This is a genomic window from Streptomyces sp. NPDC005863, assembly GCF_042871345.1.
Classification (GTDB): Bacteria; Actinomycetota; Actinomycetes; order Streptomycetales; family Streptomycetaceae; genus Streptomyces.
The window spans coordinates 969,477-1,026,243 of record NZ_JBIAII010000001.1; the positions used below are offsets into that span (position 1 = coordinate 969,477).

General features: G+C 71.8%; 52 protein-coding genes (2 of these 52 only partly in view). 28 read left to right on the forward strand and 24 right to left on the reverse strand.

Annotation, left to right across the window (positions count from 1 at the left end):
* The 3 genes from ACFYO9_RS04145 to ACFYO9_RS04155 all read left to right on the forward strand — a co-directional run.
* Positions 1-27, forward strand: the 3' end of a protein-coding gene (locus ACFYO9_RS04145) for an acyl-CoA carboxylase epsilon subunit (protein ID WP_358777593.1). Its footprint begins 180 nt before the window's first position; the window shows 27 of its 207 coding nt (coding positions 181-207); its start codon lies off the left edge, out of view; the stop codon is at positions 25-27.
* A 100-nt stretch (positions 28-127) separates the two neighbouring features.
* Positions 128-256, forward strand: coding sequence for a morphogenic membrane protein MmpB (mmpB, locus tag ACFYO9_RS04150; protein ID WP_355803484.1), 129 nt, complete (start codon positions 128-130; stop codon positions 254-256).
* Positions 257-298: 42 nt separating this feature from the next.
* Positions 299-907, forward strand: a complete 609-nt coding sequence (locus ACFYO9_RS04155; RefSeq protein WP_355803486.1) for a nucleoside triphosphate pyrophosphatase — start codon at positions 299-301, stop codon at positions 905-907.
* On the opposite strand, the gene ACFYO9_RS04160 is transcribed toward ACFYO9_RS04155, so the two are convergent.
* A complete protein-coding gene (locus ACFYO9_RS04160; RefSeq protein WP_358777594.1) occupies positions 885-1,337 on the reverse strand; it encodes a hypothetical protein in 453 nt (150 codons plus the stop codon). The two genes, ACFYO9_RS04155 and ACFYO9_RS04160, sit on opposite strands and share 23 nt — an antisense overlap.
* Before the next feature lie 355 nt (positions 1,338-1,692).
* Here ACFYO9_RS04160 and ACFYO9_RS04165 point away from each other — a divergent pair, with 355 nt between their 5' ends.
* A complete protein-coding gene (locus ACFYO9_RS04165; RefSeq protein ID WP_358777595.1) occupies positions 1,693-3,465 on the forward strand; it encodes a biotin carboxylase N-terminal domain-containing protein in 1,773 nt (590 codons plus the stop codon).
* Between the two features lie 390 nt (positions 3,466-3,855).
* Positions 3,856-4,419 (forward strand): helix-turn-helix domain-containing protein, encoded by a 564-nt coding sequence (locus ACFYO9_RS04170; protein ID WP_355804195.1) that lies wholly within the window; start codon positions 3,856-3,858, stop codon positions 4,417-4,419.
* A gap of 123 nt (positions 4,420-4,542) precedes the next feature.
* On the opposite strand, the gene ACFYO9_RS04175 is transcribed toward ACFYO9_RS04170, so the two are convergent.
* Both ACFYO9_RS04175 and ACFYO9_RS04180 read right to left on the reverse strand, forming a co-directional pair.
* The gene (locus ACFYO9_RS04175) at positions 4,543-5,487 is read right to left on the reverse strand and encodes a DeoR/GlpR family DNA-binding transcription regulator (RefSeq protein WP_388666020.1); all 945 of its coding nucleotides are present in this window, start codon (positions 5,485-5,487) and stop codon (positions 4,543-4,545) included.
* A 212-nt stretch (positions 5,488-5,699) separates the two neighbouring features.
* Positions 5,700-7,148, reverse strand: coding sequence for an NAD(P)H-quinone dehydrogenase (locus ACFYO9_RS04180; protein WP_355803492.1), 1,449 nt, complete (start codon positions 7,146-7,148; stop codon positions 5,700-5,702).
* A 120-nt stretch (positions 7,149-7,268) separates the two neighbouring features.
* Between ACFYO9_RS04180 and ACFYO9_RS04185 the strand changes: the two genes are divergently transcribed.
* From ACFYO9_RS04185 to ACFYO9_RS04200, 4 genes are all read left to right on the forward strand, one after another.
* Positions 7,269-7,706, forward strand: a complete 438-nt coding sequence (locus ACFYO9_RS04185; protein ID WP_355803494.1) for a gamma-glutamylcyclotransferase — start codon at positions 7,269-7,271, stop codon at positions 7,704-7,706.
* A 210-nt stretch (positions 7,707-7,916) separates the two neighbouring features.
* Positions 7,917-8,741, forward strand: a complete 825-nt coding sequence (locus tag ACFYO9_RS04190) for a purine-nucleoside phosphorylase (RefSeq protein ID WP_355803495.1) — start codon at positions 7,917-7,919, stop codon at positions 8,739-8,741.
* Between the two features lie 1,286 nt (positions 8,742-10,027).
* On the forward strand, positions 10,028-11,698 hold the full coding sequence (locus ACFYO9_RS04195; protein WP_358776700.1) for a phospho-sugar mutase: 1,671 nt from the start codon (positions 10,028-10,030) through the stop codon (positions 11,696-11,698).
* 329 nt (positions 11,699-12,027) lie between these two features.
* Positions 12,028-13,167, forward strand: a complete 1,140-nt coding sequence (locus ACFYO9_RS04200) for a hypothetical protein (RefSeq protein ID WP_388665947.1) — start codon at positions 12,028-12,030, stop codon at positions 13,165-13,167.
* Between the two features lie 90 nt (positions 13,168-13,257).
* Here the strand turns inward: ACFYO9_RS04200 and ACFYO9_RS04205 are convergent, their stop codons facing one another.
* Positions 13,258-13,896 carry a PH domain-containing protein gene (locus ACFYO9_RS04205; protein WP_358776701.1) on the reverse strand — a complete coding sequence of 213 codons (639 nt, stop codon included), beginning with the start codon at positions 13,894-13,896 and terminating at the stop codon, positions 13,258-13,260.
* A 301-nt stretch (positions 13,897-14,197) separates the two neighbouring features.
* On the opposite strand from ACFYO9_RS04205, the gene deoC reads away from it, so the two are divergent.
* Genes deoC through ACFYO9_RS04220 form a run of 3 tightly spaced genes read left to right on the forward strand, consistent with a single transcriptional unit; the run spans position 14,198 to position 17,460 of the window.
* Complete coding sequence (gene deoC, locus ACFYO9_RS04210; protein WP_358710333.1) at positions 14,198-15,136, forward strand: deoxyribose-phosphate aldolase; 939 nt, start codon at positions 14,198-14,200, stop codon at positions 15,134-15,136.
* 4 nt (positions 15,137-15,140) lie between these two features.
* On the forward strand, positions 15,141-16,580 hold the full coding sequence (locus ACFYO9_RS04215) for an aldehyde dehydrogenase family protein (RefSeq protein WP_358776702.1): 1,440 nt from the start codon (positions 15,141-15,143) through the stop codon (positions 16,578-16,580).
* Positions 16,573-17,460, forward strand: a complete 888-nt coding sequence (locus ACFYO9_RS04220; RefSeq protein ID WP_358776703.1) for an aldehyde dehydrogenase family protein — start codon at positions 16,573-16,575, stop codon at positions 17,458-17,460. The genes ACFYO9_RS04215 and ACFYO9_RS04220 overlap by 8 nt, the downstream gene beginning before the upstream one ends.
* Before the next feature lie 78 nt (positions 17,461-17,538).
* Here the strand turns inward: ACFYO9_RS04220 and ACFYO9_RS04225 are convergent, their stop codons facing one another.
* On the reverse strand, positions 17,539-18,279 hold the full coding sequence (locus tag ACFYO9_RS04225) for a TetR/AcrR family transcriptional regulator (protein ID WP_358776704.1): 741 nt from the start codon (positions 18,277-18,279) through the stop codon (positions 17,539-17,541).
* A 127-nt stretch (positions 18,280-18,406) separates the two neighbouring features.
* Here ACFYO9_RS04225 and ACFYO9_RS04230 point away from each other — a divergent pair, with 127 nt between their 5' ends.
* Complete coding sequence (locus ACFYO9_RS04230) at positions 18,407-19,003, forward strand: NAD(P)H-dependent oxidoreductase (RefSeq protein ID WP_358710337.1); 597 nt, start codon at positions 18,407-18,409, stop codon at positions 19,001-19,003.
* Positions 19,004-19,031: 28 nt separating this feature from the next.
* A complete protein-coding gene (locus ACFYO9_RS04235; protein ID WP_358776705.1) occupies positions 19,032-20,618 on the forward strand; it encodes an MDR family MFS transporter in 1,587 nt (528 codons plus the stop codon).
* Here ACFYO9_RS04235 and ACFYO9_RS04240 read toward each other — a convergent pair.
* The gene (locus tag ACFYO9_RS04240) at positions 20,615-21,028 is read right to left on the reverse strand and encodes a hypothetical protein (protein WP_355803511.1); all 414 of its coding nucleotides are present in this window, start codon (positions 21,026-21,028) and stop codon (positions 20,615-20,617) included. The genes ACFYO9_RS04235 and ACFYO9_RS04240 overlap by 4 nt on opposite strands.
* Positions 21,029-21,252: 224 nt before the next feature.
* On the opposite strand from ACFYO9_RS04240, the gene ACFYO9_RS04245 reads away from it, so the two are divergent.
* A complete protein-coding gene (locus ACFYO9_RS04245; protein ID WP_358710339.1) occupies positions 21,253-21,891 on the forward strand; it encodes an ATP-binding protein in 639 nt (212 codons plus the stop codon).
* 145 nt (positions 21,892-22,036) lie between these two features.
* Here ACFYO9_RS04245 and ACFYO9_RS04250 read toward each other — a convergent pair whose 3' ends face one another.
* Entirely contained in the window at positions 22,037-22,774 is a 738-nt protein-coding gene (locus tag ACFYO9_RS04250; protein ID WP_358776706.1) for a SigE family RNA polymerase sigma factor, read from the reverse strand.
* A 247-nt stretch (positions 22,775-23,021) separates the two neighbouring features.
* Here ACFYO9_RS04250 and afsQ1 point away from each other — a divergent pair, with 247 nt between their 5' ends.
* From afsQ1 to ACFYO9_RS04275, 5 genes are all read left to right on the forward strand, one after another.
* A complete protein-coding gene (gene afsQ1 / locus ACFYO9_RS04255; RefSeq protein ID WP_033264947.1) occupies positions 23,022-23,699 on the forward strand; it encodes a two-component system response regulator AfsQ1 in 678 nt (225 codons plus the stop codon).
* Positions 23,696-25,252, forward strand: coding sequence for a HAMP domain-containing sensor histidine kinase (locus ACFYO9_RS04260; RefSeq protein WP_358776707.1), 1,557 nt, complete (start codon positions 23,696-23,698; stop codon positions 25,250-25,252). The genes afsQ1 and ACFYO9_RS04260 overlap by 4 nt, the downstream gene beginning before the upstream one ends.
* On the forward strand, positions 25,249-25,848 hold the full coding sequence (locus ACFYO9_RS04265) for a hypothetical protein (protein ID WP_358776708.1): 600 nt from the start codon (positions 25,249-25,251) through the stop codon (positions 25,846-25,848). Before ACFYO9_RS04260 ends, ACFYO9_RS04265 begins: the two co-directional genes overlap by 4 nt.
* A 57-nt stretch (positions 25,849-25,905) precedes the next feature.
* The gene (locus ACFYO9_RS04270; RefSeq protein ID WP_358710342.1) at positions 25,906-26,463 is read left to right on the forward strand and encodes a VanZ family protein; all 558 of its coding nucleotides are present in this window, start codon (positions 25,906-25,908) and stop codon (positions 26,461-26,463) included.
* A gap of 112 nt (positions 26,464-26,575) precedes the next feature.
* Complete coding sequence (locus tag ACFYO9_RS04275) at positions 26,576-26,776, forward strand: PspC domain-containing protein (RefSeq protein WP_358776709.1); 201 nt, start codon at positions 26,576-26,578, stop codon at positions 26,774-26,776.
* A gap of 100 nt (positions 26,777-26,876) precedes the next feature.
* Here the strand turns inward: ACFYO9_RS04275 and ACFYO9_RS04280 are convergent, their stop codons facing one another.
* Both ACFYO9_RS04280 and ACFYO9_RS04285 read right to left on the reverse strand, forming a co-directional pair.
* Positions 26,877-27,257: an ATP-binding protein gene (locus tag ACFYO9_RS04280; RefSeq protein WP_358710344.1), complete on the reverse strand. Its 381-nt coding sequence runs from the start codon at positions 27,255-27,257 to the stop codon at positions 26,877-26,879.
* 160 nt (positions 27,258-27,417) lie between these two features.
* Positions 27,418-28,587 carry an adenosine deaminase gene (locus ACFYO9_RS04285; RefSeq protein ID WP_355803528.1) on the reverse strand — a complete coding sequence of 390 codons (1,170 nt, stop codon included), beginning with the start codon at positions 28,585-28,587 and terminating at the stop codon, positions 27,418-27,420.
* A 102-nt stretch (positions 28,588-28,689) separates the two neighbouring features.
* Here ACFYO9_RS04285 and ACFYO9_RS04290 point away from each other — a divergent pair, with 102 nt between their 5' ends.
* A complete protein-coding gene (locus tag ACFYO9_RS04290) occupies positions 28,690-29,451 on the forward strand; it encodes an alpha/beta hydrolase (protein WP_355803530.1) in 762 nt (253 codons plus the stop codon).
* A gap of 133 nt (positions 29,452-29,584) precedes the next feature.
* Here ACFYO9_RS04290 and ACFYO9_RS04295 read toward each other — a convergent pair whose 3' ends face one another.
* Positions 29,585-30,556 (reverse strand): LysR family transcriptional regulator, encoded by a 972-nt coding sequence (locus ACFYO9_RS04295; protein ID WP_358710345.1) that lies wholly within the window; start codon positions 30,554-30,556, stop codon positions 29,585-29,587.
* Between the two features lie 62 nt (positions 30,557-30,618).
* Between ACFYO9_RS04295 and ACFYO9_RS04300 the strand changes: the two genes are divergently transcribed.
* The gene (locus ACFYO9_RS04300) at positions 30,619-31,905 is read left to right on the forward strand and encodes an MFS transporter (protein WP_358776710.1); all 1,287 of its coding nucleotides are present in this window, start codon (positions 30,619-30,621) and stop codon (positions 31,903-31,905) included.
* A gap of 181 nt (positions 31,906-32,086) precedes the next feature.
* Complete coding sequence (locus ACFYO9_RS04305; RefSeq protein ID WP_358776711.1) at positions 32,087-33,070, forward strand: sigma-70 family RNA polymerase sigma factor; 984 nt, start codon at positions 32,087-32,089, stop codon at positions 33,068-33,070.
* On the opposite strand, the gene ACFYO9_RS04310 is transcribed toward ACFYO9_RS04305, so the two are convergent.
* The 10 genes from ACFYO9_RS04310 to ACFYO9_RS04355 form a co-directional block, all read right to left on the reverse strand.
* The gene (locus ACFYO9_RS04310; RefSeq protein WP_355803538.1) at positions 32,981-33,361 is read right to left on the reverse strand and encodes an STAS domain-containing protein; all 381 of its coding nucleotides are present in this window, start codon (positions 33,359-33,361) and stop codon (positions 32,981-32,983) included. The two genes, ACFYO9_RS04305 and ACFYO9_RS04310, sit on opposite strands and share 90 nt — an antisense overlap.
* A 66-nt stretch (positions 33,362-33,427) precedes the next feature.
* The gene (locus ACFYO9_RS04315) at positions 33,428-34,012 is read right to left on the reverse strand and encodes a Uma2 family endonuclease (RefSeq protein WP_358776712.1); all 585 of its coding nucleotides are present in this window, start codon (positions 34,010-34,012) and stop codon (positions 33,428-33,430) included.
* A 130-nt stretch (positions 34,013-34,142) separates the two neighbouring features.
* The gene (locus tag ACFYO9_RS04320) at positions 34,143-35,420 is read right to left on the reverse strand and encodes a thymidine phosphorylase (RefSeq protein WP_355803552.1); all 1,278 of its coding nucleotides are present in this window, start codon (positions 35,418-35,420) and stop codon (positions 34,143-34,145) included.
* 120 nt (positions 35,421-35,540) lie between these two features.
* The gene (locus ACFYO9_RS04325; protein ID WP_355803554.1) at positions 35,541-35,960 is read right to left on the reverse strand and encodes a cytidine deaminase; all 420 of its coding nucleotides are present in this window, start codon (positions 35,958-35,960) and stop codon (positions 35,541-35,543) included.
* Positions 35,957-37,222 carry an ABC transporter permease gene (locus ACFYO9_RS04330; protein WP_355803555.1) on the reverse strand — a complete coding sequence of 422 codons (1,266 nt, stop codon included), beginning with the start codon at positions 37,220-37,222 and terminating at the stop codon, positions 35,957-35,959. The genes ACFYO9_RS04325 and ACFYO9_RS04330 overlap by 4 nt, the downstream gene beginning before the upstream one ends.
* Entirely contained in the window at positions 37,219-38,361 is a 1,143-nt protein-coding gene (locus tag ACFYO9_RS04335) for an ABC transporter permease (RefSeq protein WP_355803557.1), read from the reverse strand. The genes ACFYO9_RS04330 and ACFYO9_RS04335 overlap by 4 nt, the downstream gene beginning before the upstream one ends.
* On the reverse strand, positions 38,358-39,968 hold the full coding sequence (locus ACFYO9_RS04340) for an ABC transporter ATP-binding protein (protein ID WP_355804201.1): 1,611 nt from the start codon (positions 39,966-39,968) through the stop codon (positions 38,358-38,360). The genes ACFYO9_RS04335 and ACFYO9_RS04340 overlap by 4 nt, the downstream gene beginning before the upstream one ends.
* Before the next feature lie 290 nt (positions 39,969-40,258).
* On the reverse strand, positions 40,259-41,311 hold the full coding sequence (locus ACFYO9_RS04345) for a BMP family ABC transporter substrate-binding protein (protein WP_355803559.1): 1,053 nt from the start codon (positions 41,309-41,311) through the stop codon (positions 40,259-40,261).
* Positions 41,312-41,572: 261 nt separating this feature from the next.
* A complete protein-coding gene (locus ACFYO9_RS04350; protein WP_358776713.1) occupies positions 41,573-42,667 on the reverse strand; it encodes a BMP family ABC transporter substrate-binding protein in 1,095 nt (364 codons plus the stop codon).
* A gap of 264 nt (positions 42,668-42,931) precedes the next feature.
* The gene (locus ACFYO9_RS04355; RefSeq protein ID WP_358776801.1) at positions 42,932-44,254 is read right to left on the reverse strand and encodes an amidohydrolase; all 1,323 of its coding nucleotides are present in this window, start codon (positions 44,252-44,254) and stop codon (positions 42,932-42,934) included.
* 119 nt (positions 44,255-44,373) lie between these two features.
* Here ACFYO9_RS04355 and ACFYO9_RS04360 point away from each other — a divergent pair, with 119 nt between their 5' ends.
* The 3 genes from ACFYO9_RS04360 to ACFYO9_RS04370 all read left to right on the forward strand — a co-directional run bounded on the left by ACFYO9_RS04360 (position 44,374) and on the right by ACFYO9_RS04370 (position 49,440).
* Entirely contained in the window at positions 44,374-44,655 is a 282-nt protein-coding gene (locus tag ACFYO9_RS04360) for an Imm50 family immunity protein (protein WP_358776714.1), read from the forward strand.
* Between the two features lie 99 nt (positions 44,656-44,754).
* Entirely contained in the window at positions 44,755-45,957 is a 1,203-nt protein-coding gene (locus ACFYO9_RS04365) for a serine hydrolase domain-containing protein (RefSeq protein WP_388665950.1), read from the forward strand.
* A gap of 3,054 nt (positions 45,958-49,011) precedes the next feature.
* Positions 49,012-49,440 carry a protein-tyrosine phosphatase family protein gene (locus tag ACFYO9_RS04370; RefSeq protein WP_358776715.1) on the forward strand — a complete coding sequence of 143 codons (429 nt, stop codon included), beginning with the start codon at positions 49,012-49,014 and terminating at the stop codon, positions 49,438-49,440.
* Between the two features lie 20 nt (positions 49,441-49,460).
* Here the strand turns inward: ACFYO9_RS04370 and ACFYO9_RS04375 are convergent, their stop codons facing one another.
* From ACFYO9_RS04375 to ACFYO9_RS04390, 4 genes are read right to left on the reverse strand one after another with little or no spacing between them, the layout of a single operon-like run.
* Positions 49,461-50,570, reverse strand: coding sequence for a hypothetical protein (locus ACFYO9_RS04375; protein ID WP_358776716.1), 1,110 nt, complete (start codon positions 50,568-50,570; stop codon positions 49,461-49,463).
* A gap of 38 nt (positions 50,571-50,608) precedes the next feature.
* Positions 50,609-51,568, reverse strand: a complete 960-nt coding sequence (locus ACFYO9_RS04380; RefSeq protein WP_358776717.1) for an N-acetylneuraminate synthase family protein — start codon at positions 51,566-51,568, stop codon at positions 50,609-50,611.
* 14 nt (positions 51,569-51,582) lie between these two features.
* Positions 51,583-52,941, reverse strand: coding sequence for an N-acylneuraminate cytidylyltransferase (locus ACFYO9_RS04385; RefSeq protein ID WP_358776718.1), 1,359 nt, complete (start codon positions 52,939-52,941; stop codon positions 51,583-51,585).
* Between the two features lie 26 nt (positions 52,942-52,967).
* Positions 52,968-54,317 carry a DUF6716 putative glycosyltransferase gene (locus ACFYO9_RS04390; protein WP_358776719.1) on the reverse strand — a complete coding sequence of 450 codons (1,350 nt, stop codon included), beginning with the start codon at positions 54,315-54,317 and terminating at the stop codon, positions 52,968-52,970.
* Between the two features lie 198 nt (positions 54,318-54,515).
* On the opposite strand from ACFYO9_RS04390, the gene ACFYO9_RS04395 reads away from it, so the two are divergent.
* Together ACFYO9_RS04395 and ACFYO9_RS04400 are read left to right on the forward strand one after the other, a co-directional pair.
* Positions 54,516-55,493: a glycosyltransferase family 2 protein gene (locus tag ACFYO9_RS04395; protein WP_358776720.1), complete on the forward strand. Its 978-nt coding sequence runs from the start codon at positions 54,516-54,518 to the stop codon at positions 55,491-55,493.
* Positions 55,490-56,767: the 5' portion of a polysialyltransferase family glycosyltransferase gene (locus tag ACFYO9_RS04400; RefSeq protein ID WP_358776721.1), read on the forward strand. Its footprint extends 153 nt past the window's final position; the window shows 1,278 of its 1,431 coding nt (coding positions 1-1,278); its start codon is at positions 55,490-55,492; its stop codon lies beyond the right edge, outside the window. Before ACFYO9_RS04395 ends, ACFYO9_RS04400 begins: the two co-directional genes overlap by 4 nt.

The window sequence follows — 56,767 nt, forward strand, 5'->3', positions numbered from 1 at the left end:
TGGGGCCGCACGTACTGGCCGGGCTAGGCACGGGGGCCGATGAGCACAGCCGATGGGCACAGCGGGCCGGGGAACTTGAGTACGCGTACTCAGGTGTCCCGGCCCGTCCGGTCGCACCATCGAATGCATGCTGTGGTCGGACCCCGAGAACAACCCTCCCAAGGACATGCGGGACCTGCAGGCGAAAATGCGCCGCGCGGGCCTCGTACTCGCCCTGGCCATGGTCGTGGCGATGTTCGTGCTGGGCATCCACTAGGGAGCCGGCCGCTGCCGGGCGGCGCTCGTTACGCTGACCCCCATGACAGATCAGCCCCGCCGTCTCGTCCTCGCCTCCCAGTCCCCCGCCCGGCTCGGCCTGCTCCGCCAGGCGGGCCTCGCCCCCGAGGTGATCGTCAGCGGTGTCGACGAGGACAAGGTGTCCGCGCCCACCCCCGCCGAACTCGCCCTCGCACTGGCCGAGGCCAAGGCCTCCGTGGTCGCCGCGCGGCCGGACGCCAAGGGCGCGCTGGTGATCGGCTGCGACTCGGTCCTGGAACTGGACGGACAGGCGCTCGGCAAGCCGGCCGACGCCGAGGAGGCCACCGCCCGCTGGAAGGCCATGCGCGGCCGCGCGGGCGTCCTGCAGACGGGCCACTGCGTCCACGACACCGTCTCCGGGCGGTACGTGTCGGCGACGGCGTCGACCGTGGTGCGGTTCGGCGAGCCCTCCGACGCCGAGGTCGCGGCGTACGTCGCGAGCGGCGAACCGCTGCACGTGGCGGGGGCGTTCACCCTGGACGGCCGTTCGGCGCCGTTCGTCGAGGGCATCGAGGGCGACCACGGCAACGTCATCGGCCTCTCGCTGCCCCTGCTGCGCCGCCTGCTGGCGGAACTGGGCGTCGGCATCACGGAGTTGTGGCAGCGGTAGGCACCCCGACCGCGTCGCCCGCCCCGCCGTCCCGCTGCGCCTTCTTCTCGTACGCCACGAGTGGCAGGACGATCAGGCCGAGCACGACCATCATGAAGACGAACGCGACCCAGCCCACCAGGCCCACGCAGAAGGCGCCGAGCAGGCCGTGCACGACGGCGCAGCTGATCAGGAGCACCCGGCCGAAGGTGCCGGGGGCGCGGTCGCGGGCGGCGGTGCGGGCCAGCACGACGGCGCACAGCGCGAGGTAGCCGCCGAAGAGGAGGCCGGCGATCCAGGTCGAGACGGTCATCGCGTGCGGGTCGAGTCCGGCGAGGGACATGTCCTGCTTGTCGACGACGAGGCCGAGGAACCAGTTGAGGAGCGCGATACCGACCGCCTCCGCGAGAAGAACGACCGCTCCCAGCCAGGCCACCGGTCTGCGCGCCACGGCGCCCCACCCACTCTCCGCTGCTGTTACCCCTAGTACGTTCGAGCCGCCGTGAACGCTACTAACCGGTAAACCCCAGGACAAGAGCTGTGCCGCAGGCAAAGAATCATTGGGCCATTCGTAGGGACTCCACAAAGAAAGCCCCGCGTCGGCAGCGCTGACTCACAGAGACCTTGACCACATCGGAGGGCTACGCTGCGGTGGAGGGACCCTGTGTACCGCGGTACGACAAGGGATTTCGCGGACCTAGCCAACCTCGAGTCACACTCCGTGTGGGCAAGCTCACCATTGGGGACGGGTCGTAAGCCCGTGTCGGCAGTCCCTAAACTCGGCTTGTTTCAAGGAGGGAGCCATCGTGCGCAAGGTGCTCATCGCCAACCGTGGCGAAATCGCTGTCCGCGTTGCTCGGGCATGCCGGGATGCAGGGATCGCGAGCGTAGCCGTCTACGCAGACCCGGACCGGGACGCTCTGCATGTACGGGCAGCCGATGAGGCGTTCGCGCTGGGCGGTGACACTCCGGCCACCAGCTACCTGGACATCTCCAAGGTGCTGGCCGCGGCCAAGGACGCGGGGGCGGACGCCATCCACCCCGGATACGGCTTCCTTTCGGAGAACGCCGACTTCGCGCAGGCCGTCATCGACGCGGGCCTGAACTGGATCGGCCCGCCGCCGCAGGCCATCCGTGACCTGGGCGACAAGGTCGCCGCGCGGCACATCGCGCAGCGCGCCGGCGCCCCGCTGGTCGCGGGCACGCCGGACCCGGTGTCGGGCGCCGACGAGGTCGTCGCCTTCGCCGAGGCCAACGGCCTGCCGATCGCGATCAAGGCGGCGTTCGGCGGTGGCGGCCGCGGTCTGAAGGTGGCCCGCACCCTCGAAGAGGTCCCCGAGCTGTACGACTCCGCGGTGCGCGAGGCCGTGGCGGCCTTCGGCCGCGGCGAGTGCTTCGTCGAGCGCTACCTCGACAAGCCGCGGCACGTGGAGACCCAGTGCCTGGCCGACAAGCACGGCAACGTGGTGGTCGTCTCGACCCGTGACTGCTCACTGCAGCGCCGCCACCAGAAGCTCGTCGAGGAGGCGCCCGCGCCGTTCCTGTCCGCCGAGCAGACCGCGCAGCTGTACACCGCCTCCAAGGCGATCCTCAAGGAAGCCGGCTATGTCGGCGCGGGCACCGTGGAGTTCCTCGTCGGTGTCGACGGCACGATCTCCTTCCTGGAGGTCAACACCCGTCTGCAGGTGGAGCACCCGGTCACCGAGGAAGTCGCCGGCATCGACCTCGTACGCGAGATGTTCCGCATCGCCGACGGCGAGGAGCTCGGCTACGGCGACCCCGAACTGCGCGGTCACTCCTTCGAGTTCCGCATCAACGGCGAGGACCCGGGCCGGGGCTTCCTGCCCGCGCCCGGCACCGTCACCACCTTCGCCCCGCCGTCGGGCCCCGGCGTCCGCCTGGACGCGGGCGTGGAGTCCGGCTCGGTCATCGGCCCGGCGTGGGACTCGCTCCTCGCCAAGCTGATCGTCACCGGCGCCACGCGTGAGCAGGCGCTGCAGCGCGCCTCCCGCGCCCTCGAGGAGTTCACGGTGGAGGGCATGGCCACGGCCATCCCGTTCCACCGTGCCGTCGTCAAGGACCCGGCGTTCGCACCGGAACTGACCGGCTCCAGCGACCCGTTCACGGTCCACACCCGGTGGATCGAGACCGAGTTCGTCAACGAGATCCCCCCGTTCACGGCCTCCGCGGACGCCGAGACGGACGAGGAGCCGGGCCGCGAGACGGTCGTCGTCGAGGTCGGCGGCAAGCGCCTTGAGGTCTCGCTGCCGTCCTCCCTCGGCATGACGATCGCGCGCACCGCGGCGGCGGGCGGCGCCCGTCCCAAGCGCCGCGCAGCCAAGAAGTCCGGCCCGGCCGCCTCCGGCGACACCCTCGCCTCGCCCATGCAGGGCACGATCGTCAAGGTCGCGGTCGAGGAGGGCCAGGAGGTCAACGAGGGCGACCTCATCGTCGTCCTGGAGGCCATGAAGATGGAACAGCCCCTGAACGCCCACCGCTCGGGCACGATCAAGGGCCTCACCGCGGAGGTGGGCGCAAGCCTGACGTCCGGCGCGGTGATCTGCGAGATCAAGGACTGACCCACGGGGTCGCCGGGGCCGCGCTGGACGTTCCAGCACGGCCCCGGCGACATTTTTTGCCCCGCCCCGCGGTCGTTTCAGCCCGCCCGGCCGGGATCTCAGCCCGTCCGGCGCTTGAGGACGAACTCGGCGAAGCCGGTGATAACCGAGCCCCGGCGCCGCCGGAATCTCAGCCCGTCCGGCGCTTGAGGACGAACTCGGCGAAGCCGGTGATAACCGAGCCCCGGCACCGCCAAGCCGCCGGCCAGGCAGTGGCATCCTTGATGTACGCGTACGTCCACGAAAGGTGCGGGGATGACGACCGGCACGGGCCACCAGGCGAGGACGCCCCAGTCGACGCAGATGGCACAGTCGGCCCAAACCGCGCACCCCGCGCAATCCGCGCGAGCGATGCGCGCCGACGCCCGCCGCAACTACGACCGCCTGCTCGCCGAGGCCCGCTCGGCCTTCGCGGAGCACGGCACGGGCACATCCCTGGAGGACGTCGCACGCCGCGCAGGCGTCGGCATCGGCACGCTCTACCGGCACTTCCCCAACCGGCACGCGCTGATGAGCGCGGTCTGGGAGGACGCGGTCAGCGACCTGCTCGCCCGCTCGCACGCCCTGCTCGACGACCCGCAGCCCTGCGCGGCGATGGTGGCGTGGCTGCGCGCCATCATCACTCATGCGGGTGAGTACCGCGGCCTGTCGAGCGCGCTCATGTCGGCGTCGCACGACGCCACTTCGGCGCTCGCGCGGTGCAGCATGCCGATGCGCGAGGCGGGCGCGGCGCTGCTCGCCCGCGCGCAGGAGGCGGGGGCGATCCGCCCCGACGTCTCCATCGCCGACCTGTTGCAGCTGACCAACGCGATCTCGCTGGCGGCCGAGGAGACCCCGGACGACCCGGAGTTGGCCGACCGGCTGCTCATGCTGACGCTACGGGGCCTTAAGGCCGACGGGCAGCCGGCAACGTAACACCGCAACCGCACCGAGCCGCCCCAGCCACCCCGCACCACCCCGCACCGCCCCGTACCGCCCGATCGCTCACGACCGACCGCGGCCCCGCGCCTCGCGCGCGGACCCGCGGCCGCCCAGGGCTCAGCGGCGGCGCAGGTCGGCGACGCGCGCGGCCCGCTCCCCGGGCGGCTGCTCCCCGAGAAGTGCGCTGCGCAGTTGCTGGCCGGGCCCCGCCCCGTGGTTGCGGCGCTGGCCCGGCAGGGGCACGTCCCGCTCCCTGCGCGGCTGCTGGCGCGCCGCCTGGACGGGCTCGGCACCGGAAGCCGCGCCCGGGGCGGCCGCCCCGCCCGCCACCGTGATCTGCACGCCCTGGTCGGCCAGGGCCTGCAGTTCGGTGGCCGCCCGGTCGTCGTGACCCGGCGGCTCGTCCGTGACGAGACGGGTGATGACGTCCGTCGGCACCGTCTGGAACATCGTGTCGGTGCCGAGCTTGGTGTGGTCCGCGAGGACCACGACCTCGGCCGCCGCCTGGACCAGCGCGCGGTCCACGCTCGCGGAGAGCATGTTGGACGTGGAGAGGCCGCGCTCGGCGGTCAGACCACTGCCCGACAGGAAGGCGCGCGTCACCCGCAGCCCCTGGAGGGACTGTTCGGCACCGCTGCCCACCAGCGCGTAGTTCGAGCCGCGCAGGGTGCCCCCGGTCATGACGACTTCGACCCGGTTGGCGTGGGCCAATGCCTGTGCCACCAGCAGGGAGTTGGTGACGACGGTCAGGCCGGGTACCCGCGCGAGCCGTCGGGCCAGCTCCTGCGTGGTCGTACCCGCCCCGACGACGATGGCTTCGCCCTCTTCGACGAGGCCCGCCGCGAGATCGGCGATGGCCGTCTTCTCGGCGGTCGCGAGATGTGATTTCTGCGGAAAGCCGGACTCCCGCGTGAATCCGCCCGGCAATACCGCACCGCCATGTCGGCGGTCGAGGAGTCCTTCTGCCTCCAGCGCGCGCACGTCCCGCCGTACGGTCACTTCGGAGGTCTGGACGACGCGGGCGAGCTCACGGAGCGATACCGCACCGTTGGCCCGCACCATTTCGAGGATCAATTGGCGACGTTCTGCAGCGAACACGAAACTGACAGTAACCCCAACGACCGTCTGCTTTCAGCAGTTTGCGCCGAATTACAGAAGTTGTTCGCACGACTGGGTGGGAAGTGGTATAGGTGCTTACTCTCCCCGCCTATGCCGCACGAATGGGCGACAACAGTGCGTGACCTGCGGGGAGTTGTTCCCGGCCGCCGCGGCGATCAGGCCTCGCCCGCCGTCTTGCGCGTGTGGAGCTGACGCGCGACCTCCGCGATCGACCCCGAAAGCGACGGGTACACGGTGAACGCATTCGCGATCTGCTCGACCGTCAGATTGTTGTCGACCGCGATCGAGATGGGGTGGATCAGTTCCGAGGCGCGCGGTGCGACGACGACACCGCCGACCACGATTCCGGTGCCGGGGCGGCAGAAGATCTTGACGAAACCGTCCCGGATGCCCTGCATCTTCGCGCGCGGATTGCGCAGCAGCGGAAGCTTGACGACGCGGGCGTCGATCTTTCCGGCGTCGACGTCGGACTGGCTGTAGCCGACGGTCGCGATCTCCGGGTCGGTGAAGACGTTCGCGGAGACGGCCTTCAGGTTCAGCGGCTGCACGGCGTCGCCCAGGAAGTGGTACATCGCGATGCGGCCCTGCATGGCGGCGACGGAGGCGAGCGCGAAGATGCCGGTGACGTCACCGGCGGCGTAGACACCGGGGGCCGAGGTCCGCGAGACCTTGTCGGTCCAGATGTGCCCGGAGTCCTTGAGCTTGACCCCGGCCTCCTCCAGGCCCATGCCGCTGCTGTTGGGGATGGCGCCGACGGCCATCAGGCAGTGCGAACCGGTGATGACGCGGCCGTCGTCGAGCGTGACCTCGACGCGGTCCCCGACGCGCTTGGCGGAGGCGGCGCGGGAGCGGGACATGACGTTCATGCCGCGCCGGCGGAAGACGTCCTCCAGGACGGCGGCGGCGTCCGGGTCCTCGCCGGGCAGCACGCGGTCGCGGCTGGAGACCAGGGTGACGTTGGAACCGAGCGCCTGGTAGGCGCCGGCGAACTCGGCACCGGTCACACCCGAGCCGACCACGATGAGCTCCTCGGGCAGCTCGTCGAGGTCGTAGACCTGCGTCCAGTTCAGGATCCGCTCGCCGTCGGGCTGGGCGTCCGGGACCTCGCGGGGGTGGCCGCCGGTCGCGAGGAGCACGGCGTCGGCGACGAGGGTCTCCTCGGTCCCGTCGGCGGCTCGCACGACCACCTTGCGCGAGCCGTCGGTGTCCTGCTGGCCCTCCAGCCGGCCCCGGCCGCGCAGCACGCGCGCGCCCGCACGCGTGACGGACGCGGTGATGTCGTGGGACTGGGCGAGAGCGAGCCGCTTCACCCGGCGGTTGACCTTCCCCAGGTCCACGCCGACGACCCGCGCGGGGGTGTCGATGTGCGGGGTGTCGTCGGCGACGATGATCCCCAGCTCTTCGTACGACGAGTCGAAGGTGGTCATCACCTCGGCCGTCGCGATCAGAGTCTTGGACGGCACGCAGTCGGTGAGCACCGACGCCCCGCCCAGACCGTCGCAGTCGACGACGGTCACCTCCGCGCCGAGCTGGGCGGCCACAAGAGCCGCCTCGTATCCGCCGGGTCCGCCGCCAATGATCACGATCCGAGTCACGTACTCCATTGTCCCGCACGCTTCAAGGTGCTCACGCGCCGGGGCCCGCCGTCCGTGGAACGGCCCTCGTCGGGGCGGTCCTCCCGCTACGTGAGGGGCCTACGTGATTGCTGCCGTACCCTCGACCACATGTCGCTCTACGCCGCGTACGCCGGCAATCTGGATCCGCGGCTCATGTCACGCCGCGCCCCGCACTCACCGCTGCGCGCGACCGGCTGGCTGAACGGCTGGCGGCTCACCTTCGGCGGCGAGCACATGGGATGGGAAGGGGCCCTCGCCACGATCGTGGAGGCCCCCCGTTCGCAGGTCTTCGTCACGCTCTACGACATCGCTCCCATGGACGAGGAGTCCATGGACCGGTGGGAGGGCGTCGGCATGGACATCTACCGGCGCATGCGGGTGCGGGTGCACACGCTGGAGGCCGAGGAACCCGCCTGGGTGTACGTGCTCAACGGGTACGAGGGCGGGCTGCCCTCGGCGCGCTATCTGGGCGAGCTCGCGGACGCCGCGGAGTCAGCCGGGGCGCCCCACGACTACGTGATGGAACTGCGCAAGCGCCCCTGCTGAGGACGGCCCGACAGCGCGCTCTCCGGCGACGGGGCGGGCACGGCCGGCTACGGGGCGGGCACGGCCGGCTACGGGGCGGGCACGGCCGGCTACGGGGCGGGCACTCTCCGAACCCGATCACACTCTCGTCGGAAACGACAAGACAACGATCGGAATCCCGTGAGCATCGTCATCTACGCGCGTAGGCCATAAACGGCTACTCTCGTCCGCGTGAACGCTTCAGTTATTCCGGACAGCATCCAGGGCGACCCCTACGCCGCCGCCGACGCCGCCGCCGCGCGCCTGCGTGAGCTGACGGGCGCCGAGACCCACGACGTCGCCCTCGTGATGGGCTCCGGCTGGGCGCCGGCCGTCGAGGCGCTCGGCGCCCCCGAGGCCGAGTTCCCCGTCACCGAGCTGCCGGGCTTCCCGCCGCCGGCCGTCGAGGGCCACGGGGGCCGCATCCGCTCCTTCAAGGTCGGCGACAAGCGCGCGCTGGTCTTCCTGGGCCGCACGCACTACTACGAGGGCCGCGGTGTGGCCGCCGTCGCGCACGGCGTGCGGACCGCCGTCGCCGCCGGCTGCAAGACCATCGTGCTGACCAACGGCTGCGGTGGCCTGCGCGAGGGCATGCGGCCCGGGCAGCCGGTGCTGATCAGCGACCACCTGAACCTGACGGCGACGTCGCCGATCGTCGGCGCGAACTTCGTCGACCTGACGGACCTCTACTCGCCGCGGCTGCGGGCCCTCTGCAAGGAGGTCGACCCCTCGCTCGAGGAGGGCGTCTACGCGCAGTTCCCCGGCCCGCACTACGAGACGCCCGCGGAGATCCGCATGGCCCGCACGATCGGTGCGGACCTGGTCGGCATGTCCACGGTCCTCGAGGCGATCGCCGCGCGCGAGGCGGGTGCGGAGGTGCTCGGCATCTCCCTGGTCACGAATCTTGCCGCGGGCATGACGGGTGAGCCCCTCAACCACGAGGAGGTCCTCCAGGCGGGCCGCGACAGCGCGACGCGCATGGGTGAGCTGCTGGGGAAGGTGCTGGACCGCCTGTAACGGTGCGGTGGCCGGGGGCGGCCTGAACGGGTTACCTCGCCTGCGCCTACGCCTGGGGCGGCCTGAACGGTTACCTCGCCTGCGCCTGCGCCTGGGGCGCCCTGAACGGTTACCTCGCTTGCGCCGGGGTCGGCCCCCGCGGATCCTCGCGCCCGGCGCCGGGGCGGGGGCCCGCACTGCCGGTGGCCCCGCGCCGCCCTGCCGGGTACGTCATGGTTCGTGGCCCCGCGCCGCCGCGTCCGGGGTACGGAACGGTTCGTGGCCCCGCGCCGCCGTTCCGGGTACGGAACCGTTGGTGGCCCTGCGCCGCCACTCCCCGCACGAACAGGCCCGCCGCTCCGCGGCGGATGTATCCCACCCACCCACCCGTTCACCCCGCGACGCATGGCGGGGGTAGGGGCGGGTGGGACCGATCGGCCGGCACCTCGGGCGGGAGGGGGTGGGGGGTGCCTCGCGTCGTACACCGGGGGTGGGGGGTGGGGTTTGCCTCGCGTCGTACACCAGGGCTGGGAGGTCGCCTCGCGTCCAACGCCGGGGGTGGGAGGTGGGGTTTGCCTCGCGTCCAACGCCGGGGTTGGGAAGTGGGGTTTGCCTCGCATCCAACGCCGGACCTGAGGGTGGGGCTATGCCTCGCGTCGCCTGTGGAGGGGTGAAGGCTTTGCCTCACGTCGTAGGCCGGACCCGCCGGAGGGCCTCGTGTCGTACACCCGACGCAGGGTGGGGCTTTGCCTCACGTCGTACGCCGGACCCGCCAGAGGCCCCCTGTCGTACACCCGACGCAGGGTGGGGCTTTGCCTCACGTCGTACGCCGGACCCGCCAGAGGCCCCCTGTCGTACACCCGACGCAGGGTGGGCTTTGCCTCGCGCCGTATGCCGGGTCCGCCGGAGGGCCTCGTGTCGTACGTACGCCCGGCCGGGACCGCACCCGGACGCTCCGGGCGTTTGCGTCGGGGCCTGGTGCGGGACAAGGAGCTGGGGCGGTGGTGGGTGCGTGCAAGCCGTATCGGGCTCGCGGTCGCCGGCCACCCACACACCCCCCGGCGGTCCCCGGACCGGGCCGCACCCGCGTACGAGACGCGAGGGGACGTGGGGGTATGTGCGCACGGAGCACCGAGCCAGCAATAGCCCCGCCATCCGTCAGGCGTGGCGAACAGTGGATAGCGAGTACGCACATACCCCCGCGGCCCCGCACCCACAAACGGACAGAACGCGCAGACCCCGGCCCCCACGCTCCCGCTCGCAGCAAAAACGACCCACCCATCCGCCCAGGAGAGGCTGAAGAAACCGTGCAGATCGCGCAGGACACCTCCGAACTCATCGCCCGCGCCCAGACCTGGCTCGCCGAGGACCCGGACCCCGACACCCGCGAAGAGCTCGCCAAGCTCATCGACGCCGAGGACACCGCCGAGCTCACCGCACGTTTCGCCGGCACCCTCCAGTTCGGCACCGCCGGCCTCCGCGGCGAACTCGGCGCCGGCCCCATGCGGATGAACCGCGCCGTGGTCATCCGCGCCGCCGCCGGCCTCGCCGCGTACCTGAAGGCCAAGGGCCAGACCGACGGCCCCGTCGTCATCGGCTACGACGCCCGCCACAAGTCCGCCGACTTCGCCCGCGACACCGCCGCCGTCATGACCGGCGCCGGCCTGCGCGCCGCCGTCCTCCCCCGCCCCCTCCCCACCCCCGTCCTCGCCTTCGCCATAAGGCACCTCGGCGCGGTCGCGGGCGTGGAGGTCACCGCCAGCCACAACCCCCCGCGCGACAACGGCTACAAGGTCTACCTCGGCGACGGCTCCCAGATCGTCCCGCCCGCCGACGCGGAGATCGCCGCCGAGATCGACGCGATCCGCAGCCTCGACGACGTGCCCCGCCCCGAGACCGGCTGGGAAACCCTCGACGACGACGTCCTGGCGGCCTACCTGGCCCGTACGGACGCCGTCCTGGCCCCCGGCTCCCCCCGCACCGCCCGCGTCGTCTACACGGCCATGCACGGCGTCGGCAAGGACACCCTCCTGGCCGCCTTCGACCGCGCCGGCTTCCCCGCGCCCACCCTCGTCGCCGAGCAGGCCGAGCCGGACCCGGACTTCCCGACGGTCGCGTTCCCGAACCCGGAGGAGCCGGGCGCGATGGACCTGGCCTTCGCGACGGCGGCCCGTACCACCCCCGCCCCCGACCTGATCATCGCCAACGACCCGGACGCGGACCGCTGCGCCGCCGCCGTCAAGGACGGCACGAACGAAACGGACGGCGCGGACTGGCGCATGCTCCGGGGCGACGAGGTCGGCGCCCTGCTCGCCGCCCACCTGGTCGCCCGCGGCGCCCACGGCACCTTCGCCGAGTCGATCGTCTCCTCCTCGCTGCTCGGCCGGATCGCCGAGAAGGCGGGCCTCCCGTACGAGGAGACGCTGACCGGCTTCAAGTGGATCGCCCGCGTGGACGGCCTGCGGTACGGCTACGAGGAGGCGCTCGGTTACTGCGTGGACCCCGAGGGCGTACGCGACAAGGACGGCATCACCGCCGCCCTCCTGCTGACCGAACTCGCGTCCGAGCTGAAGGAGCAGGGCCGCACCTTCCTGGACCTCCTCGACGACCTCGCCCTGGAGCACGGCCTGCACGCCACCGACCAGCTGTCGGTCCGCGTGGAGGACCTGTCCCTGATCGCGGACGCGATGCGCCGCCTGCGCGAGCAGCCGCCGACGGAGCTCGCGGGCCTGCCGGTGACCAAGGCGGAGGACCTGACGCAGGGCACGGAGTCCCTGCCGCCCACGGACGGCCTGCGCTACACGCTCGACGGCGCCCGGGTGATCGTCCGCCCGAGCGGCACGGAGCCGAAGCTCAAGTGCTACCTGGAGGTGGTGGTTCCGGTGTCGTCCAGGGCGGACCTGCCGCAGGCCCGTACGAAGGCGACCGAGACGCTGGCGACGATCAAGCGGGACCTGTCGGCGGCAGCGGGCATCTGACCAACCCGCACCACCCGGCCCGCGCGGGGGCCACACAAAGCAGCCCACCCCCGCGCGGGGCCACCCCAAGGCGCCCCCGCCAGCCCCCGCACCACCCGTAAGAGTGGTTCCGCTCCCGCACATGCCGCAGCGGCCCGGTGCGCTGCCGGTCCCCCAGGAAGGGAGGACCGGTAGCGCACGACCACGTTCCGGGAGCTGCCGCAGTGCCGTACGGAATCTCCGAGCCCTCGACCGCCGCCGCGCCCTCCCGCGTACCCGCGTCCAGGACCCCCGACAGGACCCCGCACCCGCCCCGAGGCCTCCGGAACCTGCGAGGCCTCGGCGCACGCGTGATCCGGGCCCTGCGCCACGCCGCCCCCGCCCTCCTCGCGTACGCGGCCGTACGCACCCTGGGCCTGCTGGTCCTCACGGAGTGGGCGCACCGCACGCACCGCGGCGTCCGGCACCTGCTGATGCGGTCCTGGGACTGCGACTGGTACCTGCGGATCGCCGACCATGGGTACACGCACACCCTCGGCACCCAGTTCGACGCGAACAACCTCGCGTTCTTCCCGCTGTACCCGGCGCTCGTCCGGGCGGCCGACACCCTGCTGCCCTGGCTGCCGCGCGGCGCGGCGGGCCTGGGCATCACGCTGGTCTGCTCGCTCCTCGCGGCGTGGGGCATCTTCGCGGTGGGCGACCGGCTGTACGGGCGCCGGGCGGGAGTCGTCCTCGCGGTCCTCTGGGGCAGCCTGCCGGTCGCCCTCGTCCAGTGGATGGGCTACACGGAGTCGCTGTTCACGGCGCTCACCGCATGGTCCCTGTACGCCGTGCTCACCGGCCGCTGGCTCTGGGCGGGCTCCCTCGCCTCATTGGCGGGCCTCACCCGCCCCACCGGCGTCGCCCTCGCGGCAGCGGTCTCGGTGACGGCCCTGCTCACCCTCAAGGCCCAGGCCGCCGACCGCACCTTCAGGGACAAGGCCACCCGCCTCCCCCCGCGCGCCCTCCTGGGCGCCCTCCTCGCCCCCTTCGGCTGGCTCGCGTACGTCGGGTGGGTGGGCCTGCGCCTGGGCCGCTGGGACGGCTACTTCGCCGTACAGAAGCTGTGGCGCAACGAGTGGGACGGCGGCGTGGGGACGCTGCGCCGCATGCGCGACCTGTTCATGACGGAGCGCCCGCCGCTGTTCCTCGCGATGGTGACCGCGACACTCCTCGGCGCGGTGATCCTCTACGTGCTCTCCGCGTGTGACCGCCAGCCTCTGCCGCTGCTCGTCTTCAGCGGCCTGCTGGTGCTGATCGTCCTGGGCAGCAGCGGGGTCTACTTCCCGCGGGCGCGCTTCCTGCTGCCGGGGTTCCCGCTGCTGCTGCCGCTCGCCGTGGCGCTCGCGCGGGCGAGGACGCGGGTGACGGTGACGGTGCTGACGGCGGCGGCGTTCGGCTCGTCCGTCTTCGGCGGCCACATGCTCCTGGGCTGGCACGGCCCGCCGTAACCGAAGCGGGTCCCGAACCTGAACCCGAACCCGAGCCTCCCACCCCGTACAGCCGAACCCGACGCCCCCACCCGTAAAGCCGCCCGCCCCTCAGGTCACCGCAAGCAGCACGGCGAGCAACACCGCACCCACCCCACACGGCACGACGACCTCGTACGCCCAGCGCACCACGGGATCGCCCTGCGCGGACTCCTCCGCGGCACGCTGTTCGGCGAGGCTGCGCAGCTCGTCCATGGCCTGGTCGCCCGAGGCGCGTGTGGACGACGCGGTGGGGTCGAGGAAGGGGCGGCCGCCGCTCGTCGGGTCGCCGGACGCGGCGGCCTGCGCCTGCCGGCGCGACGCCTTCTTGCGGCCGCGCAGCGAGACGGGGATGGCCCAGAGCTGGAACTTGGCGCCGGCGTTGGTGCGCACCTCGTTGGAGTACCCGGAGCGGAGCGTCGCGACGGACCCCCACGGCAGCGTGATCGTCCGGAACGGGTTGCGGATCCGGAGCCGGTCGTCGTTGGCGTACACGACGGGCCGCACGGTGTACGCGACGACGAGCGGCACCGCGAAGAGCAGCCCGGCGAGGGCGAGCCACGGGGTGCGGCCCTCGCCCCGGATGACCGCGTCGATGCCGAGCCAGGCGCCGAGGCCGAGCAGCAGGACGCCACCGGCGATGCCGGCGGGGGACCGGAAGGTGCGGTCCTTGTACGCGGGCTCCGCGACGGGGTTCTGGGGGTCACTCATACCCTGATTCTGCCTGACGCCCCGCGGGCCCCTACCGGGTCCACCCCTGAAACGCATCCAGCAACACACCAGGGGCGCGGGGAACTGCGCAACCAACCCCGTACGACAGCAACCCAACGCGCCGCCCCACCCCGAAACGCCCCCCATGACGGGGGCAGCAACCCACCAGGGGCGCGAGGAACCGCGCACCCAGCCCCGTACGACAGCACCCCAACACGCCGCCCCACCCCGAAACCCCCCAAGGCCCAGGGGCCAGCCCCTGTACAGCAGCTACGCGCGTAGATATGCTCCCCTCGTGACCATGCCCACTGCATTCGCTGACGTGACCGCGTCCGAGAGCACGCTCCGCCGCTTCCTCCACGGGCTGCCCGGCGTCGACACGGTCGGCCTGGAGGCGCGTGCCGCCTCGCTCGGTACCCGTTCGATCAAGACCACGGCGAAGGCGTACGCCATCGACCTGGCCATTTCGATGATCGACCTGACGACGCTGGAAGGCGCCGACACCCCGGGCAAGGTCCGGGCGCTCGGCGCCAAGGCCGTGAACCCGGACCCGACCGACCGCGGCACCCCGCGCACCGCCGCCGTCTGTGTCTATCCGGACATGGTCGCCACCGCCAAGGAGGCCGTCGCGGACAGCGGCGTGAAGGTCGCGTCCGTCGCGACCGCCTTCCCCGCGGGCCGCGCCGCCATCGACGTGAAGCTCGGCGACGTGCGCGAGGCGGTCGCCGCGGGCGCCGACGAGATCGACATGGTCATCGACCGCGGAGCCTTCCTCTCCGGCGACTACATGACGGTGTTCGAGCAGATCCGCGCCGTGAAGGAGGCCTGCGGCACCGCCCGCCTGAAGGTCATCTTCGAGACCGGTGAGCTCTCCACGTACGACAACATCAAGCGCGCCAGCTGGATCGGCATGATCGCGGGCGCCGACTTCATCAAGACCTCGACCGGCAAGGTCGGCGTCAACGCCACCCCGGCCAACACCCTGCTCATGCTGGAGGCCGTCCGCGACTTCCGCGCGCAGACCGGGGTGCAGATCGGCGTGAAGCCCGCGGGCGGCATCCGCTCCACCAAGGACGCGCTGAAGTTCCTCGTCCTGGTGAACGAGACGGCGGGCCCCGACTGGCTCGACAACCACTGGTTCCGCTTCGGCGCCTCGTCGCTCCTCAACGACCTGCTGATGCAGCGCCAGAAGCTGGCCACGGGCCGCTACTCCGGCCCCGACTACGTCACGGTGGACTGAACCCATGACTTCCTCGCCCTTTGAGTACGCACCCGCACCGGAGTCCCGCTCCGTCGTGGACATCGCGCCGTCGTACGGCCTGTTCATCGACGGCGAGTTCGTGGAGGCGGCCGACGGCAAGGTCTTCAAGACCGTCTCGCCGTCGACCGAAGAGGTCCTCTCGGAGGTCGCGCAGGCCTCCGCCGAAGACGTCGACCGCGCGGTGCGCGCCGCGCGCGCGGCCTTCGAGAAGTGGTCGGCGCTGCCGGGCGCCGAGCGCGCCAAGTACCTCTTCCGTATCGCGCGGATCATCCAGGAGCGCAGCCGCGAACTGGCCGTCCTGGAGACCCTCGACAACGGAAAGCCCATCAAGGAGACGCGGGACGCCGACCTCCCCCTCGTCGCCGCGCACTTCTTCTACTACGCGGGCTGGGCCGACAAGCTCGACCACGCGGGGTACGGCGCGAACCCGCGCCCCCTGGGCGTCGCCGGCCAGGTCATCCCGTGGAACTTCCCGCTCCTGATGCTCGCGTGGAAGATCGCCCCGGCGCTCGCGACCGGCAACACGGTCGTCCTGAAGCCCGCCGAGACCACCCCGCTCTCCGCGCTCTTCTTCGCGGACATCTGCCGCCAGGCGGGCCTGCCCAAGGGCGTCGTCAACATCCTTCCCGGGTACGGCGACGCGGGCGCGGCGCTCACCTCGCACCCCGACGTGAACAAGGTGGCCTTCACCGGCTCCACCGCCGTCGGCAAGCAGATCGCCCGCCAGATCGCCGGCACCGACAAGAAGGTCACGCTCGAACTGGGCGGCAAGGGCGCGAACATCGTCTTCGACGACGCCCCGATCGAGCAGGCCGTCGAGGGCGTCGTCACCGGCATCTTCTTCAACCAGGGCCAGGTCTGCTGCGCCGGTTCGCGCCTGCTCGTGCAGGAGTCGATCCAGGAGGAGCTGCTCGACAGCCTGAAGCGGCGGCTCTCCACGCTGCGCCTGGGCGACCCGCTGGACAAGAACACCGACATCGGCGCCATCAACTCCGCCGAGCAGCTGGCCCGCATCACCGCCCTCGCCGACACCGGTGAGGCGGAGGGCGCCGAGCGCTGGTCGCCCTCCTGCGAACTGCCCACCTCCGGCTACTGGTTCGCGCCGACGCTCTTCACCAACGTCACGCAGGCGCACACCGTCGCCCGCGACGAGATCTTCGGCCCGGTCCTCTCGGTCCTGTCGTTCCGTACGCCGGACGAGGCGGTCGCCAAGGCCAACAACACCCAGTACGGGCTCTCCGCCGGCATCTGGACGGAGAAGGGCTCGCGCATCCTCGCGGTCGCGAACAAGCTCCGCGCGGGCGTCGTCTGGGCCAACACGTTCAACAAGTTCGACCCGACCTCGCCGTTCGGCGGCTACAAGGAGTCGGGCTTCGGCCGCGAGGGCGGCCGTCACGGTCTGGAGGCGTACCTCGATGTCTGACGCACGACTTGGCGTCTTCAAGACCTACAAGCTGTACGTGGGGGGCAAGTTCCCCCGCAGCGAGAGCGGCCGGGTGTACGAAGTGACGGACTCGAAGGGCACGTGGCTGGCCAACGCGCCGCTGGCCTCCCGCAAGGACGCCCGGGACGCGGTCGTGGCCGCGCGCAAGGCGTTCGGCGGCTGGTCGGGCGCGACCGCGTACAACCGGGGCCAGGTGCTCTACCGCGTCGCGGAGATGCTGGAGGGCCGCAAGGACCAGTTCGTACGGGAGGTGGCGGACGCGGAGGGCATCTCCAAGGCCAAGGCCGCCGTCCAGGTCGACGCGGCGATCGACCGCTGGGTCTGGTACGCGGGCTGGACCGACAAGATCGCCCAGATCGCGGGCGGCGCCAACCCGGTCGCGGGCCCGTTCTTCAACCTGTCGACGCCGGAGCCGACGGGCGTGGTCGCCGTCGTCGCGCCCCAGGAGTCCTCGCTCCTCGGCCTGGTCTCGGTGCTCGCCCCGGTGATCGCGACGGGCAACACGGCCGTCGTGATCGCCTCCGAGGCGTCGCCGCTGCCCGCGCTCTCGCTGGGCGAGGTCCTCGCGACCTCCGACGTGCCGGGCGGTGTGGTCAACGTCCTCACCGGGAAGACCGCCGAGATCGCGGCCCCGCTCGCCGCCCACCAGGACGTCAACGCGATCGACCTCACGGGGGCGGGCACGGAGCTGGCCCGCGATCTGGAGGTCGCGGCTGCGGACAACCTCAAGCGCATGCTGCGTCCACAGCCTGTGGACTTCGCGGCCGACCCCGGCACGCACCGCCTCACGGCCTTCCTGGAGACCAAGACGGTCTGGCACCCCACGGGTTCGCTGGGGGCGTCGGGCTCCGCCTACTGAGCGGCCTCCGCACGGCGAAGCCCCGGCCCTCCTCCGTCCAGGAAGGGCCGGGGCTTCGTCACGTACCGATACGGGCTCTCAGGGCGTGAGGCCGAGCCGGGCCGCGATGCCGTCCAGGACGCAGTCGAGTCCCGTCTCGAACTGCCAGGCGGCGTCGTCCTTGCGGCTCGCCTGGAGGGCGTAGCGCTGGTAGGCCGGGTAACGGCCGGTACCCATCAGGTACATCATCTGCGGCGCGAGCCCGCGCCGCGTGTCGTCGCCGCTGGTCCAGCCCTGGTCCGCCATGTACTGGCGCAGCGCCACCTCGGACTGGCCGACGCCGTGCACGTAGGCGCCGACGGTGCGGAAGGCCGTCATGATCGTGTCGGCGTCGAGGTCGTGCCGCTCCAGCGCCGCCAACTGCCGTTCGGCCACGGCCATCCGGTTCGGCGTCAGGGCGAAGTGCGGCGTGGGGAGCTGGGCGAGCCAGGGATGCGCCAGCAACAGTTCGCGGCTGGCGACGGCGTACGCGCGCAGCACCTCGCGCCAGCCGGTCAGCTCCTTCGGGACGGAGATCTCGGCCGTCACCCGGTCGACCATCAGCGCCCACAGGTCGTCCTTGCCGGAGACGTGGCGGTAGGCGGCCATGGGGGCGACGCCCAGTTCGGTGGCGAGGCGGCGCATGGTGACGGCGGCGAAGCCCTCGGCGTCGGCGACCCGCACGGCGACCTCGGCGATCTTCTGAGGCGTCAGCGAGGCGCGCGGGGCGGCGGCCGGGCGCTCCATCCGTTCCCACAGCACCGACGGTTCGGTGCCTTGGTCCTTCTTCCGGGCTGCCACGGGGCTCCTCTCGACCAACGTTACGTGTACATCGTATCCCCAGTAGACGCCGTACACATCGACGTATACGTTGTACGCATCCGATACGGCGTACACACGTACGTCGGGTCCATCCCAGGGGGAACCCATGCCCAGTCAGCCGCAACAGCTCCGCGTCGCCGTCCTCGTCGGCAGCACCCGCGAGGGCCGCTTCGCGCCCGTCGTCACCCGGTGGATCAAGGGCCACCTCGACCAGCGCGACGACATGCGCGTCGACGTCGTCGACCTCGCCGAGACCCCGCTGCCCACGGTCCTGCCCGCCTTCGGACAGCCGCTCGCGGCCGACGCCACCGACGCCCTCGCCCGGGTCACCCCCACCCTGGCCGCGGCCGACGCCTTCGTCTTCATCACGCCGGAGTACAACCACAGCTACCCGGCGTCCCTGAAGAACGCCATCGACTGGCACAACGAGCAGTGGCACGCCAAGCCGATCGGCTTCGTCTCCTACGGCTCCATCAGCGGAGGCCTGCGCGCGGTCGAACACCTCCGCGTCGTCATGGCCGAGCTGAACGCGACGACGATCCGCAACACCGTCAGCCTGCACCACGCCTGGACCCTCTTCGACGAGGAAGGCCACATGAAGGAGCCGGCCAGCGACGCCGCGGTCAAGACCATGCTCGACCAGCTCGCCTGGTGGGCGCTGGCGCTGCGCGAGGCCAGGGCAGCCCGTCCGTACGCCGCCTGACCCCACGCCACCCACCCGCGAGGCCGCCATGAGTCAGCGCACGGACACCACCGCACCCACCCTCCCGAAGCCGGCCCCGGCACCGGCGACGGCCCCGGAACCACCCTCCCGGCTCGCCCTCCTCGGGTTACTCCTCGGCATCGTCCTCGCGACGCTCGACGGCACGATCGTCGGCACCGCGCTCCCGACGATCGTCGGCGACCTCGGCGGCCTCGACCACTTCTCCTGGGTGGTGACGGCCTATCTGCTCACCGCCGCCGTCTCCACCCCGCTCTGGGGCAAGCTGGGCGACCTGTACGGCCGCAAGGGCGGCTACCAGGCCTCCATCACCGTCTTCCTGGTCGGCTCCGTGCTCTGCGGGCTCGCCCAGGACATGCCCCAGCTGATCGCCTTCCGCGCCCTGCAGGGGCTGGGCGCGGGCGGTCTGTTCGTGGGGGCGATGTCCCTCATCGGGACGCTGCTGCCGCCCGCGCAGGCGGGGCGTTCGCAGTCGATGATCGGCGTGCTGCTGCCCGTCGCGATGATCGGCGGCCCGCTCCTGGGCGGCTTCCTCACCGACCGGCTCGACTGGCGCTGGGTCTTCTACGTCAACGTCCCCGTCGGCGCCGCCGCGCTCCTGCTCGTAGGCCTCCTCGTCCACCTGCGCACCGAGCGCAGCAGGGCCCGCGTCGACTACGCCGGCGCCGCCCTCCTCACGGCCGGCATCCTGGCCCTGACCCTGCTCGGCACCTGGGCCGGCACGACGTACGCCTGGCTCTCCCCGCAGACCTGCGGGCTCGCGCTCCTCGCGGCCGCGGCGTTCGCCGCCTTCGTCCGGGTGGAGCGGCGCGCACCCGAACCGGTCGTCCCGCCCCGCCTGTTCGGCGACCGCAACTTCACCCTCGCCCAGGTCCTCACCTTCCTCGCGGGCGCGGCGATGCTGGGGGCGGCGAGCTATCTGCCGCAGTACCTGCAGTTCGTCCGCGGCATGTCGTCCACGCAGAGCGGTCTGCTGCTGCTCCCGCTGATGCTCGGCATGATGGGCGCGCAACTGTCCATCGGCCGGGCGGTCGGCAACGGCGGCGGGTACCGGGTGTACCCGATCGTGGGCAGCGCCGTCGCCACGGCGGGCGCGCTCGCCCTCCTGACGGTCGGCGTGAACACGCCGACGGCGCTCGCGTCCGCCCTGACGTTCGTGCTCGGCGCGGGGCTCGGCTGCCTGTTGCAGCCGTCGCTGCTGATCACCATGAACAGCGCGGAGCTCCGCGACATGGGCGCGGCGAGCGGCACCAACACGCTGCTGCGCACCATCGGCGGCTCGCTCGGCGTCGCGGTGCTGGGCTCGGTCTACACCGGCCGCGTCACCGACACCGTCACGGACCGGCTCGGCCCGGACGGCGAGCGCCTCACGGGCGGCCACCAGCTGGCCCCCGCGCTCCTGCGCGGCCTCCCCGAGCCGGTCCGCGACGCCTTCCGGTCGGGGGTCACAGGCGGGCTGCACGGCGTCATGGCCGGCACAGCCGTCCTGTGCGCCGCCACGTTCGCGGCCGCCTGGCTGATCCGCGAGGTGCCGCTACGCTCCCGCGCGGACACGGTGACCACGGCGAGCGCGCCCGACGCGGCGGACCCGGCCTAGCCGGGCAGCATCTTGGTCACCCCGCCCACCGCGGGCAGGTCGGTGAGGGAGCCGCCCTCGGTGAGCGGGCCGGTGGCGAACGCCGTGCTGACCGGCTTGAAGTCGGCGACCTGGGTGCCGAGCGTGTTGTCGAGCGGGTCGGCGGTGGTGTTCGCCAGCGGGTCGAGCTGGAGCTTCTTGACCGCGCCGACGCTGCCCGCCGTCGAGTGGTGCAGGGCCGTCGTGAGGGCCTGCACCGGCATCCCCGGGTCGATGGCCTCGAGCGGCGCGGCGGGGGCCGGCTCCACCGCGGCGGCGGCACCCACCCCGCCCACGCCGAGGGCGGCGCCCGCGGCGGTGACGGTGAGGCCCGCGCGCAGCAGTGCGCGCGCCGCGGGCCGGGGTGACGGGGTTGCTGTGTGTCGTGCCATGGGTACCGCCCATATCCGTGCGTAGTGGGTGACCGAGCGAGCACGTAGCGTAGTTGAGTGGTGACGCGGGGACCAAAGGCCGACTCGCCAGGCCCGGAGCTGACGGGGCATCATGTCGGGACGCCGGGCTGGGCTCCCCGGGCGGCACGGTTGATAATGACTCCCGTCCACGCTGACGAGCCGTGTCGGGAGATGCGGTCCACCCCTGGTGAAAAGGCCCGGAATTGAGCTCCCACTCCCCGATACCGACCCGCGTCGTGCTGCTCGCGGGCCCCTCCGGCTCGGGCAAGTCCTCCTTCGCCGCCCGCTCCGGGCTGCCCGTCCTGTGCCTGGACGACTTCTACAAGGAGGCCGGCGACCCCACGCTCCCGCAGGTCCCCGGCAGTTCGGACATCGACTGGGACTCCGCCGACTCCTGGGACGCGGATGTGGCCATCGCCGCGATCGAGGAGCTCTGCCGTACGGGACGTACGAACGTCCCCGTGTACGACATCGCGACCAGCGCCCGCGTCGGCCAGGAGACGCTGGACATCGAGCGCACCCCGCTCTTCATCGCGGAGGGCATCTTCGCGGCGGACATCGTGCGGCGGTGCGGTGAGCTCGGCGTGCTCGCCGACGCGCTCTGCCTGCGCGGCCGGCCGTCGACCACGTTCCGGCGGCGGCTGCTGCGGGATCTGCGGGAGGGCCGCAAGTCCGTGCCGTTCCTGCTGCGGCGCGGCTGGCGGCTGATGCGGGCCGAACGCGCCATCGTGGCCCGGCAGACGGCGCTGGGCGCGTACGCCTGCGGCAAGGACGAGGCGCTGGGCCGGGTGGCCGCCGCGGCGGCGGGCCGCTGCGTGAAGGCCCGCGCCGAGGCCGCGTAACGGAAGCCGCCGGCACCGCGCGGCGGAAAAGCAGAAGGACCGGAAAGACCCCCCGGCCTTCCGGTCCCGCCACTTGGTGCCCCCCGTGCTTTCCCCCGTGCCCGCCGCATCCCCCCGGAGCGGCGCCCCCGTGTTCCCCCGATCCTCAGGCGACCAACTCGCCGAAGGATCCCTCCTGGTCACGGCCGAAGCTGAGGACCTCGTCCTCGCGCAGTCGGCGCAGCGAGCGCCAGATGCTGGACTTCACCGTGCCCACGCTGATGTCGAGGATGTCCGCGATCTCCGGGTCGGTGCGGCCCTCGTAGTAACGGAGGACCAGCATCGTGCGCTGGAGTTCGGGCAGCCGGGCCAGGGCCTGCCACAGCACGGCGCGCAGCTCGGTGCCGCGCATCGCGTCCGTGTCGCCCACCGTCTCCGGCAGCTCCTCGGTCGGGTACTCGTTCAGCTTGCGGCGGCGCCACGCGCTGATGTGCAGATTGGTCATGGTGCGGCGGAGGTAGCCCCCGACCGCGGCCTTGTCGCTGATCCTGTCCCAGGCCCGGTACGTCGAGAAGAGGGCGCTCTGCAGCAGGTCCTCGGCCTCGAAGCGGTCACCGGTCAGGTGGTAGGCGGTTGCGTACAGGGAGGCACGGCGCTCCTGGACGTAGGCGGTGAACTCCGCCTCCGACAGGGACGTCCGCTCCCCCGAGCCCTCCCCGTACGACGCTCCCCCGTGAGCCTTGTCAACCACCGTGTCAACCACCGTCATGAACCCGGTGTGCTGACGCCCGGCGCCGCGAGCGCACCCCCGCCCGCTCACGGCACCGGACTTCTCAGAGCCCCGCCCGACATCGTGGAGACGCGTGACAACTGCGCGTGAGCTGGTGCTGTGCAGCGTATTCATCTTGCGCCCCCCGTCGGTGGAGTCCGGTCCTGTTCCGTCTTGCTTCCGTGCTTCCTGCTTGTGACCTGAACTCTGCCCGGCCCACTTCATGACGGTGTCCGCCGACTGTCACAGGCCTGCAACAGGGGTTCAGGGGCCTTCCACCTGTGAAGGTCACGTGTGAGTGCGGGCACCTACCTGCCCTTTAGGGGCACGGGGAGGGGCAGGCAGTCGAACTGGGGCCGTGGCATGGGACAGAATGACGTCCGTGCCTTCCCTGTTGCTGATCGAGGACGACGACGCCATCCGGACGGCCCTGGAGCTTTCGCTCACGCGCCAGGGGCACCGGGTGGCCACTGCTGCCACCGGCGAGGACGGCCTGAAACTGCTCGGTGAGCAGCGGCCGGACCTGATCGTGCTGGATGTGATGCTGCCGGGCATCGACGGGTTCGAGGTGTGCCGTCGCATCCGGCGCACCGACCAACTGCCGATCATCCTGCTGACCGCACGCAACGACGACATCGACGTGGTCGTGGGCCTGGAGTCCGGCGCCGACGACTACGTGGTCAAACCCGTGCAGGGGCGGGTCCTCGACGCCCGGATCCGGGCCGTGCTGCGGCGCGGTGAGCGCGAGGCCAACGACGCGGCGACGTTCGGTTCGCTCGTCATCGACCGCGCCGCGATGACCGTGACGAAGAACGGCGAGGACCTGCAGCTCACCCCGACCGAGCTGCGGCTGCTCCTGGAGCTGAGCCGCAGGCCCGGCCAGGCCCTGTCGCGCCAGCAGTTGCTGCGCCTGGTGTGGGAGCACGACTACCTCGGCGACTCGCGCCTCGTCGACGCGTGTGTGCAGCGGCTGCGCGCCAAGGTCGAGGACGTGCCCTCGTCGCCGACCCTGATCCGTACGGTGCGCGGCGTCGGATACCGGCTGGACACGCCTCAGTGACCAAACCGCAGGACAAGCTCCGGGCCTTGCCCGCGGCGCGCAGGGCGATGCTGGCCGGACTCCGCTTCACGAGTCTGCGACTGCGGCTCGTCGTGGTGTTCGGCCTGGTGGCGCTCACCGCCGCCGTCTCCGCTTCCGGCATCGCGTACTGGCTGAACCGCGAGGCCGTGCTGACGCGCGCGCAGGACGCGGCGCTCAAGGACTTCCGGCAGCAGATGCAGAACCGCGCGGGGGCGCTGCCCGCCGACCCCTCGCAGGAGGATCTGCAGTCCACCGCCGAGCAGATGGCGACCAGCAGCCAGCGCTACAGCGTGCTGCTGGTCGCCGAGAAGAAGAACGGCGGCCAGATCGTCGGCTACAGCGACCTGGACGCCTTCACGCTCGCCAAGGTGCCGGGCTCGCTGCAGAAGGCGGTGAGCGAGAAGCAGCCGCTCACCTCGGGCAACAAGAGCCCGTACCACCTGTACTGGCAGCGGATCGCCGATCACGGCACCCCGTACCTGGTGGGCGGCGCCACCGTGATCGGCGACGGCCCGACCGGCTACATGCTCAAGTCCCTTGAGCCGGAGGCGAAGGACCTCAGTTCGCTGGGCTGGTCCCTCGCCATCGCGACGGGACTGGCGCTGATCGGCTCCGCGCTGCTCGCGCAGGCCGCGGCGACGACGGTGCTGAAACCCGTGCACCGCCTGGGAGTTGCCGCGCGGCGGCTCGGCGAGGGCAAGCTCGACACCCGGCTCCGGGTGTCCGGGACCGATGAACTCGCCGATCTTTCGCGGACGTTCAACAGGACCGCGGAGAACCTGGAGAAGAAGGTCGCCGACATGAGCGCCCGCGAGGAGGCGTCCCGGCGCTTCGTCGCCGACATGTCGCACGAGCTGCGCACCCCGCTGACCGCGATCACGGCCGTGACGGAGGTCCTTGAGGAGGAACTCGACGCGGAGACCGGTTCGGTGGACCCGATGATCGAGCCCGCGGTACGGCTCGTGGTGAGCGAGACCCGCCGCCTGAACGACCTGGTGGAGAACCTCATGGAGGTCACCCGCTTCGACGCGGGCACCGCGCGCCTGGTCCTCGACGACGTCGACATCGCCGACCAGATCACCGCGTGCATCGACGCGCGCGCCTGGCTGGACGCGGTCGACCTGGACGCCGAGCGCGGCATCACGGTCCGGCTCGACCCGCGCCGCCTCGACGTGATCCTGGCCAACCTCATCGGCAACGCCCTCAAGCACGGCGGTTCGCCGGTGGGGGTCTCGGTCCGCCTTGAGGACGACAAGCTGGTGATCTCCGTACGCGACCACGGCCCCGGCATCCCCGAAGAGGTCCTGCCGCACGTCTTCGACCGCTTCTACAAGGCGAGCGCGTCCCGCCCCCGGTCCGAGGGCAGCGGCCTCGGCCTCTCCATCGCCCTGGAGAACGCGCACATCCACGGCGGCGAGATCACCGCCGCCAACTCCCCGGACGGCGGCGCCGTCTTCACGCTGTGGCTGCCGCGCCACGACGAGGGCGTGGACGACACCGAGGACGACCGCGCCGAGGGGGACGAGGCATGAACGGGCGACGGATGCGTGCCGTGGCCGCCGCCGTGGGGCTCGCCGCCCTGCTCGCCGGGTGCGGCATCAGGTCGACGGAGGTGCCGACCGACTACGGCGCGGCGCCGTCCCGGGTGCCGTGCGTGCTGTCCGGCGCCGGCATGGCCTCGCGGACGGGCGGCGGGGTGCCGGTGGAGGTGTTCCTGGTCTGCGCGTCGCAGCTGGTGACGGTCGACCGGAACCTGGAGATCCGTGACGACAAGGCCACCACAGACCGGGTGCGCATCGCCCAGGCGCTCCTGGACGAGCTGGCCGATCCCCCGTCGGGCGCCGAGAAGGAGGCGGGCTTCGCGACGGACGTGCGCGGCGCCACCACCGTCTCCGGGCCGCGCAAGGGCGACCCGGCCGACGCGCTGCGGATGAGTACGCCGCCGGAGGGCCTGTCCGCGTTCGCGCTCGCCCAGATCGTGTGCACGCTCGCCGACAACGCCACGGCGGACGACGGCGCGGTGGTCATGGGCGGCCCGGGCAGGAGCCCGCTGCGGCGCTACGAGTGCACCACCGAGGTCCGCGCCCGTCCCGGGACGGTGGCACCGCCCATGAAGAGCGTCGAGTAGAGCCCTTCGTTCTGCTCGGCCCGGGCTCGCGGAACCGATCCTGCCGCCCCTGACGTCTTGGGGGGCGTGCGTCAAGGCTCGGGCGGCCGCATTGCCGCCATCCGCTTCCGTGCGGCGGGGGGATTCCTCCTCGCCGCACACCTCCTGCTCGTCGGGTGGATCACGCTGCGTCCCCTGGACGTGCCCTGGGTGAGCGCCGCGAATCTGCAGCCACTCGCCGGGATCAAGGCGGATCTGGCGCTGGGCGGCCTCCAGGCGGCCCGCCGGATCGGTGAGAGCGTGCTGCTCCTGGCCCCGCTGGGGGTGCTGCTGCCGCTGGCCGGCGGCCGGCTCGCGGTCTCGCCCTGGGGGTCACTGGTCCGTACGGTCGCCGCGGGCGCCCTGCTCTCGCTCGGCATCGAGCTGTGGCAGACCGGGGTGCCCGGTCAGGTCGTCGACATCGACTCGCTGCTGCTCAACACCCTCGGGGTCGCCGTCGCGCACCTCGCGGTGGTGCCCGCGGCGCGGGCCCGGCTGCGGCGCGGCCAGGACGGGGAGGACCGCGTGCCCCTCCTGCGGGAGGACACCCCTCAGGGGCCGACCCCGACGATTCCCAGGGTCGGCATCGCACCGTAGAGCGATGCTTTGACCCGCTTCGCGAACGTACCGTCGAGGTATCGGGGCACAGGAAAAGAAGGACCCCGGCACCCGACAGCACCGAGAACCCACGTTCGCGAAGGAGCCCGACATGACCGCCCTTGCCCGCCCCAACCACGGCCGGATGATCGGCGGAGTGTGCGCAGCCCTGGCCCGGCGCTTCGGCACCTCCGCAACGACGATGCGGGTGATCTTCGTGGTCTCCTGCCTGCTGCCGGGACCGCAGTTCCTGCTCTACATCGCGCTGTGGATCCTGCTGCCCGACGAGGACAAGGTCCGCCAGGCCTGGTGACCGCGGCCCGGCGGGCACGACCCGGCGGGCACGGCCGCGCAACGCGATGGGGCGCCCCTCGACACGAGGGGCGCCCCATCGGCGTACGCGCTGCGCCGGATCAGCCGAGCGGCAGGCCGTTCACGCCGGTGCCGCCGAGGGGCAGGCCGCCGAGCAGGCCCGCGACCGGGGAGGCGGGCTTCTTGGGCTTCGGCTTGGCGGCGGCCGCGCGGGACGTCTTGTCGCCGAGGAGCTGGGGGGCGGCCTGGGCGACGGTCGGCGCCGCGGCCTTCACACCGCTGTCGAGGGCGCTCTGTCCGGCGCTCAGCGACTCGGTGGCACCGGTCAGACCGCCGACGGGCACCACCGAGGAGACCGGGCCCAGAGCGGCCGCGGGGTCGGGGACACCGGCGGGGGCGGCGTTCGCGGCACCGGCACCGGCGGCGGCGAAGGCGGCGCCGAGCGCGGCGACACCGAGGGTCTTGGCGGCAGACTGCTTCATCTTCAATGCGTCCTTGTGTCTGTGCGACTGTGCTTACGACGGGGGTTCTCGCGGTTCAACGACCGTCGGGAGCCCCGATCACGGGCGGCGGGGAAATCAAAGCGGCCGGGAGCGGATGCTCCCGGCCGCCGCCGCGTCACACACGGACGGACGCGGTGCGTCAGCTCGCGACAGAACCGCTGGTGGACACGGTCTGACGGAACAGCCACTCGGACTTCAGCTCGGCGTAGCCCGGCTTGATCACGTCGTTGATCATGGCGAGACGCTCATCGAAAGGAATGAATGCTGATTTCATCGCATTGACGGTGAACCACTGCATGTCGTCGAGCGAGTAGCCGAACGTGCCGACCAGGTGCTCGAATTCGCGGCTCATGCTGGTGCCCGACATCAGCCGGTTGTCGGTGTTCACCGTCGCCCGGAAGTGCAGCTTGCGCAGCAGCCCGATGGGGTGCTCGGCGTAGGAGGTGGCGGCGCCGGTCTGCAGGTTGGAGGTCGGGCAGAGCTCCAGCGGGATGCGCTTGTCCCGTACGTACGACGCGAGGCGGCCGAGGCGGACGGTGCCGTCGTCGGCGATCTCGATGTCGTCGATGATGCGCACGCCGTGGCCGAGCCGGTCGGCGCCGCACCACTGCAGGGCCTGCCAGATCGACGGCAGGCCGAAGGCCTCGCCCGCGTGGATCGTGAAGTGGTTGTTCTCGCGCTTGAGGAACTCGAAGGCGTCGAGGTGGCGGGTGGGCGGGAAGCCCGCCTCGGCGCCCGCGATGTCGAAGCCGACGACCCCCAGATCGCGGTGGCGGTTGGCGAGTTCGGCGATCTCCAGGGCGCGGGCCGCGTGCCGCATGGCGGTGAGCAGCGCGCCCACCCGGATGCGGTGGCCGTTCTCCTTGGCGCGGCGTTCGCCCTCGCGGAAGCCCTCGTTCACCGCCTCGACGACCTCTTCGAGGGTGAGGCCGCTCTCCAGGTGCTGCTCGGGGGCGTACCGGATCTCGGCGTAGACGACGCCGTCCTCGGCGAGGTCCTCGGCGCACTCGGCGGCGACGCGGCGCAGGGCGTCCTTCGTCTGCATCACCGCGCAGGTGTGGGCGAAGGTCTCCAGGTAGCGCTCGAGGGAGCCGGAGTCGGCCGCCTCGCGGAACCAGATCCCGAGCTTGTCGGGGTCGGTCTCGGGCAGGCCCTCGTACCCGCAGTCGCGGGCGAGGTCGACGATCGTGCCGGGACGCAGGCCGCCGTCGAGGTGGTCGTGCAGGAGCACCTTGGGGGCGCGGCGGATCTGTTCGGCACTGGGCGTTTCACGGTCCGTGTGACCGGTCGTGTGTGTCTGGCTCGTCATTTCGGCACTCTAGCGCCTACGCGCGTAGAACTCACTGGTCGATACGTAACAGTGACCCTGCGGACGGGTCGCGTACACCATCGCTTCTGACACTGTTCTGTCATGGCAGAGGAAGGGACCGCGGGGCCGGCGGGCGCGGCCAGGCTCGGGCGCGTGATCGGGACGGCGCCGTCGGCGGTGGGCGGGGCGGTGCTGCTGCTGCCCGGTGGCGCCGAGACCTCCACCCGCAAGCCCTCGCCGCTGGCCGGCGCGGGGGTGCGGGCGCTGGGCCGCAGACTCGCCCACGACGGGCGCGGGGCGGGCCTCGCCACGCATGTCGTGCACTACCGCTGCCGGGGCTGGAACGGCGCGCAGGCGCAGCTCGCGCACGACACGACGTGGGCGGTGGACGAGGTCGTACGGCTCTACGGCGACGTTCCCGTGTGTCTGGCCGGAGTGGACATGGGCGGCCGGGCGGCGTTGCGCGCGGGAGGCCACGATGCCGTCGACTCCGTGCTCGCGGTGGCGCCTTGGCTGCCCGAGGACGACGTGGCCGCGCCGCCGGAGCCGGTGAAGCAGCTCGCGGGGCGGCGTGTGCTGATCGTGCACGGCACGAATGACGAGCGGACCGACCCCGAGTTGTCGTTCCGGCTCGCCGAGCGGGCGAAGAAGGCGAACCGGGACGTGTGCCGGTTCGAGGTGCACTCCGATGGGCATCGGCTGCACCAGCATCATTCCGAAGTCCTCGCGCTGGCCTCGGACTTCGTGATGGGCACGCTGTTCGGGGCGGGGTTCGCCCGGCCCCTGGAGGACGCGTTGGCGGCTCCGCCGCCGTTGGGGCTCCGTATGCCGCTCGCCTCCGGCTTCGGGCGGTCATTGCGGTGACCCGGCGACGTGGCTCTGCCATCACCGGCTCCGCCGAGTTCGTCCTCAAACGCCGGACGGGCTGTATCCCCCTGCCGCGTACGGCCTCACGCGCACGCGCTGTGCGGGCTGATGTCGCGGCCCCCGTACGCCCTCACCCGCCGTGCGGGCTGTCGCCCGCCACCAGGTTGCCCTTGCGGCTCAGCAGGAACGCCTTGAACGCCGCCACCGGTGGTGTGTCCGCGTGGCCGTCCAGCCAGGCCACGCCGATTTCTCGGACCGCTCGTTGGCCCGTCACCGTCAGTTCCACGACGCCCGGCCGCGGCACGGCCGGGGGTGGCAGCAGGGCCACGCCCAGGCCTGCCGCTACCAGGCCGCGCAGGGTCTCCGCCTCCTCGCCCTCGAAGGCGATCCGGGGGCGGAAGCCCGCGTCCCGGCAGAGGTCGTCCGTGATGCGGCGCAGACCGTAACCGGGCTCCAGGGTCACGAACGCCTCGTCGGCCGCCTCGCCGAGCCGGACCCGTTTGCGGGCGGCGAGACGGTGGTCGTCGGGGACGACCAGGCGCAGGCGCTGCTCGTCGAGGCGGCGGGCGACGAGGTCGGGGGCGTCCGGCACGGGTGAGGTGAGGCAGAGGTCGAGCTCGCCGGCGCGGAGCCGTTCGATCATCGCCTCGCCGTAGTTCTGCACGAGGCTGAAGCGGACGCGCGGATGGTCGGCGCGGAAGGCGCGGATCAGGCCCGGCACCGTCTCCGAACCCATGGTGTGCAGGAAGCCGAAGGCGACCTTGCCGGTCTCCGGGTCCGCGTCCGCGCGCACCGACTCCGCGGCCCGCTCCACCTCGCCGAGGGCCCGCTCGACCGAGCCGAGGAAGGTGCGGCCCGCCGGGGTGAGCGAGACGGTGCGGCCGCGGCGTACGAACAGGTCGACGCCCAGGTCCCGTTCGAGCCGGACGAGCGCGCGGGAGAGCGTCGACTGGGGCATCCCCAGCTGGTGCGCGGCGCGCGTGACGTGCTCGGTGCGGGCGACGCCCGCGAAGTACGCGAGGCGAGGAGCGAGCAGCGTGACGATGTCCTCCGCGTCACTGTCGTGTGACGGGCGCGGCTGTGACCTCTGCTGATGCTGCATGGGATCGATTATGGGGTTTCCATGCATTGGACGCATCAAAAGTCCGGTCGTAGGTTCGAGGCATGCCTGCTGCCAGTAGTGGGGCGTCCGCCACCCTCGCGGTCGCCCCTGCCCCGTCGTCCCCTGCCACCGACACCCGGCTGACCCCGGGCGGGCCCGGCTACCGCCGGATGAGCTTCGCGCTCTTCCTCGCCGGCGTCGCCACCTTCGCCCTCCTCTACTCCACGCAGGCCCTCCTCCCGCTCGTCTCCGCCGACTTCGGCGTGAGCGCGAGCACCGCGAGCTGGACGGTGTCCGGCGCCACCGGCGCCCTGGCCCTCTTCGTCCTCCCGTTGAGCGCGCTCAGCGAACGGTTCGGGCGGCGCGCGGTGATGACCGCCTCGCTGGCCGTCGCCGTCGTCGTCGGCCTCGTCGTCCCGTTCGCGCCCTCCGTCGAGGTCCTGATCGTGCTGCGCGCGGTGCAGGGCGCCGCGCTCGCCGGTCTGCCCGCCTCCGCGATGGCATTCCTCGCCGAGGAGGTGCGGCCCAAAGCGCTGGTCGCCGCGATCGGCATGTTCGTGGCGGGCAACTCCATCGGCGGGATGAGCGGGCGCATCGTCACCGGCTGGGTCGCGCAGGCGTGGGGCTGGCGCGCGGCGGTCGGCGTGGTCGGTGTCGTCGCGGTGGTGTGCGCGGTCGCGTTCCGCGTGCTGCTGCCCGCGCCGCGGCACTTCACCGCGGGCACGCTGAGCCCCAAGTCCCTTGCCCGTACGGTCCGTACGCATCTGTCGAACCCGCTCCTGTGCCGCCTGTACGCGATCGGCGCGCTCTTCATGACCGTCTTCGGTGCGGTCTACACGGTGATCGGCTACCGCCTGACCGAGGCGCCCTTCTCGCTCCCGCAGGGCGTCATCGGCTCGATCTTCCTCGTCTACCTCGTCGGTACGGTCTCCTCGGCGGCCGCCGGGCGTCTGGTGGCCCGGCTCGGGCGGCGCGGGGCGCTGTATCTGGCAGTGAGCACGACGGCCGGCGGGCTGCTGCTCTCCCTGTCGCCGTCGCTGGTCCTGGTGCTGCTTGGCCTGGTGCTGATCACCGCGGGGTTCTTCGCGGGGCACGCCGTCGCCTCCTCGTCCGTGAGCCGGACGGCCACCGAGGGGCGTGCGCAGGCCTCGGCCCTGTACCAGTCCGCGTACTACCTGGGCTCCAGCGCGGGCGGCACGCTCGGCGCGGTCGCCTTCCACGCGGGCGGCTGGGCCGGGACGGTGGGCCTCGGGATCCTCGCGGTGCTCGGCGTCGTGTCGGTCACGGTGTGGGGCTCGCACGCGGCGCGGACCCAGGAGCGGCGCGGGCTGGTGGCGGCGGCGCGCTGAGGCGGGTCCGGCCGAGGGGTGACTGAGGCGGCGCGCTGATGCGCCGGGCGCCTGGTTGTTGTCGCCCCTTTTCACCTGCGGGTTTTCCCACTCCGGGGGCCGTTGTCAGTGGGCTGCGGTAGCTTCCGATGTGTTGGGCCTCACAGGGGGCCGCGCGCTCGGAAGCCAGGGGTGGGTTGGGATGAGCGACATCGCAGGGACGACGACCGATCTGGACGTCACGCTGGAGAAACACCGCGTCGAGCTGACCGGGTACTGCTACCGGATGCTGGGCTCGGCCTTCGAGGCCGAGGACGCCGTGCAGGACACGATGGTGCGGGCCTGGCGGAGCTTCGAGAAGTTCGAGGGCCGCTCCAGCGTCCGCTCGTGGCTGTACCGCATCGCGACCAACGTCTGCCTGGACATGTTGCACGCCGGCAACCGCCGGGCCCGCCCCATGGACCTGACCGCGGCCGCCCCGCTGGCGCAGGCCGCGCTCAATCCGCGCCCCGACAACACCTGGCTGGAGCCGGTGCCGGACGCCCGCGTCCTGCCGCTGCCCGGCGACCCCGCGGAGGCCGCGGTCGCCAAGGAGTCGGTGCGGCTGGCCTTCGTCGCCGCGCTGCAGTCCCTGCCGCCGAAGCAGCGGGCGGTGCTGATCCTGCGCGAGGTGCTCGCGTGGAAGGCCAACGAGGTCGCCGAGCTGATCGACACCTCCGTCGCCTCGGTCAACAGCGCGCTGCAGCGGGCCCGCGCCACCCTCGCCGAGCGGCCCGCGGACGACACGGCCGTCTCCGATCCGCTGGACGAGGAACAGCAGAAGCTCCTGGACCGCTATGTCGCGGCCTTCGAGGGGTACGACATGGCGGCGCTGACGGCGCTGCTCGCCGAGGACGCCGTCATGACGATGCCGCCGTTCGACCTGTGGCTGCGCGGCACCGCGGACATCACGGGCTTCATGACCACGATCGGCGCGGGCTGCGCCAACAGCCGCCTGTTCCCGGTGAACGTGAACGGCACGCCGGGCTTCGCGCACTACAAGCCCGATCCCGACAACGGCGGTTACACGCCGTGGGCGATCCAGGTCATCGAGATCTCAGAGGGCCGTATCGCCGGCTTCCACTGCTTCCTGGACACCCAGCGGTGGTTCCCGCTCTTCGGCCTGGCCCCCCGTCTCGACGACTAGCCCGAGGAGTTCGACGAGGCCGACGAGGCGCAGCAGCGTCTGCAGGGCGGGGGCGGGGTTCCTGAGCCGGATCCGCCGCCCGGCCCTGCGGGCGGCGAGGTGCAGCCGGGCGATGGCGTCGACGGTGGTGAGGTCGGCGGTGGTGACACCTCCGACATCGCAGACGATGTCACCGCCCCCTCCCCCACCGGGCCCGTGCCGGGCGGCGGCCACCTGCTCGCACAGGCGCGGTATGTCGCCCGGGCGCAGGGGGCCCTCGACGCGGATGAGGTGCTCTTCTGATTCGGCCACGCAGGGTTGACCGGCGGGGCGGGCGGAATTCATCGGTGATCGCGCCCGGGACCCGGCATGCGCGCGTCAGTCCACGGGGAAGGCGCTGGTGTCGATCTCCAGGGAGAAGGGCTCGGGAAGCGTGATGGGCTCGCCGAACTTGCAGGCGCGCAGGACGCGGTAGACGCGGTCCTGGGGCTCGCCGTAGAGGGTGACCTTGGGGCCACCTGGGGCCCAGCGGTCGATGAGGAGGTAGAGAGGGACCCCTGCTGCCGCGTAGCCCGCGAGCTTACCGACGCGATCGTGGTGGGCATTGGACGGCGAGGTCACCTCGACGACCAGTTCGGCGGCGCTCGCTGAGATGGAGGTACCAGGCGCTCCCGCTTCAGCGACAGGCACTACGACAAGATCCGGAATGAACATTCCGAGACTCAGCGGTACCGATACGGACAGCGTCTGGTAGATGCCCCAGTCCTCCGGAAGCACGGAATACAGGCGACGTTGCACCTTCTCCGCGATGACATTGTGCTGGTTGGCCGGGCTGGGTGACACGGTGATGACCCCATCAATGATCTCCACCTTGCTGCCCTCGGGCCACTCCATCTCCTCCCGGAGCCGGAGCAAGTCCTCCCAGCTCTGGCCAGGCCAACGGCTGACGGCGAGTGCGCTCATGGCGGTCTCCTCTTTCGGTACGTCACCGATCCCAGCATGCCGAACGGGACCGGCGGCGGTCCACCGATCCCGTTCACCCGTACGAGAAAGCCCTGGCCAGAGCCCTGCCTAGGCGGGCCGCGCCCGGCCCTCAGCCGATCCGGTCCAGCACGATCGGCTCGGGCGCGAAACCCGTGCCGGCGGGAGCGACGTCGTACGACCCCTCCACCGACTCCAGCGCGTACGCGAAGCGGTCCGGCGTGTCCGTGTGGAGGGTCATCAGCGGCGCGCCCGCCTCGACGGAGTCGCCCGGCTTGGCGTGGAGTTCGACGCCCGCGCCCGCCTGCACCACGTCCTCCTTGCGGGCCCGGCCCGCGCCGAGGCGCCACGCCGCGACGCCGATGTCGTACGCGTCGAGGCGGGTCAGGACGCCGGACGACGGGGCCCGCACCACGTGCTGCTCGCGGGCCACCGGGAGCGCCGCGTCCGGGTCGCCGCCCTGCGCCGCGATCATGCGGCGCCACACGTCCATCGCGGAGCCGTCGGCCAGCGCCTTCGCCGGGTCGGCGTCCGGCAGGCCCGCCGCGTCCAGCATCTCGCGGGCCAGGGCGAGGGTCAGCTCGACGACGTCGGCCGGGCCGCCGCCCGCGAGGACCTCCACCGACTCGCGGACCTCCAGCGCGTTGCCGGCCGTCAGGCCCAGCGGGGTCGACATGTCCGTGAGCAGGGCCACCGTGCGCACCCCGCTGTCGGTGCCCAACTCGACCATCGTGGAGGCCAGTTCGCGGGCGTCGTCGAGGTTCTTCATGAAGGCGCCGGTGCCGACCTTCACGTCGAGGACGAGCGAGCCCGTGCCCTCGGCGATCTTCTTCGACATGATGGAGGAGGCGATCAGCGGGATCGCCTCCACCGTGCCGGTCACGTCGCGCAGCGCGTAGAGCTTCTTGTCGGCGGGGGCCAGTCCGTCGCCCGCCGCGCAGATGACCGAACCGACGCCCTCCAGGACGTTCAGCATCTCCTCGTTGGAGAGCAGCGCGCGCCAGCCGGGGATGGCCTCCAGCTTGTCCAGGGTGCCGCCGGTGTGGCCGAGCCCGCGACCCGACAGCTGCGGTACGGCCGCGCCGCACGCGGCGACCAGCGGGGCGAGCGGCAGCGTGATCTTGTCGCCGACGCCGCCCGTGGAGTGCTTGTCGGCGGTGGGGCGGGAGAGCGAGGAGAAGTCCATGCGCTCGCCGGACGCGATCATCGCCGCCGTCCAGCGGGCGATCTCCTTGCGGTTCATGCCGTTCAGGAGGATCGCCATCGCCAGGGACGACATCTGCTCGTCGGCGACCGCGCCGCGCGTGTACGCGTCGATGACCCAGTCGATCTGTTCGTCGCTGAGCTCGCCCCGGTCGCGCTTGGTCCGGATGACAGAGATGACGTCCATGGCGGTCCTTCCAGTAGTACAACGGCGTACGTACGTAGATATGCCGCGACTCTACGCGCATAGAGCCGGGAGCTGAAGGCGGCCCCGCACCCAGGATCTCCAAGGGGGCGGGGCCTGGCCTCAGTTGAGGTGCTCGGGCCCGAACGCGTCCGGCAGCAGGTCGCCCAGCGGCCGTACACCCGATGAGGTCTCCAGGAGCAGGTCCGCGCCGCCGAACTCGTACAGCAGCTGGCGGCAGCGGCCGCACGGCATCAGGATGTCGCCCTTGCCGTCCACGCAGGTGAAGTGCGTGAGGCGGCCGCCGCCCGTCATCTGGAGCCGGGAGACGAGGCCGCACTCGGCGCACAGCCCGAGGCCGTAGGACGCGTTCTCCACGTTGCAGCCGGAGACCGTCCTGCCGTCGTCGACCAGGGCCGCGGCCCCGACCGGGAACCCCGAGTACGGGGCGTACGCGCGGGACATGGCCTCGCGCGCCGCCTCCCGCAGGGCGTCCCAGTCGGTCTCGGCGTCGGCTTCGGTTTCGGAGGGCGGAACCGTCACTTGCCTTGTCCCCTTCGGTAGGGCATTCCGTCCGCCTTCGGCATCCGGAGCCGCTGGGCGGAGAGCGAGAGGACCAGCAGGGTCACCACGTACGGCGTGGCGGTGACGACCTGGTTGGGCACCTCGTCGGTCAAGCCGTACCACAGGAACATCAGCGCGGAGACGGCCGCGGTGATCACCGCGGGCACGTACCGCTTGCGCCAGGCGAGGTAGGCCGCGCCGATGACCAGCAGGATCGCGAGCAGCAGCAGGAGCGCGTGGACGTTGGTGCCGCCACCCCGGAGCTTCAGGCTGTCGGTGTAACCGAACAGGCCCGCGCCGAGCGCGAGTCCGCCCGGCATCCAGTTGCCGAAGATCATCGCGGCGAGGCCGATGTAGCCGCGGCCGCCGGTCTGGCCCTCCAGGTAGATGTTGGAGGCGACCAGGGACAGGAACGCGCCGCCGAGGCCCGCGAGACCGCCGGAGATGACGACGGCCAGGTACTTGTACTTGTAGACGTTGACGCCGAGCGACTCCGCCGCGACCGGGTTCTCGCCGCAGGAGCGAAGGCGCAGGCCGAACGCGGTGCGCCACAGGACCCACCAGCTCAGCGGCACCATCGCGACGGCGACCACGGTCAGCGGCGACAGGTTGGTGAAGAGGCCGCCGAGCAGACCCGCGAGGTCGGAGACCAGGAACCAGTGCTTGCCGTTGAGGTCCATCAGCCAGTCGGAGAGCCCCGGCACGGAGAAGTCCCCGAGCGATTCGACGGGCGGCGACTGCTTCGACGTACCGCCCTCCTCGCCCTCGAAGGCGAAGGTGGCGAGGTAGCGGGTGACGCCGAGGGCGAGGATGTTCAGGGCCACACCGGAGACGATGTGGTTGACGTTGAAGGTGACCGTCACGATCGCGTGCAGCAGACCGCCGAGCGCGCCGCCGAGGACGCCGAACAGGACACCGACCCACGGGCCCCACTGGAAGCCGGCCCAGGCACCGAACCAGGTGCCGAGGATCAGCATGCCCTCCAGACCGATGTTGACGACGCCCGCGCGCTCGGCCCACAGGCCGCCGAGTCCGGCGAGGCCGATCGGCACGGCGAGCTTGAGGGCCGTCGACATCTGCCCGGTGGACGTGATGCCGTCGGCGCCGGTGATGATGCGGACCACGGAGGTCAGCACCAGGACGCCGGCGATGATCAGCAGGAGGACGGGGAGCGAGATGCGGCTGCGGCCGGCCGGAGCGGGCTGCTTGGCCGGGGGCTTGGCCACGGATGCCGTACTCATCGGGCAGCCACCTCCTTCACGGAGTCGTTGTTGCCGTTCTTGCCGTTCGCGCGGGCGGCGGCGGCCAGTTCCTCACCGACGCGGCGCTGCTGGCGGCGCAGACCCCAGCGGCGTACGGACTCGGAGGAGACGACGACCGCGATCACGATGAGGCCCTGCATGATCACCGCGATCTCCTTGTCGTACGAGACCGGGGTCGCGTAGTCGAGGGCGGGCGAGGCCTTGTCCAGGAAGGCCCACAGCAGCGCGGCGAGCGCGATGCCCACCGGGTTGTTGCGGCCGAGCAGCGCGATGCCGATGGCGGTGAAGCCGAGCCCCGCCGGGAAGCTGAGGCTGTAGGTGTGGGTGTCGCCGAGCAGGATCGGCAGGCCGGAGAGCCCGGCGATGGCGCCGGAGAGCAGCATGGCGGTGAGCACCATCCGCTTGGCGTTCACGCCGGAGGCCGCGGCGGCCGACTGGGAGGCGCCGGTGGCGCGCAGGTCGAAGCCGAACCGGGTGCGGTTGAGGACCAGCCAGTACAGGACGCCCGCGAGGACGGCGACGAACACGAAGCCGTAGATCTCGCCGGACGCGCCCATGCCGATGCCGGGGAACCAGCCGGACTTCTCCATCACGCCGGTGGTCTGGTTGTTGCCGACCGGGACGCCGAAGTTGTCGGTGAGGGTGAGGTAGCCGATGACGCTCGTCGCGATGGAGTTGAGCATGATCGTGGCGACCACCTCGCTCACTCCGCGGGTGGTCTTCAGGATGCCCGCGATGCCGGCCCAGAAGGCGCCGGTGAGCATGGCGACGGCGATCAGCAGCGGGATCTGCAGCGGCGCGGGGAGCGCGACGTGCGTGCCGACGACCGCGGTGATCATCGCGGCGAGGCGGTACTGGCCGTCCACGCCGATGTTGAACAGGTTCATGCGGAAGCCGATGGCCACCGCGAGCGCCGCCAGGTAGTACATGCCGGCCTGGTTGATCGTCAGGACCTGCACGTCGGAGTAGGAGATCTGCTCCAGCATCAGGGTGTACGGCTCGATCGGGTTCTTGCCCGAGGCGAGCAGCACGACCGAGGTCAGCGCCACGGCCACGACGAGCGCGATGACCGGTCCGGCCACCGCGAGGAGCACCCGCTCCTTGTCGAACTTCTTCATCGGGTCTCGTCCTCCTCGGAGCCGTCACCGGACTCGGTGTGTTCCAGGTGTCCGGAGGCGGCACCCGTCATCGCCGACCCCAGCTCCTCCGGCGTGATGGTGGCCGGGTCGGCGTCGGCGACGAGCCGCCCGCGGTAGATCACCCGCAGGGTGTCGGAGAGGCCGATCAGCTCGTCCAGGTCGGCGGAGATCAGCAGGACGGCGAGGCCCTCGCGACGGGCCTCGCGGATCTGGTCCCAGATCTGCGCCTGCGCGCCGACGTCCACACCGCGGGTGGGGTGGGCGGCGATCAGGAACCGCGGCTTGTGGCTCATCTCGCGGCCGACGATCAGCTTCTGCTGGTTGCCGCCGGACAGCGAGGCGGCGGTCACGTCGATGCCGGGCGTACGGACGTCGTACTCCGCCACGATGCGGCGGGTGTCGGCCTGCGCGGCCTTCGGGTCCAGCCAGAAGCCGCGGGCGTTGGGCTTCTCGGTGACGTGGCCGAGGATGCGGTTCTCCCACAGCGGGGACTCCAGGAGGAGTCCGTGGCGGTGGCGGTCCTCGGGGATGTACCCGATGCCGTCCTCGCGGCGCTTGCGGGTGGGGACGGCGGTGATGTCGTCGCCCGCCATGCGGATCACGCCGGAGTCGGCGTGCTTGAGGCCGATGAGCGCGTCGATCAGTTCGGTCTGCCCGTTGCCCTCCACGCCCGCGATGCCGAGGACCTCCCCCTCGTGGATCGTGAAGGAGATGTCGTCGAGCAGCGCGCGGCCCGACTCACCGTCGGCGAGCAGCTTGAGGCTCTCCACCTGGACCATCGGCCGGTCGGTGACCGTCGACTCCGCCGTCTCGGGGGTGGGCAGTTCGCTGCCCACCATCAGCTCGGCGAGCTGGCGCGGCGTCGTCTCGGACGGGATCGCCGTGCCGACCGTCGTACCGCGCCGGATGACGGTGATGTCGTCGGCCACGGAGAGGACTTCGCCCAGCTTGTGGGAGATGAAGATGACCGCGAGGCCCTCGGACTTCAGCTCGCGCAGGTTGTCGAAGAGCGCGTCGACCTCCTGCGGCACGAGCACGGCCGTCGGCTCGTCGAGGATGAGCGTGGTGGCGCCGCGGTAGAGGACCTTGAGGATCTCCACGCGCTGCCGGTCGGCGACGCCGAGGTCCTCCACGTACGCGTCGGGGCGCACCCCGAGCCCGTACCGCTCGGATATCTCGGCGATCTTGCGGCGGGCCGCGCCGCCGATGCCGTGCAGCTTCTCGCTGCCGAGGACGATGTTCTCCAGGACGGTCAGCTGGTCGGCGAGCATGAAGTGCTGGTGCACCATGCCGATGCCGCGCGCGATCGCGTCGGCGGGGCTGGCGAAGGCGACCTGCTCGCCGTCGACGCCGATGGTGCCCTCGTCCGGCTTCTGCATGCCGTAGAGGATCTTCATCAGGGTCGACTTGCCCGCGCCGTTCTCGCCGACGAGGGCGTGCACGGTGCCTCTGCGGACGGTCAGGTGGATGTCGTGGTTGGCCACGACGCCCGGGAAGCGTTTGGTGATGCCGTTGAGCTCAACGGCGGTGCCATCGGGGGCGGTTGACGCCTTGGTGATGGGCGGAGGGTTGGTGGACGCGTCGATGGCGCACTCTCCTCGGGGGCCGGAAGGCCTGAAAAGGGCCGGAGGGAAAGGGGCCGCCTACGCGCGCAGTGCCCCTGCTCGTGGGGGTCCCCGGGTCGGGGCTCCCCGGTCTCGAACGACCCACGCCGGCGCGGGCGTTCGAGCTTGGGTCCGCTGTGGATGTGAGGTGGCTCCACTTCGGGTCCGCGCGAACGGGGCGCGGGTGAACCATCGTCCCCCACACCCCGTCGCACGAGAATCACGCTGCCGTCACGGCAGCGGGCAGGGCGGCCCGCACGGCCGCCGCGCCGTCACGGCGTGGTCTTGACCTTGATCTTGCCGCCCTTGATGCCCGCTTCGGCCTTCTTCAGCGCGGCCTGGACATCCTTCATGTTCTGGAACTCGGGGTTGGAGGCCGCGAGCGCGACACCGCCGGACTTGAGGTCGGCGCGGACGACGCCGCCCTTCGCCGAGCCGTCCTCGACGGCCTTCGCGAGGTTGTAGACCGAACCCGCGACGTCCTTGGTCGCCGAGGTCAGGATGTACTTCTTGTACTTCTTGAGGGCGTCCTGCTTGTACTGGTCGGAGTCGACGCCGATCGCCCAGACCTTCTTGGCGGCGGCGGCCTCGATGACGCCCTGACCGGAGAGGCCGGCGGCGTGGTAGACCACGTCGGCGCCCTTCTCGATCTGGCCCTGCGCGGCGGTCTTGCCCTTGTCGGGACTGGAGAACCCGCCGTCCTCGGCCTTCTCGGTCAGGTACTGCTTGACCAGCTTGACCTTGGGGTCGGTGTCCTTGATGCCCTGCGCGAAGCCCGCCTCGAACTTGTGGATCAGCGGGACGTCGACGCCGCCGACGAAGCCGACGGTCTTGGACTTGGTGGCCTTGGCGGCCGCGACGCCCGCGAGGTAGGACGCCTCCTGCTCGCTGAAGACCAGGTCGGAGACGTTGTCGGCCTTGACCGTCTCGTCGTCGACGATGCCGAAGGTGGTCTTCGGGTACTTCGCCGCGACCTCCTTGATGGCGGGCGCGTACGCGTAGCCGATACCGACGACCGGGTTGTAGCCCTGCTTCGCGAGCTGCGTCAGGCGCTGCGCCTTGTCGGCGTCCGACTCGCCGTCGACCGGCTCGACGGCCTTCTCGCCGGTCTTGAACTCCTTGGCGGCCTTCTTCATGCCGACGGTCGCGGCGTCGTTGAAGGACTGGTCGCCGGCGCCGCCGACGTCGTAGGCGATGGCGACGCCCTTGTTCTTGTCGTCCTTGCTCGCGGCGGCGTCGCTGGACGTGCCACCACAGGCGGAGACGGAAACGGCAAGAGCGGCGGTCGCGGCGCCCGCGACAGCTATTCGAGACACCCGGCGCATAGAGACGAACTCCTTGAGTCAAGCAAGCACAAGCACGTACAAGCACAGGCGTGGGATCGCGCCCGAAGCGTCAGCACCTCACCTGGCGCTGATTTCGCCGCAGCGTAACGCGCGTAGACCTGACATAAGAACCCTTCTGTCCGGTCCGTTATCGAGCTGTGGCCACGGGGTGTCGGGGACCCGAACGACGGGTGGGCGCCCCCCTCATGGGGGCGCCCAGTAGCCACACGCAGTACTACGTAAAACGTCCCGGACCGTGCGCTATGGAACGATCTTGACCTCGACCTTCCCGCTGACGATGTCCTTCCTGGCCTTCTCGACGGCGGCGACGACGTCCTTCATCGCCCGGTACTTCGGATTGGAGTCCGAGAAGCCGACGCGGCCGGATTTCAGGTCGTAGCGCTGCTCGCCCTTCATGGGCTTGCCCTGGACGACCGACTTGGTCAGGTCGTACACCGCGCCGCCGACGTCCTTGAAGGCGGAGCCGAGGATGTACTGCTTGTACTTGGCGAGGGCCTTTTGCCGGTACTGGTCGGAGTCGACGCCGATGGCCCACTTCTTCTGCGAGCCGACTTCCTGGATGACGCCCTGCCCCGAGAGCCCCGCCGCGTGGTAGATGACGTCGGCGCCGGCCTCGATCTGTCCGCTCGCGGCGTTCTGGCCGCGGTCCGGACTGGAGAATCCGCCCTCCTCGGGCTTTTCCGTCAAATACCGCTTCTCGATTTCGATCTTGGGGTCGACGGACTTCACGCCCTGCACGAATCCGGCCTCGAATTTGTGGATGAGCGGAATGTCCACTCCTCCGACGAATCCCACGTGTTTGGCCTTGCTCGTCTTCGCGGCGGCGACCCCCGCGAGATAGGAGCCCTGCTCCTCGTGGAAGACCAGGTCGACGACGTTGTCCGCCTTCACGGTGTTGTCGTCGATGATCCCGAAGGTGGTCTTCGGGAACTTCTTGGCGGCGGCCTCCACGGCGGGCGCGTAGACGAAGCCGACGCCGACGACCGGGTCGTAGCCCTGCTTGGCGAGCTGTTCGAGGCGCTGGATCTTGTCGGCGCTGGACTCGCCGTCACCGGGTTCCATGTCGACGCCGCCGACCTTGAACTCCTTGCGGGCCTTCGCGTACCCCGCGTAGGCGGCGTCGTTGAAGGACTGGTCGCCCTTGCCGCCGATGTCGTACGCGAGGCCGATGCCCTTGCCCTTGTACGAGGACGAGCCCGCGGAGCCCTTGTCCTTGCCGTCGTCCTGCGAGGCCTCGTCGCTGGTCTTGCCGCAGCCGGCCGCGGCGAGGGCGAGCACGGCGAGGGTGGCGGTGATGTGAGTGGCGCGAGATTTCCGTGAAGAGAGACGACGCACAGGAGCACCCCTTGATCGTCAACGCGCCGTGTACGGCGCTGATTTCGGCGCACATTAACGCGCGTAGAAAGGGAGGGGAACGGGTTTTCGCGGTGCTGTTACCTCTTCGTGCTGCTGTGTGCGGGGGTTCGTGCCGATGGGCGCGGAGGGCTTGGGAGGACCGTGGAGAACCTTGGAGGGCTTGGAGGGCCTTGGAGGGCCTGGAGGGTCGGGTGCGTCCGCGTGAACGGTCGTACGCACCCGGCCCTCCGGCACCTCGCTACGTCAGCGCCCCGCGTCCAACAGGGCCGCGGCGGTGAAGAGTTCGACGCCCGCGGTGATCGCCGACTCGTCCACGTCGAAGTCGCCCTGGTGGAGGTCGCGGACGGTGCGCTCCCCCGGCCTGCGCACGCCGAGCCGGGCCATGGCGCCGGGGACCCGCTCCAGATACCAGGAGAAGTCCTCGCCGCCCAGGCTCTGCTCGGTGTCCTCGACGGACTGCGGGCCGCGCCGCGCCGACATGGAGTCGCGCAGCAGCTCGGCGACCAGCGGGTCGTTGACGACCGGCGGCACCCCGCGGATGTAGTTGATCTCGCACTTGGCGCGGTAGAGGTCGGCGATCTCCTGGACGGCGCCGTGCACCAGGTCGGGCGCGTCCCGCCAGGCCCTGAGGTCCAGGCAGCGGACCGTCCCGGAGAGCTCGGCGCGCTGCGGGATCACGTTCGGCGCGTGGCCCGACTCGATGCGGCCCCAGGTCACCGAGAGCCCGGAGCGGGCGTCGGCGCGGCGGCCGACCAGGGCGGGGACCTCGGTGGCGACCTTGGCGGCGGCGGTGACGAGGTCGGTGGTGAGGTGCGGCCGGGCGGTGTGGCCGCCGGGCCCGCCGAGGGTGACCTCCAGGCGGTCGCAGGCGGAGGTGATGGCGCCGTGCCGGACGCCGATGCGGCCCGCGTCGACGCGCGGGTCGCAGTGCACGGCGAGGATCTTGCCGACGCCGTCGAGGGCGCCGGACGCGATGGCGTCGGTGGCGCCGCCCGGCAGCACCTCCTCGGCGGGCTGGAACACCAGCCGCACGGGGTGGGGCAGCTCCCCGCGCTCGGCCAGCTCCGCGAGGACGAGGCCGGCGCCCAGGACGACGGTGGTGTGCACGTCGTGCCCGCAGGCGTGGGCGCGGTCGGGCACGGTGGAGCGGTAGGGCACGCCGAGCTTGGTGTCCGGGATGGGCAGCGCGTCGATGTCGGCGCGCAGGGCGAGCATGGGGCGCACGCCGTCCCAAGTGGGGGTGCGGGTGCCGGTGGCGGCGCCGGTACCGCTGCGGGTGCCGGTTCCGGTGGCGGCGCCGGTGCCGGTGCCGGTGCCGATGTCGCAGATGAGCCCGGTGCCCCCGGCGAGCACATGGGGCGCGAGGCCCGCCTCCTCCAGCCGGGCCTTGATGGCCGCGGTGGTACGGAACTCCTGGTTTCCGAGCTCGGGGTGCATGTGCAAGTCGCGGCGGAAGGCGACCAGTTCGGCGCGGAGCGCTTCGGGCAGCGCGCCGGGGAGCGTGTCCGCCGGTGCGGACTCCGATTCGGACACGTCGTCGGACACCTCTTCGGACGCACGGGACATCAGTTGGTTCACCCTTTGAAGGGTAAGGCGACGAACCGGCCAACTGACCCACGATCAACAAAAGTTCAGCCCGTTAGGGGAAGATTTTCTGGCGACATGGCGCATGACGGCTGGTCGCGGTGGGTAAGCTCTTTCGCCCTTACGGGGGATGGGGGTCGCGCAGCAGTTCCCTGGACCGTGACGGTCCACGGCTCGGCCTGCGACTCGATCTGCCCGAGTACCCAGCGGTCGCGCCGAAGAAGTGGCAAGTTCACGGCTACGACACCGTCCAGGTCGAGCTCGTCTTCAGTGGGCTGCGGGACGTCCGCGTACATCGCGAAGATGTCCGCGTACCTGAACGGTACGGCGCGTACGGCCTCGGGCGGCTCGGAGGGTTAACCCCACTTCGACCCACCGGGTAGCGGGATCGATCACCCGAGGCGGCGCGGGACACGCTGGGACCGGCAGAACGTCATCGGCACGTTTCCGATGGCGGTCCATGGTTTTTCAGGAGTTGACCCGTGCGTGATCATGCATCTCAGAAGATCGGTTCTCCTCAGCGGCGACGCGGTGGTCGGCGTCGAACCGGGCAGGCTGCGGTCGCCCTGCTCGTCGGCGCCATGACGCTGGGGGCGTTCGCACCCCCCGCAGCGGCGGGCGGTGGGCGGGCCGACCCGGTGCAGCGGGGGCTGAGCGCGCTGGTGGGGCCGGGCGGGTCGCCCGGGGCGCTCGCCGCCGTCGTGGGCCGGGACGGGCGTACCCGTGATTACACGGCGGGGGTCGGTGACGCGGTGAGTGGGGCGGGGGTACCGCGGGACGGGCGGGTGCGGGTCGGCAGCAACACCAAGGCGTTCACCGCGGTGGTCGTGTTGCAACTGGTCGCCGAGGGGCGGGTCCGCCTCGACGCCCCGGTGGACACGTATCTGCCGGGCCTGGTCCGCGGCCACGGCAACGACGGGCGCGCCATCACCGTCCGCCATCTCCTCCAGCAGACCAGCGGGCTCCCCAACTACAGCGCGTACCTGGGCGAGGAGGTCCGGTACTTCACGCCGCGCGAACTCGTCGACATCGCGCTGCGGCACGAGTCCGAGTCCGAGCCCGGCAAGACGTGGAAGTACAGCAACACGAATTACGTGCTGGCCGGCCTGATCGTCGAGAAGGTCACGCGGCACTCGCTCGCCGAGGAGATGGAGCGGCGCGTCATCGGGCCGGCCGGCCTGCGCCACACGTACTTCCCCGCTCCCCGTGACGCGACGATCCGGGGCCCCCACCCGAAGGGTTACTACCGGGCGTCGGCGGACGCGCCGCTGCTGGACGTCACGGAGACGGATCCCTCGTGGGGGTGGGCGGCGGGTCAGCTCATCTCCACCGACTCGGACCTGAACCGCTTCTTCACCGCGCTCCTGGACGGGGACCTCCTGCCGCGGGCGCAACTCGCCCAGATGCGGAGGACGGTCCCCGCGGAGGAGACCTTCGGCCCCGGCGCGCGTTACGGCCTGGGGCTCGTGAGCAAGCCGTTGCCGTGCGGGGGCCTGTACTGGGGTCATGGGGGGAGCTTTCCGGGTTACGAGACGCGGGGCGGGGCCACGGAGGATGGGCGGGCGGCGAATGTGGCGGTGACGAGGCAGTTGGACGAGGAGGCGGACAGGGCCCGCGTGGACCGGGTCGTCGAGTCGGCGCTGTGTGGGGTGGGGTGGGGAAGGGGGACGTTGGTGGGGCGGTGACGTTGGGGGTGGGCGGGGCCGCCCGGGGTTTTGCGGAGTGTGGCGGTTCCGGGCCGGCGGGTGCCTCTGCCCGGGTCATCACGTTTCGCGGCCGGGTGCGGGCCGGGCCATCGTGGGCGCGGGTCACGGTGGGGGCGCGGTCTGGAGGTCACCCTTCGCTGGCCCGGTGCCTTTGCTGGTGGCCGGGGCCGCCCGGGGTTTTGCGGAGTGTGGCGCTTCCGGGCCGCGAGTAAAGGGCGCTCCGCTGCGCTACGCGTCGGCTGCGCCGATTCCGCTCCGCTCCACCCTTGACTCCCGTCCCTACACCGCGACTTGACCTTCGACCCGGACGGCCAGGGGTGAGGCGGCGGGCTCTGCTGGGATGGGTCATCACGTCTCGCTGCCGGGTGCGGCCCGGCCCAACGTGGGCGGGCGCCACGGTGCGAGCTCGGCCCACGGCCGGTGTGGGCGGGTCATCGGCTTTCGCGGCCGGGTGCGGACCGGTCCATCGTGGGCGGAGGCCACCCCGGCGGCATCCCCACTCGGGTCATCACCTTTCATCGCCGGGTGCGGACCGGTCCATCGTGTGCCGACGCCACGGTGCGAGCTCGGCCCACGGCCGGTGTGGGCGGGTCATCGACTTTCGCCGCCGGGTGCGGACCAATCCATCGTAGGCGGAGGCCCCGGTGCGAGCTCGGCCAGCCGCGCGGCCTCCCCGCTCGGGTCATCGGCTCACGCTGCCGGGCGCGGTCCGGTCCATCGTGAGTGGGGGCCCACTATGCGGGTGCGGCCAGCCTGGCGGCCTCGCCGCTCGGGTCATCACGTGTCGTCCCCGGCGCGGGCTCGGCTCACCGCACGGCGTCCCCGCTCGGGTCATCCGCTCGCGCTGCCGGGTGCGGTCCGGTCCATCGTGGGGCGCGGACCATTGGTCGGCGCCGTCCGGCATCCCCGCTCGGGTCATCGGCTCGCACTGCCGGGTGCGGGCCGGCCCATCGTCGGCAGGTGTCACCGTCAATGCGCTGCCCGGGGCAGGGGACTGCCGTCCCGGCGCCTGCACCTACTTTGCGAAAGTTGCGAATGAATATGCCGCACGCCCCCCTGTCACCACCCGAGCGCCCTTGGGATCGTTCCATCCGCCGAAGGGAATGGGGTGGGTGGGTCCTCTGCGGGCCGTGGGGATCGTGGGACTGGTGGGTTCTCGTGGCACATGAGGTGTGTGGGGCGGATGGGGTCGGTGGGGCCACCGGGCTGGGCGGAGGGGGCCGGACCCTGTGATCGACCACCCGCTGGACGGCGCGCGGGGAGTGGCAAGGGGGCGCGCGAGGAACCGCTTCGCAACTTTCCCAAAGTAGGTAACCGAGGGGAAGGGGTGGGACGCCGACGGGCCTGACGTCAGAAGGCGGGCTTACGTCCCCGGGGGCGCATTCGCCCTGGCGAGGGGGCGCGCGGCATCTCGATTCGCAACTTCGCCGAAGGAGGTGCCCGACCACGACAACCCGCCCCGCGCACCCGGCTGCGAGAGCCGATGACCCGAGCGGCGACCTGCGTGGACAGCCGGAGCCACAGCCCTAGCCCGCGCCCACGAGGGGGTCGGGTCGCACCCGGCAGCGCAAAGCCGATGACCCGAGCAGCGTGGCCGCGTGGGTGGCCGAGCTCGGATCCTGACGTCCGCCCACGACGGGATGGTCGGCACTCGACCGGGAGAGCCGATGTCCCGGGCGGCGTGGCCGCATGGCGGACCGAGCCGCGATCCTGATGCCCGCCCACGACGAGCCGGTCCGCGCCCAGCGGCGAGAGCTAGTGACCGGGGCAGCGACGCCGCGTGGCCGGCCGAGCCGCAGCTCTAGTCCGCACCCAAAATGGGCCGGGTCACCCTCGGCATCGAGAGCCGATGGCCCGAGCGGCGCGACCGAGCGACGGGCCGAGCCCGCACCGTGGGACTCGCTCACGCTGAACCGGGCCGCACCCGGCGGTGAAAGGTGATGACCCGAGCGGCGATGCCACGCGGCTGGCAGAGCACGCACCGTGGCCTCCGCCCACGATGGACCGGTCCGCACCCGGCAGCGAAAGCCGATGACCCGACCACACCGGCCGTGGGCCGAGCTCGCACCGTGGCGCCCGCCCACGTTGGGCCGGGCCGCACCCGGCAGCGAAACGTGATGACCCGAGCAGAGAGGTCCGCCGCCTCACCCCTGGCCGTCCGGGTCGAAGGTCAAGTCGCGGTGAAGGGACGGGAGTCAAGGGTGGAGCGCAGCGGAATCGGCGAAGCCGACGCGTAGCGCAGCGGAGCGCCCTTTACTGCCGGCCCGGAGGCGCCACACTCCGCAAAACCCCGGGCGGCCCCAGTAAGAATCGAAGACACCGGGCCAGCGAAGGGTGACATCCGGGCCGAGCCCCGACCGTGGCCCCCGCCCACGATGAGCCGGACCGCACCCGGCAGCGAAAGCCGATGACCCGACCACACCGGCCGTGGGCCGAGCTCACACCGTGGCACCCGCCCACGATGGACCGGGCCGCACCCGGCAGCGAAACGTGATGACCCATCCCAGCAGAGCCCGCCGCCTCACCCCTGGCCGTCCGGGTCGAAGTTCAAGTCGCGGTGTAGGGACGGGAGTCAAGGGTGGAGCGCAGCGGAATCGGCGCAGCCGACGCGTAGCGCAGCGGAGCGCCCTTTACTCCCGGCCCGGAGGCGCCACACTCCGCAAAACCCCGGGCGGCCCCGGTAAGAATCGAAGGCACCGGGCCACCGAAGGGTGACCTCCAGGCCCCACCCCTACCGTGGCCCCCGCCCACGATGAGATGGGCCGTACCCGGCAGCGAAACGTGATGGCCCATCCCAGCAGTGTCCGTCGGCCTGCGGTGGAGGGGTGGGAGTCAAGGGTGGAGCGCAGCGGAATCGGCGAAGCCGACGCGACCGCAGGGAGCGCCCTTCGCTGCCGGCCCGGAGACGCCACACTCCGCTCACACCCCGGCGGCCCCGGTCGGAATCGAAGGGGCCGGGCCAGCGAAGGGTCGAGCCCGGCTCGCTATCCTCCCCCGCATGGACGTCCCCGTACGCAACAAGCCCCCTCGCCCATGAGCACCTGGCAACCCGACGCACCCGGCATCCTCCCCCTGCCCTCCGGGCGACTCCTGCGCGGGCGCGGGCTTCGGCGGGGGGTGCCTGAGGGGGAGTCGCCGCAGCTTGGGGTTTATCTGTTGGGGAAGCCGCCTCCCCACGTCCCGTGGGAGTCCCACTGGCTGCGCTGGCCCGACTTCCGGCTGCCCAGCGACCGCGAGCAGGCGCGCACCATGCTGCGCGAGGTGTGGACGCGCGCCGCCGGCGAGCGCGTCGAAGTCGCCTGTGGCGGGGGGCGCGGGCGGACCGGGACCGCGCTCGCCTGTGTCGCCGTCCTCGACGGGGTGCCTGCCGACGAGGCGGTCGAGTACGTACGTGCCCACTATGACCGGCACGCCGTGGAGACCCCGTGGCAGCGGCGGTACGTGGCACGGTTCACCGCATAGGACCCCGTAGGGCCCCGCGGTCACGCCGGCGCCACGTGCCGTACCGACGTCAGACGGTGCACATCCCGCGCCGTCCCCGTGACACCGGACAAGAACCCCTGCGCGCGCGGCGACGCCGTCTCCGTCAGCCACGCCGGGTCGATGTCGCAGACCGCCACCTTCACCTCCGTACCCGCCAGCGCGAGCGGCAGCGTGTGGACGACGGTCGAGGGGAAGCTGAGGATCGTACGGCCGATGGGGCCGCGGCGGGCAATGAGTTCGAGGGGGAGGTCCGGGCGGACCACCTGGAGGCCGGTCTCGACCGCGAGCCGGTGGAGTTTCTCGGAGCTCTCGCGGCGGTGGGCGAAGTAGCGGGTGGCGCCGTGGGTGCGGGACAGCGCCCGGACCGCCTCCACGTACCGGTCGAGGTCGACCACGCCGGTCTCGACGAGGGACGTGCCGACCAGGTCGGCGCCCTTGCTGACGCGCGGCGGACCGAAGCGTTCCCTGGTCCAGGCGAAGGCGTTGACCGTGACCTCTACGCCGTCCGGCGCACTGTCGATCGGCATGGAGGAGAAGACCTCCACCCTGCGGGCCCCGCCGGGCGTGAGGCGGCGCCGCGCCGAGGCGGAGACCGGCGCGAAGACCAGGTCCCGGGGGCCGGGGCGGCCGCCCTTGCGGTGCCAGCGCTGCAGCCGCTCACCGCGGGCCAGCTGGGAGATGAACTCCATGGTGGCCGTGCCGTCGTCGACGACGACCAGGGAGCGGGCCCGGGTGATGGTGAGCAGGAGCTGTACGTAGCGGGAGAACGGGTCACCTATGACGATCCGGTCGGCCCTGCGCAGCGGGCCCGTGAGCCCGCCGATGGTGTGGAAGGGCGCGGTGGCACCGCCGCGCGCCTCCTCCCAGCGGACCGCGACGCCCTCGTCGCGGGCGAGCTGCGCCATCCGGCGCAACTGGCCTCGCGTCATCGGGTCGTTCGGGGAGAGGACGACGACGGTGAGGCCCCCGGCCGGGCCGGTGGCGCCCGCCCCGTGCGCCCATTCCAGGACGTTCAGGAGCTGGACCGGGCTCTCCACGAAGGCGAGCGTGGAGTCCGCACCGGCCGGCGCGGCTGTGGTGTCGGCGCCACGGCCGACTCGGGGGCTCATCGTTGGGTGTCCGTCTCCCGTCAGCGCGGTCCGCGCGGTCAGACCGCGACCGGCTCGGCCTCGGCGGACTCCGCCTCGGCGACGACACCGGCCACGCGGCGCAGCTTCTTCATCGGGCCGAGCTCCGACGCGTAGACCTTCTTGACGCCGTCACCGAGGGACGCCTCGATGGTGCGGATGTCCCGCACCAGCCTCGTCAGGCCCTGCGGCTCCACCGACGCGGCCTGGTCGGAGCCCCACATGGCGCGGTCGAGGGTGATGTGGCGCTCGACGAAGGTGGCGCCGAGGGCGACCGCGGCGAGGGTGGTCTGGAGGCCGGTCTCGTGGCCGGAGTAGCCGATTGGGACGTTCGGGTACTCGGCCTGCAGGGTGTTGATGACGCGGAGGTTGAGCTCCTCCGCCTGCGCCGGGTACGTCGACGTGGCGTGGCACATCAGGATGTTGTCCGAGCCGAGCACCTCGACCGCGTGGCGGATCTGCTTCGGCGTCGACATGCCGGTGGAGAGGATGATCGTGCGGCCCGTGGCGCGCAGGGCGCGGAGCAGCTCGTCGTCGGTGAGGGACGCGGAGGCGACCTTGTGGGCGGGCAGGTCGAACTTCTCCAGGAAGGCGACGGCCTCGGTGTCCCACGGGGACGCGAACCAGTCGATGCCGCGCTTGGCGCAGTGCTCGCTGATGGCCTGGTACTCGGACTCGCCGAACTCGACGCGGTGGCGGTAGTCGATGTACGTCATGCGGCCCCAGGGGGTGTCCCGCTCGATGTCCCACTGGTCGCGCGGGGTGCAGATCTCCGGGGTGCGCTTCTGGAACTTCACCGCGTCGCAGCCGGCGTCGGCGGCCACGTCGATGAGCGCGAACGCGTTCTCCAGGTCGCCGTTGTGGTTGATGCCGATCTCGCCGGTGATGTACACGGGCTGACCGGGACCGGCCGTCTTCGAACCGAAGCGGCGCAGGCGGGAGTCGGCGCCGATGGAGGTGACGGTGCTGTTGGAGCTCATGGCAGGAACAGTCCTTAACTGTGGAGGGAGTCGAGAGAGGGGCCGAGGATCCAGGTGGCGATCTCTCGGATCGCGCCCTCACCACCGGGGGAGGTGGTGACCGCGCGTGCGGCGCCGCGTACGACGTCGTGGGCGCTCGCGACCGCCACGGGCCAGCCCACGAGGGCGAAGCACGGGAGGTCGTTGACGTCGTTGCCGACGTAGAGCACGCGCTCGGGCGCGATGCCCTGTTCCTCGCACCACTGCTTCAGTGCGAGGTCTTTCCGGTCGATGCCGTGCAGGACCGGGAGCTTGAGCTTCCTGGCGCGCGCGGCGACGACCGGGTTCTGTTCCGTGGACAGGATCAGCATGTCCAGGCCGCTCCTGCGGAGGGCCGCGATGCCGAGTCCGTCGCCGCGGTGCACGGAGACGAACTCCCGTCCCTCGGAGTCGATCAGCACCCTGTCGTCGGTCTGGGTGCCGTCGAAGTCGAGGACGACCGCGTCGATGTCGGCGGCGGTCGGGAGGGCGGCCTCGTCCCCGGGACGGGCCGCGTCGAAGAGGGGGGCGAGCGCGCGGGCGCGGGCCAGGTCGTGCGGGTCGTCGACCTCGAGGACCCGCGCCGGGTCGGTGCGGACGGGCTCGGTGCGGCCGAAGAAGCGGTGCTTCTGGGTGCGGAAGCCGGCCGCGTCCATGGCGTAGGCGGCGCCGGTCTCCAGGAGGTCCTGGGGGCGGTCCTGGCGGCGCGGGCGGAACGACTTGTCGTGGTTGACGCCGTAACCGCCGCGCGTGCGGGCCGAGTTGGCGAGGGTCGCGGTGCCGCCGCGGGCGTCCGTGCGCTGGGCGGGGAGCCCGGTGGCGGCGTCGGTGGCGTCGTCGGCCGCGTCGCGCCAGATGAAGCCGTGGAAGGGCGCCACCGTGACGGCCGTGTCCGCGCCGTGCTCGGTGACGGCGGCGGCCACCCCGTCGACGTCCTCGGGGGTGAGGAAGGGGCTGGTGCACTGGACGAGCAGGACGACGTCCACGCGGGCGCCGTGCAGCGCCTCGTGGGCGTCCATGGCGTGCAGGACGGCGGCCTCGCTGGTCGCGGTGTCGCCGGCGATGGCGGCGGGGCGCAGGACCACTTCGGCGCCCGCGGCGCGGGCCGTCTCGGCGATCACGTGGTCGTCGGTGGAGACGACGACGTCGGTGACGTGCCGGGCGGCGGTGCAGGCGCGGATGGCGCGGGCCACCATCGGTACGCCGCCGACCGGGGCGAGGTTCTTGGCGGGCACACCCTTGGAGCCGCCGCGGGCGGGGATGACGGCGAGCACGCGGCGGGGCGCAGCGGGCGTACCGGTCGTGCCGGGTGTACCGGTCGTGCCGGGCGTACCGGCCGGGCCGGGGTGGGACATGGGGGCTCCTTGGAGGGGGTGGGTGCTCACAGCTCGCCCATCCGCCGGATGACGGGGGCCACGCGCTGCACTCCGTGGCGGTAGGCCCCGCGGGCCGCGCGGCGCACGATCTGCCGTACGGGGCCGGGGTCCCGGTCGGCCGCGGGGGCGCCCGGCAGCGGTTCGCCGTCCGGGCCGAGGTGGTGGCGGGCGAGGATGCCGGGCAGATAGCCGCGGGCCGTGGTGAGGCCGTAGTAGGGGGCGAGGGGCGCCAGACCGCCGGCGGCCGCCCCGGTGAGCAGCTCGGCGACGCGCTCGCGGGCCGCGTCGAAGGCGCTCTCGTACGCCCCGTCGGCGGCGACGCCCTGCCGGGCCAGCCAGCGCTCGTCGGGCACGGGCAGATGGCCCGCGTCCAGCTGGTCCCAGGAGGCGAGGCACCCGGAGCCGGTGAAGTGGTGGTTGCCGAGCGCCTCGCGCACCCCGAGGTCGGTGAGGACGGCGGTGGGGATGCGGCGGTGCAGGGACTCCAGGGCGGCCGTGGAGGAGACGGTGACCAGCAGGTCGGTGCGGTCCAGGACCTCGCCCATGTGCCCGTAGACGAGGCGGCAGTTGGCGGGAAGGCCGCCGTCGAGGCGCTGCGCCAGCTTCTGGTAGGGCAGTTCCTCGATGTGGGTGGTGTGTTCGCCGGGCCTGCTGCGCAGTTTGAGCAGGACCTCGCGGTCGGGGTGGCGGCGGGCGTGCTCGGCGAGCCTGCGCAGCAGGTAGCCGCGGTGCGCCGCGGTCTCGGGCACGGAGGGCTGGGCGGCGAAGACGACGGTGTACGGGTCGTTCTTCTTCTCGTACGGGGCGCCGCCGAGGAACGGCAGCGCGGCCTCCGTGACCGCGGAGGCGTCGGCGCCCACCCCCTCGTACACCGCGCGGAAGCGTTCGGCGTCCTGGCGGGAGTTGGCGAGGACGACGTCCGCGCCGTGCCGCAGGAGGAGGCCGTCGGCGAGCTTCTCGTAGACGACGCCGACGTAGCCGGTGACGACCACGGGGCGGCGCGCCGGGCCGCCGCTGAGGCGGGCGTCGCGGGTGACACGGGCGAGTCCGTGCAGCACCGCCTGGACCGCGCCGCCCACCAGGGCGAGCACGATCACGTCGGGCGCGTCCCGCTCCGTCTCGCGCAGGAACTCCACGGCGGTGACCTCGCGCAGGGAGTCCGCGCGCACGCCCACCTCGTCGAGCTGCCGGGGGGTGGGAGTGGCCCGGCCGCGGAGCAGGTACCCGTCGAGCCGGAGGCCCTCGGCCCTGGCTCCCGATACGATGCGGTCCGCCGTGAGGGCGCCCCATTTCCATCGCGTATCGGAGTCGGCGAGGACGGCGACCCGCAGCGGGTTCTGGTTGCTTGCTGGCACGTCCCAGACGCTAGGAAGGCAATTCGATTCGCGGCCCAACTCAGGTGCAACAAACGGTTAACAGCACGCCGACGAATGGCGAATCGGCCCAGGGACGGCCTTTCCGGCGTCCTGGTTAACCATTCCGCCATACGTCGTTCACCTGTCATCCCACCGCGGGTCGACCCGAATGACGTGCCGACACTTAACGTCACCCACGTGGTTAAGCTCTCCGTCATCGTGCCGTTCTACAACGTGCAGCAATACGCCCCCGACACCTTGCGGAGTCTGCGTGCGAACGCACGTGACGACTTCGAATTCATCTTCGTCGACGACTGCTCGCGCGACGAGACCCCGGACATCCTGGAGCGTGCGGCGCGCGAGCTTCCCGGCGCCGTCCACCTCAGACATGAGACGAACGGCGGCCTCGCGACCGCCCGCAACACGGGCCTCGACGCGGCGCGCGGCGAGTACCTCACCTTCCTGGACGGCGACGACTGGCTCGCCCCCGGTTACTACGGTCAACTCGTCGACGCCATCGAGGAGTTGGGTTGCGACTTCGTGCGCACCGACCATGTGCAGTGCACGGCGCGGGCCCGCACCGTGCACCGTGTGCCGCACGGCAGGCGCGACGTCGTGATGGACCCGCGCGAGGTGATCCTGCCCGCCGACCGCTCGACGTCCGTCGACTACGCGTACGCCTGGGCGGGCATCTACCACCGCCGGCTCGCCGACCGGGGACTGCTGCACTTCACCGACGGGCTGCGCACCGCGGAGGACCGGCCGTGGATCTGGCGGCTGCACCGCGAGGCGGAGTCCTTCGCGGCGGTGAGCCTGCTCGGGGTGTTCTACCGGCGCGGGGTCGCCTCGTCGCTGACGCAGATCGGCGATGTCCGCCAGCTCGATTTCATCAAGGCATTCGACCAGGTGGTGCGGGAGACCGCGGCGGACCGGGACGCGGACGAACTCCTGCCGAAGGCCGTCCGTACGTATTGTGCGATCATCTCCCACCATTTGGGATCCATCGAAAGGTTCGAGCCATCCGTGGCGCGGAAATTGAAGTCAATGAGTGCGGCCGCGCTGAAGCGGATGCCGCAGGGCGTGCTGGACGACGCGCTCGACTCCATGGACGTCCCGCGGGCGACCCGGCTGCGCAGGCTGCGGCGGCGCCCGGTGACGGCGGAGGTGGCCGCGTGAGCGCGCGCCGCACGACGCAGATCTTCTTCGCGTCCACGCTGTACGGTGCCGCGACCCTCGCCGCCGCCCTGGACGCCGGCCGCTTCGGCGCCGCCGACCGGCGCATCCTGCTGGTCAGCAACAACGCGGCGACGCCCGAGACGACGCCGCCGCTGGACGAGATGCCGGGGTTCGCGCGGCTGCGCGGCCGGTTCGACGACGTGCGGTCCTGGAACGAGACCATCTCCCCCTTCCATCCCGGTGGTTGGGCGCCGCGCGGCGACGACGTCGTGCTGTGGGAGCGGTACATCCGGCTGCTCTGGGACCTCGGTGACGACGACGTCGAACTGGCCGTCGAGTCCATCCAGGTCAATCCCGCGCTCGCGCTCGCGCAGATCTTCACCGGCGTCCCGGTGGACGTCTACGCCGACGGCCTGATGAGCTACGGCCCCACCCGCAACAAGATCGACCCGCTGGTCGGCACCCGGGTGCGCCGCCTGCTCCACCTGGACCTGGTGCCGGGGCTCACGCCGCTGCTCCTCACCGAGTTCGGGGTGCGGCCGGAGGTCGTGCCGACCGACGCGTTCGTACGGGTCCTGGCCGAACTCGCGGACGACGAGGCCGGGTCGGCGGGCCTGCTCCCCGACCTCGAAGGCCCCGCCCTCGCAAGCCCCGGCCTCGAAGGCCCCGCCCTCGCAAGCCCCGGCCTCGAAGGCCCCGCCCTCGTCCTCGGCCAGTACCTCTCCGCGCTCTCCATCCTCACCCCCGAGGAAGAGGAGGAGCTGCACATCCGCATGGTGCGCGGCGCGGCCGAACTGGGCCACAAGCAGGTGGTGTTCAAGCCCCACCCCACGGCGCCGGCCCGCTGGTCGCGCGCCCTGGAGAAGGAGGCCCACAAGATCGGCGTCGAGCTCACGGTGCTCGACTCCCCCGTACTCGCCGAGGTCCTCTACCAGCGGATGCGGCCCGCGCTCGTCATCGGCTGCTTCTCCACGGCGCTGCTCACGGCCTCCGCGCTCTACGGCCTGCCCGCCGCCCGCACCGGCACGGACCTGCTCCTGGAGCGCCTCGCGCCGTACCAGAACAGCAACCGCGTCCCGGTCACCATCGTGGACGCGCTGCTGCCCGAGCTCACCGACCGGGCGGCCGTCGCGTCGCAGGAAAGCGCCCTGGGCACCGGCGAGTTGACCCACCTCCTCAAGGCCGTCGGCTTCGCTATGCAGCCGCAGATCTACCCGGGCCTGCGCCCCGACGCCGAGCGCTACCTCGCGCGGAACCTCACCCCCGCCACCTGG

Bases quoted from the DNA above. Each gene is read 5' to 3' on its own strand.
- ACFYO9_RS04385 (WP_358776718.1), bottom strand. From the start codon at position 52,941: ATGTCCCACCCCGGCCCGGCCGGTACGCCCGGCACGACCGGTACACCC.
- ACFYO9_RS04170 (WP_355804195.1), top strand. From the start codon at position 3,856: ATGCGCGCCGACGCCCGCCGCAACTACGACCGCCTGCTCGCCGAGGCC.
- ACFYO9_RS04290 (WP_355803530.1), top strand. From the start codon at position 28,690: ATGGCAGAGGAAGGGACCGCGGGGCCGGCGGGCGCGGCCAGGCTCGGG.
- ACFYO9_RS04315 (WP_358776712.1), bottom strand. From the start codon at position 34,012: ATGAGCGCACTCGCCGTCAGCCGTTGGCCTGGCCAGAGCTGGGAGGAC.
- ACFYO9_RS04240 (WP_355803511.1), bottom strand. From the start codon at position 21,028: ATGGCACGACACACAGCAACCCCGTCACCCCGGCCCGCGGCGCGCGCA.
- mmpB (WP_355803484.1), top strand. From the start codon at position 128: ATGCTGTGGTCGGACCCCGAGAACAACCCTCCCAAGGACATGCGGGAC.
- ACFYO9_RS04300 (WP_358776710.1), top strand. From the start codon at position 30,619: ATGCCTGCTGCCAGTAGTGGGGCGTCCGCCACCCTCGCGGTCGCCCCT.
- ACFYO9_RS04180 (WP_355803492.1), bottom strand. From the start codon at position 7,148: ATGGAGTACGTGACTCGGATCGTGATCATTGGCGGCGGACCCGGCGGA.
- ACFYO9_RS04155 (WP_355803486.1), top strand. From the start codon at position 299: ATGACAGATCAGCCCCGCCGTCTCGTCCTCGCCTCCCAGTCCCCCGCC.
- ACFYO9_RS04275 (WP_358776709.1), top strand. From the start codon at position 26,576: ATGACCGCCCTTGCCCGCCCCAACCACGGCCGGATGATCGGCGGAGTG.
- ACFYO9_RS04345 (WP_355803559.1), bottom strand. From the start codon at position 41,311: ATGCGCCGGGTGTCTCGAATAGCTGTCGCGGGCGCCGCGACCGCCGCT.
- ACFYO9_RS04250 (WP_358776706.1), bottom strand. From the start codon at position 22,774: ATGAATACGCTGCACAGCACCAGCTCACGCGCAGTTGTCACGCGTCTC.
- ACFYO9_RS04280 (WP_358710344.1), bottom strand. From the start codon at position 27,257: ATGAAGCAGTCTGCCGCCAAGACCCTCGGTGTCGCCGCGCTCGGCGCC.
- ACFYO9_RS04305 (WP_358776711.1), top strand. From the start codon at position 32,087: ATGAGCGACATCGCAGGGACGACGACCGATCTGGACGTCACGCTGGAG.
- deoC (WP_358710333.1), top strand. From the start codon at position 14,198: ATGCCCACTGCATTCGCTGACGTGACCGCGTCCGAGAGCACGCTCCGC.
- ACFYO9_RS04205 (WP_358776701.1), bottom strand. From the start codon at position 13,896: ATGAGTGACCCCCAGAACCCCGTCGCGGAGCCCGCGTACAAGGACCGC.
- ACFYO9_RS04355 (WP_358776801.1), bottom strand. From the start codon at position 44,254: ATGTCCCGTGCGTCCGAAGAGGTGTCCGACGACGTGTCCGAATCGGAG.
- ACFYO9_RS04265 (WP_358776708.1), top strand. From the start codon at position 25,249: ATGAACGGGCGACGGATGCGTGCCGTGGCCGCCGCCGTGGGGCTCGCC.
- ACFYO9_RS04295 (WP_358710345.1), bottom strand. From the start codon at position 30,556: ATGCAGCATCAGCAGAGGTCACAGCCGCGCCCGTCACACGACAGTGAC.
- ACFYO9_RS04380 (WP_358776717.1), bottom strand. From the start codon at position 51,568: ATGAGCTCCAACAGCACCGTCACCTCCATCGGCGCCGACTCCCGCCTG.
- ACFYO9_RS04330 (WP_355803555.1), bottom strand. From the start codon at position 37,222: ATGAGTACGGCATCCGTGGCCAAGCCCCCGGCCAAGCAGCCCGCTCCG.
- ACFYO9_RS04220 (WP_358776703.1), top strand. From the start codon at position 16,573: ATGTCTGACGCACGACTTGGCGTCTTCAAGACCTACAAGCTGTACGTG.
- ACFYO9_RS04285 (WP_355803528.1), bottom strand. From the start codon at position 28,587: ATGACGAGCCAGACACACACGACCGGTCACACGGACCGTGAAACGCCC.
- ACFYO9_RS04335 (WP_355803557.1), bottom strand. From the start codon at position 38,361: ATGAAGAAGTTCGACAAGGAGCGGGTGCTCCTCGCGGTGGCCGGACCG.
- ACFYO9_RS04370 (WP_358776715.1), top strand. From the start codon at position 49,012: ATGAGCACCTGGCAACCCGACGCACCCGGCATCCTCCCCCTGCCCTCC.
- ACFYO9_RS04235 (WP_358776705.1), top strand. From the start codon at position 19,032: ATGAGTCAGCGCACGGACACCACCGCACCCACCCTCCCGAAGCCGGCC.
- ACFYO9_RS04375 (WP_358776716.1), bottom strand. From the start codon at position 50,570: ATGAGCCCCCGAGTCGGCCGTGGCGCCGACACCACAGCCGCGCCGGCC.
- ACFYO9_RS04185 (WP_355803494.1), top strand. From the start codon at position 7,269: ATGTCGCTCTACGCCGCGTACGCCGGCAATCTGGATCCGCGGCTCATG.
- ACFYO9_RS04320 (WP_355803552.1), bottom strand. From the start codon at position 35,420: ATGGACGTCATCTCTGTCATCCGGACCAAGCGCGACCGGGGCGAGCTC.
- ACFYO9_RS04230 (WP_358710337.1), top strand. From the start codon at position 18,407: ATGCCCAGTCAGCCGCAACAGCTCCGCGTCGCCGTCCTCGTCGGCAGC.
- ACFYO9_RS04175 (WP_388666020.1), bottom strand. From the start codon at position 5,487: ATGGTGCGGGCCAACGGTGCGGTATCGCTCCGTGAGCTCGCCCGCGTC.
- ACFYO9_RS04215 (WP_358776702.1), top strand. From the start codon at position 15,141: ATGACTTCCTCGCCCTTTGAGTACGCACCCGCACCGGAGTCCCGCTCC.